Source organism: Vibrio sp. Isolate22 (assembly GCF_022398115.1).
Lineage (GTDB): Bacteria > Pseudomonadota > Gammaproteobacteria > Enterobacterales > Vibrionaceae > Vibrio.
The window spans coordinates 115,343-164,131 of sequence record NZ_JAKEUW010000004.1 but is presented as its reverse complement, the minus strand read 5'-3'; the positions used below and the strand labels follow the sequence as shown (position 1 = coordinate 164,131).

The 48,789-nt window shown below is 44.0% G+C and carries 42 protein-coding genes and 2 pseudogenes (1 of these 44 running past the window's edge); 13 read left to right on the top strand and 31 right to left on the bottom strand.

From position 1 onward, the window contains the following. The 3 genes and pseudogenes from L1D55_RS04715 to L1D55_RS04705 all read right to left on the bottom strand — a co-directional run. Positions 1-507: pseudogene (locus tag L1D55_RS04715) on the bottom strand (IS3 family transposase); the annotation flags it as partial. A gap of 7 nt (positions 508-514) precedes the next feature. After that, positions 515-1,273: pseudogene (locus L1D55_RS04710) on the bottom strand (IS3 family transposase); the annotation flags it as partial. 164 nt (positions 1,274-1,437) lie between these two features. After that, positions 1,438-1,800 carry a hypothetical protein gene (locus tag L1D55_RS04705; protein ID WP_239916673.1) on the bottom strand — a complete coding sequence of 121 codons (363 nt, stop codon included), beginning with the start codon at positions 1,798-1,800 and terminating at the stop codon, positions 1,438-1,440. Positions 1,801-2,362: 562 nt separating this feature from the next. Here L1D55_RS04705 and trxB point away from each other — a divergent pair. The 5 genes from trxB to L1D55_RS04680 all read left to right on the top strand — a co-directional run bounded on the left by trxB (position 2,363) and on the right by L1D55_RS04680 (position 8,316). Further along, positions 2,363-3,322 (top strand): thioredoxin-disulfide reductase, encoded by a 960-nt coding sequence (trxB, locus tag L1D55_RS04700; RefSeq protein ID WP_008223323.1) that lies wholly within the window; start codon positions 2,363-2,365, stop codon positions 3,320-3,322. Between the two features lie 161 nt (positions 3,323-3,483). Further along, entirely contained in the window at positions 3,484-5,268 is a 1,785-nt protein-coding gene (gene cydD, locus L1D55_RS04695) for a cysteine/glutathione ABC transporter permease/ATP-binding protein CydD (protein ID WP_215405268.1), read from the top strand. Next, a complete protein-coding gene (gene cydC, locus L1D55_RS04690) occupies positions 5,261-6,982 on the top strand; it encodes a cysteine/glutathione ABC transporter ATP-binding protein/permease CydC (RefSeq protein ID WP_116871897.1) in 1,722 nt (573 codons plus the stop codon). The genes cydD and cydC overlap by 8 nt, the downstream gene beginning before the upstream one ends. Positions 6,983-7,315: 333 nt before the next feature. Next, a complete protein-coding gene (locus L1D55_RS04685) occupies positions 7,316-7,891 on the top strand; it encodes a nucleoside 2-deoxyribosyltransferase (RefSeq protein WP_004740158.1) in 576 nt (191 codons plus the stop codon). 98 nt (positions 7,892-7,989) lie between these two features. After that, complete coding sequence (locus tag L1D55_RS04680) at positions 7,990-8,316, top strand: hypothetical protein (RefSeq protein WP_239916672.1); 327 nt, start codon at positions 7,990-7,992, stop codon at positions 8,314-8,316. A 230-nt stretch (positions 8,317-8,546) separates the two neighbouring features. Here L1D55_RS04680 and L1D55_RS04675 read toward each other — a convergent pair whose 3' ends face one another. Then, complete coding sequence (locus tag L1D55_RS04675) at positions 8,547-9,404, bottom strand: EAL domain-containing protein (protein ID WP_239916671.1); 858 nt, start codon at positions 9,402-9,404, stop codon at positions 8,547-8,549. 9 nt (positions 9,405-9,413) lie between these two features. Next, entirely contained in the window at positions 9,414-9,704 is a 291-nt protein-coding gene (locus L1D55_RS04670; RefSeq protein WP_239916670.1) for a hypothetical protein, read from the bottom strand. Positions 9,705-9,964: 260 nt separating this feature from the next. On the opposite strand from L1D55_RS04670, the gene L1D55_RS04665 reads away from it, so the two are divergent. From L1D55_RS04665 to L1D55_RS04655, 3 genes are all read left to right on the top strand, one after another. Then, positions 9,965-10,870 (top strand): winged helix-turn-helix domain-containing protein, encoded by a 906-nt coding sequence (locus L1D55_RS04665; protein ID WP_239916669.1) that lies wholly within the window; start codon positions 9,965-9,967, stop codon positions 10,868-10,870. 153 nt (positions 10,871-11,023) lie between these two features. After that, positions 11,024-11,641: a peroxiredoxin gene (locus L1D55_RS04660; RefSeq protein WP_061032769.1), complete on the top strand. Its 618-nt coding sequence runs from the start codon at positions 11,024-11,026 to the stop codon at positions 11,639-11,641. Positions 11,642-11,882: 241 nt separating this feature from the next. After that, positions 11,883-13,295, top strand: a complete 1,413-nt coding sequence (locus L1D55_RS04655) for a hypothetical protein (RefSeq protein WP_239916668.1) — start codon at positions 11,883-11,885, stop codon at positions 13,293-13,295. A gap of 85 nt (positions 13,296-13,380) precedes the next feature. Here the strand turns inward: L1D55_RS04655 and L1D55_RS04650 are convergent, their stop codons facing one another. From L1D55_RS04650 to L1D55_RS04610, 9 genes are all read right to left on the bottom strand, one after another. After that, positions 13,381-15,264 carry a methyl-accepting chemotaxis protein gene (locus L1D55_RS04650; RefSeq protein ID WP_128160143.1) on the bottom strand — a complete coding sequence of 628 codons (1,884 nt, stop codon included), beginning with the start codon at positions 15,262-15,264 and terminating at the stop codon, positions 13,381-13,383. 321 nt (positions 15,265-15,585) lie between these two features. Next, positions 15,586-17,157: a BCCT family transporter gene (locus tag L1D55_RS04645; RefSeq protein ID WP_239916667.1), complete on the bottom strand. Its 1,572-nt coding sequence runs from the start codon at positions 17,155-17,157 to the stop codon at positions 15,586-15,588. Between the two features lie 262 nt (positions 17,158-17,419). Continuing rightward, on the bottom strand, positions 17,420-19,012 hold the full coding sequence (locus L1D55_RS04640; protein WP_239916666.1) for a BCCT family transporter: 1,593 nt from the start codon (positions 19,010-19,012) through the stop codon (positions 17,420-17,422). A gap of 170 nt (positions 19,013-19,182) precedes the next feature. Then, positions 19,183-19,821, bottom strand: a complete 639-nt coding sequence (locus L1D55_RS04635) for a response regulator transcription factor (RefSeq protein WP_105025193.1) — start codon at positions 19,819-19,821, stop codon at positions 19,183-19,185. Then, complete coding sequence (locus tag L1D55_RS04630; protein WP_239916665.1) at positions 19,814-21,169, bottom strand: cache domain-containing protein; 1,356 nt, start codon at positions 21,167-21,169, stop codon at positions 19,814-19,816. Before L1D55_RS04630 ends, L1D55_RS04635 begins: the two co-directional genes overlap by 8 nt. A 104-nt stretch (positions 21,170-21,273) precedes the next feature. Next, positions 21,274-22,557 (bottom strand): TRAP transporter large permease subunit, encoded by a 1,284-nt coding sequence (locus L1D55_RS04625; RefSeq protein WP_239916664.1) that lies wholly within the window; start codon positions 22,555-22,557, stop codon positions 21,274-21,276. A gap of 9 nt (positions 22,558-22,566) precedes the next feature. Beyond that, complete coding sequence (locus L1D55_RS04620) at positions 22,567-23,097, bottom strand: TRAP transporter small permease subunit (protein WP_004740180.1); 531 nt, start codon at positions 23,095-23,097, stop codon at positions 22,567-22,569. A 186-nt stretch (positions 23,098-23,283) separates the two neighbouring features. Beyond that, positions 23,284-24,378, bottom strand: coding sequence for a TRAP transporter substrate-binding protein (locus L1D55_RS04615; RefSeq protein WP_050711965.1), 1,095 nt, complete (start codon positions 24,376-24,378; stop codon positions 23,284-23,286). 503 nt (positions 24,379-24,881) lie between these two features. Further along, on the bottom strand, positions 24,882-25,274 hold the full coding sequence (locus L1D55_RS04610; RefSeq protein WP_004740184.1) for a hypothetical protein: 393 nt from the start codon (positions 25,272-25,274) through the stop codon (positions 24,882-24,884). 220 nt (positions 25,275-25,494) lie between these two features. On the opposite strand from L1D55_RS04610, the gene L1D55_RS04605 reads away from it, so the two are divergent. Further along, positions 25,495-26,295, top strand: a complete 801-nt coding sequence (locus L1D55_RS04605) for a DUF2982 domain-containing protein (protein ID WP_239916663.1) — start codon at positions 25,495-25,497, stop codon at positions 26,293-26,295. A 120-nt stretch (positions 26,296-26,415) separates the two neighbouring features. Here L1D55_RS04605 and L1D55_RS04600 read toward each other — a convergent pair whose 3' ends face one another. From L1D55_RS04600 to nrfB, 15 genes are all read right to left on the bottom strand, one after another. Continuing rightward, positions 26,416-27,069, bottom strand: a complete 654-nt coding sequence (locus L1D55_RS04600) for an MBL fold metallo-hydrolase (RefSeq protein WP_239916662.1) — start codon at positions 27,067-27,069, stop codon at positions 26,416-26,418. Between the two features lie 100 nt (positions 27,070-27,169). Beyond that, positions 27,170-27,718, bottom strand: coding sequence for a YcbK family protein (locus L1D55_RS04595; protein ID WP_004740189.1), 549 nt, complete (start codon positions 27,716-27,718; stop codon positions 27,170-27,172). A 199-nt stretch (positions 27,719-27,917) separates the two neighbouring features. Continuing rightward, entirely contained in the window at positions 27,918-29,456 is a 1,539-nt protein-coding gene (locus L1D55_RS04590) for a L,D-transpeptidase family protein (protein WP_239916661.1), read from the bottom strand. 79 nt (positions 29,457-29,535) lie between these two features. Beyond that, positions 29,536-30,621 carry a DUF1513 domain-containing protein gene (locus L1D55_RS04585; protein WP_239916660.1) on the bottom strand — a complete coding sequence of 362 codons (1,086 nt, stop codon included), beginning with the start codon at positions 30,619-30,621 and terminating at the stop codon, positions 29,536-29,538. Continuing rightward, on the bottom strand, positions 30,611-31,672 hold the full coding sequence (locus L1D55_RS04580; RefSeq protein WP_239916659.1) for an imelysin family protein: 1,062 nt from the start codon (positions 31,670-31,672) through the stop codon (positions 30,611-30,613). The genes L1D55_RS04585 and L1D55_RS04580 overlap by 11 nt, the downstream gene beginning before the upstream one ends. 161 nt (positions 31,673-31,833) lie before the next feature. Next, complete coding sequence (locus L1D55_RS04575; protein WP_239916658.1) at positions 31,834-33,222, bottom strand: di-heme oxidoredictase family protein; 1,389 nt, start codon at positions 33,220-33,222, stop codon at positions 31,834-31,836. A gap of 111 nt (positions 33,223-33,333) precedes the next feature. Then, positions 33,334-34,593, bottom strand: coding sequence for an imelysin family protein (locus L1D55_RS04570; RefSeq protein WP_004740198.1), 1,260 nt, complete (start codon positions 34,591-34,593; stop codon positions 33,334-33,336). Between the two features lie 176 nt (positions 34,594-34,769). Further along, positions 34,770-35,366, bottom strand: coding sequence for a GTP cyclohydrolase II (gene ribA, locus L1D55_RS04565; RefSeq protein WP_004740199.1), 597 nt, complete (start codon positions 35,364-35,366; stop codon positions 34,770-34,772). Between the two features lie 249 nt (positions 35,367-35,615). Then, complete coding sequence (locus L1D55_RS04560; protein ID WP_004740200.1) at positions 35,616-35,792, bottom strand: hypothetical protein; 177 nt, start codon at positions 35,790-35,792, stop codon at positions 35,616-35,618. An 89-nt stretch (positions 35,793-35,881) separates the two neighbouring features. After that, positions 35,882-36,322, bottom strand: coding sequence for a heme lyase NrfEFG subunit NrfF (nrfF, locus tag L1D55_RS04555; RefSeq protein WP_239916674.1), 441 nt, complete (start codon positions 36,320-36,322; stop codon positions 35,882-35,884). Continuing rightward, a complete protein-coding gene (locus L1D55_RS04550) occupies positions 36,319-36,873 on the bottom strand; it encodes a DsbE family thiol:disulfide interchange protein (RefSeq protein WP_239916657.1) in 555 nt (184 codons plus the stop codon). Before L1D55_RS04550 ends, nrfF begins: the two co-directional genes overlap by 4 nt. Beyond that, on the bottom strand, positions 36,854-38,770 hold the full coding sequence (locus L1D55_RS04545; protein ID WP_239916656.1) for a heme lyase CcmF/NrfE family subunit: 1,917 nt from the start codon (positions 38,768-38,770) through the stop codon (positions 36,854-36,856). The genes L1D55_RS04550 and L1D55_RS04545 overlap by 20 nt, the downstream gene beginning before the upstream one ends. A 396-nt stretch (positions 38,771-39,166) precedes the next feature. Continuing rightward, complete coding sequence (gene nrfD, locus L1D55_RS04540) at positions 39,167-40,141, bottom strand: cytochrome c nitrite reductase subunit NrfD (protein ID WP_239916655.1); 975 nt, start codon at positions 40,139-40,141, stop codon at positions 39,167-39,169. Between the two features lie 2 nt (positions 40,142-40,143). Next, complete coding sequence (nrfC, locus tag L1D55_RS04535) at positions 40,144-40,830, bottom strand: cytochrome c nitrite reductase Fe-S protein (protein WP_239916654.1); 687 nt, start codon at positions 40,828-40,830, stop codon at positions 40,144-40,146. A 3-nt stretch (positions 40,831-40,833) separates the two neighbouring features. Then, a complete protein-coding gene (gene nrfB, locus L1D55_RS04530; RefSeq protein WP_239916653.1) occupies positions 40,834-41,418 on the bottom strand; it encodes a cytochrome c nitrite reductase pentaheme subunit in 585 nt (194 codons plus the stop codon). Positions 41,419-41,900: 482 nt separating this feature from the next. Here nrfB and nrfA point away from each other — a divergent pair, with 482 nt between their 5' ends. Further along, the gene (nrfA, locus tag L1D55_RS04525) at positions 41,901-43,331 is read left to right on the top strand and encodes an ammonia-forming nitrite reductase cytochrome c552 subunit (RefSeq protein ID WP_239916652.1); all 1,431 of its coding nucleotides are present in this window, start codon (positions 41,901-41,903) and stop codon (positions 43,329-43,331) included. Between the two features lie 126 nt (positions 43,332-43,457). Next, complete coding sequence (locus tag L1D55_RS04520) at positions 43,458-43,802, top strand: rhodanese-like domain-containing protein (RefSeq protein WP_239834790.1); 345 nt, start codon at positions 43,458-43,460, stop codon at positions 43,800-43,802. 25 nt (positions 43,803-43,827) lie between these two features. On the opposite strand, the gene L1D55_RS04515 is transcribed toward L1D55_RS04520, so the two are convergent. Then, positions 43,828-44,457, bottom strand: a complete 630-nt coding sequence (locus L1D55_RS04515; RefSeq protein WP_239916651.1) for a tetratricopeptide repeat protein — start codon at positions 44,455-44,457, stop codon at positions 43,828-43,830. Positions 44,458-44,624: 167 nt separating this feature from the next. Further along, positions 44,625-47,267 carry a DNA topoisomerase (ATP-hydrolyzing) subunit A gene (gene gyrA / locus L1D55_RS04510; protein ID WP_239916650.1) on the bottom strand — a complete coding sequence of 881 codons (2,643 nt, stop codon included), beginning with the start codon at positions 47,265-47,267 and terminating at the stop codon, positions 44,625-44,627. 258 nt (positions 47,268-47,525) lie between these two features. Between gyrA and ubiG the strand changes: the two genes are divergently transcribed. Together ubiG and nrdA are read left to right on the top strand one after the other, a co-directional pair. After that, positions 47,526-48,269, top strand: coding sequence for a bifunctional 2-polyprenyl-6-hydroxyphenol methylase/3-demethylubiquinol 3-O-methyltransferase UbiG (gene ubiG, locus L1D55_RS04505; RefSeq protein ID WP_102426442.1), 744 nt, complete (start codon positions 47,526-47,528; stop codon positions 48,267-48,269). A gap of 509 nt (positions 48,270-48,778) precedes the next feature. Next, a protein-coding gene (gene nrdA, locus L1D55_RS04500; protein WP_239916649.1) for a class 1a ribonucleoside-diphosphate reductase subunit alpha crosses the window boundary here: on the top strand, positions 48,779-48,789 show its beginning. It continues 2,272 nt past the right edge of the window; the window shows 11 of its 2,283 coding nt (coding positions 1-11); the start codon lies at positions 48,779-48,781; the stop codon falls past the right edge of the window.

Sequence of the window (48,789 nt, the reverse complement as noted above, 5' to 3'; positions counted from 1 at the left end):
CATACTTTGCTTGAGATTATAAGCAGTTATGAGATCTCGATAATCCTTTGAGCAGTACTGACTACCTCGATCACTATGAACGATAACCTGCTCGGGGAATCCGCGACGGAACAACGCCATTGATAGCGCATCACAGACCAGCGTAGCCGTCATTCTGGTATCCATAGACCATCCAATTACTTGTCTTGAGTAAAGGTCAATAATTACCGCCAAGTACAGCCAGCCTTCGCTTGTGGCTATATAGGTGATRTCTCCAGCCCATTTTTCATTCGGAGCCGATGCGCTAAAGTTCTGAGCCAACAGGTTTGGAGCAACAGGCATTTGATGCTTGCTGTCCGTAGTGCACTTAAACTTGCGTGCAGCTTTCGGCGTTAAATCTTGACGCTTCATACTGGCAGCAATGGTTTTAACATTGTAGTTATCACCGCTCTCAGACAGTTCTTTTTGGATACGCCTTGAGCCATCTCGACCTTTGCTGTTGTCGAAAGCTTCTTTGACCTTTGTATCAAGTNTTTTCATTCGGAGCCGATGCGCTAAAGTTCTGAGCCAACAGGTTTGGAGCAACAGGCATTTGATGCTTGCTGTCCGTAGTGCACTTAAACTTGCGTGCAGCTTTCGGCGTTAAATCTTGACGCTTCATACTGGCAGCAATGGTTTTAACATTGTAGTTATCACCGCTCTCAGACAGTTCTTTTTGGATACGCCTTGAGCCATCTCGACCTTTGCTGTTGTCGAAAGCTTCTTTGACCTTTGTATCAAGTTTTTGGCGRATTGCCTCGTGTTGGATGGCCTTATGGCGATGTTTAACCCAGTAATAAAACCCACTTCGGGATACCCCGAACACCTTAGCCATACGCACAATACTGAAGCTCAGCAGGTGTTCGAGCATAAATTCATAGAAATTTACTTTAGATTTTTCGCGAAGTAGGTAGCGGCCTTTTTTACAATTTCTAGCTCTTCTGCTTGATCAGCCAACTGCCTTTTGAGCTTGGCAACCTCTGCGGCTAGTTCTTGCTCTCGCCTTTTTTACAATTTCTAGCTCTTCTGCTTGATCAGCCAACTGCCTTTTGAGCTTGGCAACCTCTGCGGCTAGTTCTTGCTCTCGCTGACTAGTACTGGTGTCTTTCTTCGAGTTCTTTCGCCACCCGTAGATTTGAGATTCATGTAAAGAAAGCTGTCTTGCTGTCGCAGCTACTCCCACTTTATCTGCTAACTTCAGGGYTTCTGCTTTAAATTCAGGGGAATGTTTAATTCTAGTTTTCTTAGTTGTCATTGTTCACCTCGTTAGTGATTGTACTCACTTAACTCAGTGTCCAAAACTGCTGGGGCGGATCATACATTCACAAATGCTATCTCTCTTTCCTAGGCAACATTCGTATGGACTAAAGCCATAATACATATAACTTTTTTAAAAAAATCATACATAATGACTACCTATTATTGGATTTTTAATGAGTATGAGTTGTACAAGCTAATCTGGCTTCTACCTTTATACTTAGTCACTCGGCCTTCAGCACATACATGCATATTTTTTAAACGATCAAGTGAGCCATGCTGCTCTTTAATCTTTGCAACATCGTCTTCCCATACAACTAGAGTTAATGATTGACGAGGATAACGTTCATCCATGTTTAGATAGAACCCTCTCTTGAAGCGAGAAACTTGCTTGATTTCGCCACACGCAATCACATCTTCTCCTTCATAAAACGGTGCATCTTTAGAATCAATTTGGGTAGAAGCTATGGCTTGAAAATTCGCGGCAATAGAGATAGAAAAAATAAATAGAATTGGTTTAAACATAAGGTGGCCACTTAGCTAAAAAGCATTGGGTTAATATTATTCCATTCTTATTTAAACTCATTGTGAGCTAGTAGCATCCATAACATACAGTGCATCATACCATTTAAAAAAGGGGCTTGCATCCGCTTTTCTCCAGTGCGACCTTACGCGCTGTTATTTTGTGGTGATTCTTAACCCAGTCATAAAACGCACTTCTATAAGGCAAGCATAAAAATAGCTTTAGATTTCAAGATACTTTTTCTTATCTGAACAGTGCGACTTAGTCATTTGAGCTAAGAGGGTTTTGTCCAATTGTGAGTTTAATAACCTTCAACAAATCTCGCGCACACTTCTTCGGATCGATTTCAAATCAACGGACGGTAAAAATGGCTAGCCGAATGCAAGCCCACTTGATGCTATGGCTTTCACTGATCTTCTAGCCACGAAAACGTTTGTCTCGATTAAGTTCTAAACTATAACGATTAATTACACTTCAGCCCTTGTTTACACTTTTATTGCCTCCATATTTTCCATACAATCCTAAGCGATTATAAATTAAAACAAATTCAATTTCGGAGTCCTCATGAGCGACGTAAAGCACTGTAATTTATTGATTCTTGGTTCTGGCCCTGCTGGCTATACAGCTGCAGTTTACGCTGCTCGTGCAAACCTAAACCCAGTTCTGGTTACTGGTATGCAGCAAGGTGGTCAGCTTACAACCACAACAGAAGTGGAAAACTGGCCGGGTGATGCTGAAGGTTTAACAGGCCCAGCACTGATGGATCGCATGAAAGAGCACGCAGAGCGCTTTGAAACAGAGATCCTGTTCGACCACATCAACGAAGTAGACCTATCAAACCGCCCTTTCCGTCTTAAAGGCGATTCTGGCGAGTACACTTGTGATGCGTTGATCATCTCAACAGGTGCATCAGCTAAGTACCTAGGTTTAGAGTCTGAAGAAGCATTCAAAGGTCGCGGCGTTTCTGCTTGTGCTACGTGTGATGGTTTCTTCTACCGCAACCAGAAAGTAGCGGTTGTTGGTGGTGGTAACACTGCTGTTGAAGAAGCACTTTACCTATCTAACATCGCGTCTGAAGTTCACCTGATTCACCGTCGCGACACGTTCCGCGCAGAAAAGATTCTAGTTAAGCGTTTAATGGACAAAGTAGAGAACGGCAACATTGTTCTTCACACTGACCGCACGCTAGACGAAGTTCTTGGCGACGATATGGGCGTAACTGGCGTTCGTATTAAAGATACTCAGTCTGACAAGACAGAAGATATCGACGTAATGGGCGCGTTCATCGCTATCGGTCACCAGCCGAACACTGAAATCTTCAAAGGCCAAGTAGATATGAAGGATGACTACATCATCGTTCAGTCTGGTCTTGAAGGTAATGCAACACAAACAAGCATCCCAGGCGTATTCGCTGCGGGCGATGTTATGGACCACAACTACCGCCAAGCGATCACTTCTGCTGGTACTGGTTGTATGGCTGCTCTGGATGCTGAGCGCTTCCTAGATGGCCTTAACGATAAGTAAATCTGAGATTGCAGATTTGATTATCGACGCTCTCGCCTTAGTAGATGCAGGGCGTCATCACATTTTGTTGTAAATCCCTAAAGCCCAGTGGTATATCCACTGGGCTTTCTTTTGTATACTAGCCGCCCTCAACGAATAATAATTATCATTAAGCCTTCATAATGGATAAGAAAAAACAACGCAGCTTGAATAAGTGGCTTAAGCAACAAAGTAAGTTAGCAAAACGCTGGCTTATGATTGCGATTAGCCTTGGCGTACTTTCAAGTGTGTTTTTAATTGCTCAAGCAGCGCTTCTCGCCTCTATTCTTCACCAGCTGATCATCGAGAACGTCGATAAGTCTGAACTGGTTGGTCATTTTGCTGGCTTGGCACTATCGGTCGTTGGCCGTGCGGGCTGTACATGGGGTCGTGAAATCGCAGGTTATCGCTGTGGTGAACAGATCCGTGTCTACATTAGGCAGCTCATTTTAGACAAGTTACGCGAACTCGGCCCTGCTTACATCAAAGGTAAGCCTGCCGGTACGTGGGCAACGCTGTTGCTAGAACAAGTTGAAGACATGCAAGACTTCTTCTCGCGTTACTTGCCACAGATGTCTTTGTCGGTACTGATTCCATTCATTATTTTGGTTGTAGTATTCCCAGTAAACTGGGCTGCCGGCCTTATCTTCTTGCTGACTGCGCCACTGGTACCGATGTTCATGGCATTGGTGGGGATGAAAGCGGCAGACGCAAACCGTAAAAACTTCAAAGCGCTTCAGCGTCTTTCAGGTCACTTTTACGACCGTTTGCAATCAATGACAACCATTCGTCTTTTCGACCGCACGAGCTCTGAAACAGAAGTGTTGAAAGGTGCATCTGAGGTGTTCAGAACGCGCACTATGGATGTATTGAAGATCGCTTTCTTGTCGTCTGCTGTGCTTGAGTTCTTCACCTCTATCTCGATTGCGATGACGGCAGTTTACTTTGGTTTCACTTACATCGGCGAGCTTAACTTCGGCCACTACGGCGTTGGCATTACGCTATTCGCTGGTCTGTTTATCCTTATCTTGGCGCCAGAGTTTTACCAACCTCTGCGTGATTTAGGTACTTTCTACCACGCGAAGCAACAAGCGGTGGGCGCAGCCGAGAGTATTGTTGAGTTCCTAGAAACCGACATCACTAAGGTTAAATCAGGTGACACTCAATTAGACCCAGCTCAAGGCATCAATATTGAAGCTCAAGATCTGAAAGTATTGAGCCCTGAAGGTGTTCAACTGGTTGGCCCTATCTCGTTCGCACTGAATACTCGCCAATCAACGGCATTAGTTGGCCCAAGTGGTGCGGGTAAGACAAGTTTGATTAATGCCATTCTTGGTTTCATGCCTTATGAAGGAAGCTTGAAAATCAATGGTATTGAACTGCGTGATTTAGACTTGGCATCTTGGCGTAAGACTATCAGCTGGGTTGGCCAAAACCCACTGTTGCTTCACGGCAGCATCCGTGACAACGTCACTCTGGGTAAGCAAGATATTACCGATCAAACAGTCCAAAACGCACTAGACCAATCTTTTGCTAGTGAGTTTGTTAATGAGCACGGCTTGGACTACATGATTTCTGATCGTTCTGGCGGCCTGTCTGTTGGTCAATCTCAACGTTTGGCGTTGGCTCGTGCAATGATCCAAGACGGCCAATTCTGGTTGCTTGATGAACCTACTGCTAGCCTAGATACTCGTAGTGAGCAGCTAGTAATGAAAGGCATCAACAGCAACATCGAAAGTCGCACTGCCCTGCTTGTGACGCACCAACTGGCGCCTCTTCAATCGGTCGATAACATTCTGGTTATGCGCGATGGTGGTCTTGTGGAGCAAGGTCATTACGCTCAGCTTTCGACTGCGGGAGGTTTATTCGAAGAGATGCTAAACGCGAACTTAGCTCAACAAGACAATAAGGGTAATTTAGATGCGTGATTTACTGCCTTACCTGAAACTCTATAAAAAGCATTGGTTTGGCCTATCGCTAGGCATGCTACTGGCTTTTGCTACTCTGTCAGCTTCTATTGGCTTGTTAACGCTATCGGGTTGGTTCATTTCAGCTTCTGCGGTTGCTGGTCTAACAATTGCACGTGAAACCTTCAACTACATGCTACCAGGTGGTGGTGTACGTGGTTTGGCTATGAGCCGTACTGCGGGTCGTTGGGGTGAACGTGTTGTAAGCCACAATGCGACATTCAAACTACTGACTGACCTACGTATCTTCTTCTTCAAGAAGCTGGCTCCGCTGATCCCAGGTCGTATTTCAAACCTGCGTGACGCTGACCTACTCAACCGCTTGGTTGCTGATGTCGACGCCATGGACCACGTTTACTTGCGCTTAGTAAGCCCTGTGACGGTTGGTGTGTTTGGTATCTTCTTCCTGACTCTGTTCTTGATGTGGTTCGATACCTCGCTAGGCCTTATCTTAGGTTCTATCCTGCTTATCATGTTGTTGATTTGGCCTGTCTTGTTCTACAAGCTGGGCAAGCGTAACGGTGGTGAGCTTACGCAAAACAAAGCGGATCTACGTGTTACTACTCTGGATTGGATTGAAGGCTACAGCGAACTGACTCTGTTTGGTGCAGAAGAGCGTTACCGTAATGCGATTCTAGAAACCCAACAGAAGCTAATGGCGAACCAGTTTGTGAACGCCAACCTAACCGGTATGGCTTCAGCAGCGTTGATGCTGTTCAACGGTTTGACACTGGTTCTTATGCTTTGGCTAGCGGCTGACGGCGTGGGTGGTAATGCACCTGATCCGTTTATTGCGCTAATGGCGTTCGCAACCATGGCAAGTTTTGAACTGTTAATGCCAATCGCAGGCGCATTCCAGCATTTAGGTCAGACTCTGTCTTCTGCACGTCGCTTGAATGAAGTGATTCTTTCAGAACCTGAAGTTCAATTCGCGGACGAGAAACTCGACATCAACAAGCCGCTTGATATTACGTTCTCAAACGTGACGTTCAACTACCCTGACTCTGAGCGCAGTGTTCTGAACGCTGTCGACCTAACGATTCCGGCAACGAACAAGGTTGCGATTGTGGGTCAAACGGGTTCAGGTAAGTCGACACTGATTCAGCTTCTAACTCGCTACTGGGATCCGAAGAAAGGTTATATCTCTATCGCGGGCATTGAACTGACACAATGGAACGAGTCACAACTGCGTGAGTCGATCAGTGTGGTAAGTCAGCGTGTCGACATCTTAAATGGCAGCCTACGCGACAACCTGTTGATTGCGAAACCAGATGCCAACGATGAGCACCTAGCTAACATCCTTAAAGACGTTGGCCTAGAAAAGCTGCTTGAGAATGATGGTCTTGATAGCTGGTTAGGTGACGGTGGTCGTCAACTGTCTGGTGGTGAGAAGCGCCGTGTTGGTATTGCACGTGCGATTCTTCATGATGCCCCTATCCTGCTTCTTGATGAGCCTACGGAAGGCCTAGATAAGCAAACTGAACAGAGCATTATGGCACTGTTTGAGAAGCATTTTGAAGGCAAGACGGTTATCTTCATTACGCACCGTTTGATCGGTCTGGAAGCGATGGATTCTATCGTTCTGATTGAACAAGGTGAGATTGTAGAGCATGGCTCTCACAAGACACTGTTGAACGAACAAGGACGCTATTTCCAACTTCGTCAGGCAATCTAGTCGCTTCATTGATGACAAAGAAACATCCAAAGCCCGAGTTCATACTCGGGCTTTTTATTGTCTATCGATTTTGCTGCATCTCAAGAGGTCCCCTTCCCATTCGACTCACCGTCACGTTCTTGCCTTAAGTGAACACAAAGCAGCCTCAAAGTGATATTCAAATCATGAGCTTAAGCAAAACTGCACTAAAGAGTCGTTTTTTAAACCATAAAGCTAAAAACACACCAAAACCACACATTAGCAAACCGTGTACTTTCGGTTATTACTTAAACAATCCAATAGATAAAAATATCAGCACAAACCCAAGCACTGTAGCTAATCAGGAGTTAAACGTTGAAACGCATTTATCTAGCAGGACCAGAAGTATTTCTAAGTGACGCTGTCTCTATCGGTGATCAAAAGAAGAAGATTTGTGAAGCTTATGGCTTCGAGGGTATTTTCCCACTCGACAATATTCTAGAGTTGAATGAACCTAGCCCTCAAGAAAATGGCTTAAAAATTGGCCGCGCGAATGAAGAGCTTATTGAGAGCTGTGATATCGTCATCGCCAACATGACACCTTTCAGAGGCGCGAGCTGCGATGTGGGTACAGCCTATGAGATGGGCTTTGGTAAAGCGCTAGGTAAAACGGTACTTGCCTACAGCAACAACTCAGATCTTTTCCTAAAAAGAAACCTAGACCAACTGCCAAATGCTAAGCAAGTCGATGAGCAAACCTATGTGGATGGCATCGGCATGACGCTAGAAAACTTTGGCTTAATTGATAACCTAATGCTAGATAACGCGGTATCAGGCCCGATAGAATTAGAGAATGTTGGCGTGTTTTATGATCAAACAGACGTGTATCGTAACCTACGTGCGTTCATCCGTTGTTTAGAACAGCTAAAGAACGACGCTAAGGCTGCGTAAATCGCTATCTAAACTGAATGACATTGATTCTCCCAGCATCCTCAAAATGCTGGGAGAATTTTTTGTAAATAGAGAGGAAAATTATGAGCGAGATTTGCATGATGTCTCTTACAAGAGACGAAGTAGCGGAACGTAAAGACTATGATGCGATCAAGGCATCATTTGATGATTTATGGTCTTCGATTAACTCAAACGAAAACGCCAACGTTAGTATTTGTACCAGTGAAGGGACTTGTCTTTTTGTGGATCGAGAACAGCAGCTTTACAACATTAAGATTGGTGTTGATCAGAAGGAAGGGTATGTATCGTGCAGAGTGAATCGAGTTGAAATTGAAGAGGTTGAGAGGTTTCTCCATGCTTATTGCACTTACAGCAAAAGCCAATTGATTCAGTTAATCCAAGAAAACAATTCAAAAAGTAATTAAGAAAGAAACTCAGAGAACGAACTGTAATCCTCTATTAGAATACTGATAGCCCTCGCCCAGCATCCAAACCGTTCAATCCAAAGTGCTTCAAATACAACTCACTCATATCGATATCACTAGCCAAAAAGCTAACCTCCCACACGAGAGGTTAGTGAACCGAAGAGTAGTAGTTCAGATAAGGGAAATCGACAAATTGATCATTTTGAGCGCGGTTTCAGTCACTCGGTGATTTAAGCGCTTTTACTCGTTATTCTGGTTTTCTTATTGAGGTAGGTGTTTAGCCTGAATGTTTCATCTGGCGTGACAACACCTTGATCTAGCATGTTTACGGGATAAGATTTAGGGAAATCTATGTGGTAACCCTGATAATAATCAGCCCCATACTGAGCCGCAGCCTTTAAGTTATCTACGTTCTCAATCCCCTCAAAAATCACCTTGATACCTTGTATCGTCGTAATGGTGTTCAGTTCTTCCAAAAGGTTGTCATCTTGAGAGCCACTCATAGCGAACTCAATCAACATATCACGGCTCACTTTTAGGAAGTTTGGCTTCACAACGGCCATGCGGCTATAACCTGCCCAGCCAGAGCCAAAGTCATCCAGTGCGAACGAAATACCTATGTTTCTGAGGTACTCAGTGCCTCTATGTAAGCTCTCTATGTCAGCTAGAGGGCAATAGTCCTCGACAATTTCCACAACGATTTGACTCAAGTCTACCTGCTCCTCCTTGATTAGCGGGAGGTATAAGCTGTTTAAGTCGTTCCCGTATGAAAAGTACTTAAAAAAGCATGGGGTAACATTGAGAAACAGCTTCAGATCACGACCATAGATGCTCGAGTTCCGAAAATTTCTCAAGTGCATAATGTTCAAGAAAAACTTAAATCTAAACTCAGACTTCTCACCGAAGTCCTCAAGAATTTTATAGAAGCGTTTAACGTTTACCTTCGCACCTTGCATCTCTACTCGGCATATCGCCTCATAGCCAAACACATTTTGGTCAGCGTCATTAATCGATTGAAAGACACTATGCACTTTAAATCCAAGAACCGACATCTCGTATCGACGGTGTTCAGAGTTCCACTCAAGCATCAGTTAGCCTCACTTGGATTGTGCTGGATTGCATAGCGGGCTAACAGAATCCATTAATATCGCTTCAGCTTCTTCCAGTTCCATTTTTTGGGCAAAGATTAGCTCTTCTGATATCAAATCCTTGATGTGGTCCACTAAGACTTGTCGATCGTCTTCTGAGATTTTCTTGCTCTGAAGGTGACATAAGCGAACCAATAAGCTGATGACATCTAAGCCTTTGGATTCAACACAAGCTACCTGTTTATATTCTTCAATGCTGCCTAAAACACGTGTAACACTTTCTTTTGATACGACTTTCATCTTCACTCCCAAAAACAAACAACGTTATTAATAATCCCTATATCTGTTGATGTTCTATCCGTGAATTATGCGTCTATCGTACTTGCGCCCAACCTAAACCACATCATTCAAAACTCACTAAAAACACACCAAATATACATTCCACACATTTTTCAAACGAACTTGATTTTTGATAGCCAAAGCGATGAAAAAAAATAGAATCGACGACAAGTTGGTCTAGGCGTAATAACAATAAAAATAATTAATTTGAGAGAAGTAGAATGATTAATGATAATTCACTTGTAATTAATGATGAGTTACATATAAACCTGAGCGATCGTTCGATAATGAATATCGAAAATAAAACCTTAATCAAATTAAGGCCAAAACCATTCCGTGTTTTACTCTATTTGCATAACCACAATGGTCGATGTGTGAGTAAAGATGAGCTTTTTAGTGAATGTTGGAATGGTGCCATTGTCTCTGATCAATCTCTAACCAATACGATCAGTACGTTAAGAAAGTCGCTCAAAACGATTGGTATTAAAAATACAAAGCTCACCACGGTGAGTAAAGCAGGCTATTTGCTTGAGAAAATATCCAATGAAGAGCTACCAGAACCCCATCTACCTACTGAAAGCCATTCACCAACTGAAACCAATGTAACTTCCGAAACCCAGGAGGATGACACAATAGCCGCTGCTGCAATAGATGGAGCAACGAGCGAAGTCTCAGTACCTGTCGAAGTAAACGATCACCAAGAGCTTCCGAATAAACCCCACGAAACTCTGGTTTATCTTAAGAAGCTATTCATGTTAATGCTGGCCATTTCCTCCTTGTCACTCATTAGAGGTTGCTATAACACAAATAATATAAACAAAAATATGACTCAGCGTTTGGTGTCCACTGAAAATATCTCATATAACCTTGTTGATCATACGGGGATGTTAGACCTTGATAGTATGGAGGGGATAATCCGAGTAAGCTCATATAAGGATTGTAGAGCCAGACATATTGATATAACAGTAACTAAAAATAGCGAAGGTGTTTTTGAGACTGACTTTTCGATAGTTTATAAGAATAAAGCCCATAACTACTTGCATTCATACAAAATAAAAAATGACAGCTCGGAAGTTAGGATATTACAAATATCCAAGATACTCAGCTTATGTAAACTCTCATTTTAAATAGGGTCTTATTCTCTTAGTCGTTGATATTTTATAATAAAATCGAACGGTGTGATTTTCATTATCTGTTGGTTTGAACAAACCGCATCTTATTTCGCTAGAGTTCGCTGCGCTTGAAACTGAGCTTAACTAATATAATTCAAGAGACTCAACATGAAAAAAACGCTAATCACGCTAGCGGCACTGATTTTAACCACAACGGCTGGTGCTGCGGACTACTTAACAACCAGTGAAACGGCTCCAACAGGGAAAGACAATACGCTGACTTTATACTACGAAACAACGTTCAACCTTGTCGGTAATAGCTTGGCTGTTGGTGATTACCTGCCTTCAGTGACATTGATGACAAACAAAAACCAACCGTACGATACCACAGCAAAAACAGACAAAGTGCGTATCTTTAGTGTACTGGCTTCGATTGACACACCAGTATGTAACCAACAAGCTCAGGATCTTTCTAACTTTGTAAAAGCAAACCCTGAACTGACAGATAACATTGAATTCATCGGCCTAAGTGCAGACACGACTTTCGCACTGGATCGATTCAAGAATGAGAAAGGTATTACAGACAACCTAACTTTGCTTTCAGATGCCAAAGACCACGTTTTTGGTTTTGAATCAGGCACACAAATCAACGAACTTGGTTTACTTGCTCGTAGCACATTCGTTGTCGATAAAGACAACAAAATCGTTCATATTCAGCGAGTTCCAGAGCTGACTATGATTCCAGATTTGGACAAAGCTGTTGAAGTAGCGAAAAAATACTTCTAATCCAGACTTCAGTAGTGGGCCATTATGCCGCCCACTACTCTCCCACCCGATTTCCCCGCCCTAGCTTATCTCGCCAAGCCAATCCATCGTCTAAACCAACCGTCCAAACCAATCGCCCGAACAAATCATTAATGCGTCATTTGTAAGTGATATCAATACATAACTTACAAAAGCTTACTCAGCGAAAATACCATTTCTTGTAACATGCGAGCTTTATTGCTTGCAGATAATTTGGTTCTCTATGATAAATAAACTCATTATTCCTACTCTTGTTGTTACAACAATGCTTACTGCGTGTGGCGGCGGAAGCGGTGGTGGTAACAATAACAGTGCTTCAAAAAACGTCATTGACGCATCTAGCGCCAACTCAGTGGTTAGCTTGGGCAACAATTTCTCGCTGCAATTCAGCGTAAAGTCGATTAAAAATGGCGCAGACAAAAACGTGAACGTTGATATTACCCAGTACGGTAATAACCTAAAATCGAGCGGCAGTTTTGCTCAAGTTCATGGTATCCCAGAGCGCAACTATAAGACTCAAAATGACGCAGACATTACGTTTAAAGTGACGGCAACAAACTCGTCTGGTAAAACGTATGATGTTGAAAACTTTAATATTTACTACGAGAACTTCAACTCAACTACAACACCAGAAAAACTTGCTGTTGCTAAAGTCGAAAACAACATCAAGAACATCGTTCTCTGGAAAAAAGCCGACACCGTAACCATCAACAAGCAATTCATCATCGATAGCACTGGCGACAAGTTTAATATCGACCAAATGAGACCGATGAACCTTTACGTACGCGTGGGTAACACTCTAAGTAACGCTATCCAATTTGTTCCCAGCTTTGCTCAAAGTGCTTCAGAGACGTTCGCTCGTGTACCAACAGGTGATTGTTCTGTTATTTCAGACACAACAGGCGACTTGCTTAACAATGGCATCAAGCAACGCAGTTGCGTAGAAGCTCATGGTTACAAGATCCCGTTACTGATCGAAGACAAAACACAAAATGACGGCACGGCTAAAGTTGCGCACGTTAAGAAGATCATGCAGTACTACCTTGATAACTTCCCAGCTGAAGTGACCAAGGCTATCTACGACAGCAAAGCTGCGATGGCGTTCTTTTACGATGATGATTGGGCTAGCAGAGGTGCGGGCGATTACTTAGATGAAAACTACCGCTTCCAAGATCTATTCGCGACTGAAACGACAGATACAACAGCAGGCGAAAACAAGCCGGGGTTAGTGACAAAAAGAGACGCTGCGTTTGAAGAGATCATTCACTTTGTACACGACTACGGTGTGATGAATTTGGCGGTACAATCACCTTCATCAAAGTGGGGGGTGATGCAAAAAGAACTCGATGAGCTGAATGAAAAAGCGATTCTTGCGGGCTCTTACTTTCCAAATGGAAAAGACTCGACAATCGTTGAAGCTGACCTAGACGCTGAGTCATACGATCAAGAATACCTAGCCTACTCTCTGTATGCTTACTACGACGTAAACTACAAAGGCTACAGCGCTCAAGAACTAAGTTCCGCGACATTCACAGAGCTTCAAAAGAACGACCCTGCGATGGTGAAGTTTATGGAGAAATACTTCCCTACTCGCGCCAATCTAAAAGCGAAGTTCCCAGGCTACCCGAACAACTAGTTCCTAGTGCCTAATTCTCCAGATAAGAGGCACAAAAAAGCCGAATGTGATAATCACATTCGGCTTTAAATTTACGCTTCAGTGCTTACAGCTTGAAGCGACTGATTTCGCTCTCTAGCTCATGAGACAGTTCAGACAGCTGAGCTGCTTGCTCTGCCGCTTGGTGTGCTTCGTCTGCTAGCTCGTTAGACACGTCACGGATTCCCTCAGTGTTACGAGTGATCTCAGACGTTACAGACGCCTGCTCTTCTGCCGCAGAAGCAATCTGTGTCGCCATGTCGCTGATACGTTCAACAGCAGCATGAATTTGCGTTAGGCTTGCAGCCGCTGAGTTTGCGTCATCAACACTGGTTTCAGCCAAAGTACGGCTGTCATTCATGATGCTAACCGCTTTGCCTGTTGTACCTTGTAGCAATTCGATAGTCTGTTGAATCTCTTGTGTTGAACCGTGTGTACGTTGGCTCAGAACACGAACTTCATCAGCAACAACCGCGAAGCCACGACCTTGCTCACCTGCACGTGCCGCTTCAATCGCTGCGTTAAGTGCAAGTAGGTTTGTCTGTTCAGCAATGCCTTGAATGTTAGACAAGATAGCGTTGATGCTATTACCGTGCTCTTCAAGCTCTAGGATTACATTAGTTGCAATCTGAACTTCTTGAGCAAGATTTTGGATTGAGCTTTGAGTCTGTGTTACTTGGCCAGTACCGTGCTCACACGCACCAACCGCTTCAGATGAATTCTGTGCCGTGTGGTCTGCGTTACCCGCGATCTCTTGTGTCGCCGCTGCCATTTCGTTAACAGCCGTTGCAACCATGTTTATTTCGTCTTGTTGCATCTGGATGCGAGCACTACGCTCTTCCGCTTGTGATGCAGTTTGGCGCGCTTGGTTACCCAATGCAGCAGACACTTCGCTTAGCTTGATCACCATTGTGTGCATGTTGCCCACAAAACGGTTGAAGTTTTGTGCAAGCTGACCAATTTCGTCGTCGCTCTTAGGCTCAAGACGCTGAGTAAGGTCACCTTCACCTGAAGCGATCTCTTCAAGTGCCGCAGAAACTCGGTTTAGGTCGCGGAATAGGAAGCTCACCAACCAAGAAACCAGTACGATCACGATAAGCGTAATCACTACAGCAGTCATAATTAGCTGAGTAAGTAGTGTTGAGTGGTTTGCTTCTTCAGTCGCTCGGTCCATCTGAACCGCGAAGATCCAGTTAGTGTTCGGTACTTTCGTGAAGTAAAGCAGCTTCTCAGCGCCACGTTCTTTAATGATCTCGATGCTACCAGTACGCACTGCGTTCTCGATGATTGGCATAGAGATGTCATTAGAAAGCTGACTTACTGGCTTCAGGCTTAGTGCTGAATCTGGGTGCGCTAGGAATGTGCCGTCAGACGCATCGATTAGCATTGCGTAAGCATTGTCACCAACATCTAGGCTGATTACGTCGTTAACCAATTGGTCGATAAGTACGTCCGCACCTACTACGCCAACAAGCTGACCATTGTGACGAACTGGTTCTGCGATGGTTACTAGTAGTGCTTTAGTGATTGCATCTTGGTAAGCCGTAGTAATGATCTGCTTACCTGCTGCATTTGCTTCTTGGTACCAAGGGCGTTGACGTGGATCGTAATCTGCACGATTACGTTCAGGGTGTGAACGGTACATACCACCTTCTGGTGTACCTAAAAAGATATCGTCAAAACCACCCGCTACGCGAGCTTGCTTTAGGAAAGGAACAACATCGCTTTCTCGTGAAAAGTCATTAAATGCTGATGCGATATCCGTGCGAATACCAATCCAGTTTTTAATACCTTCAGATGCTGCTTCTGATACGCTTTCAGCTCGTAGGTATACGCCATTACGAGTCTGTTCAAATAGTTGGTTTGCTGATAGCCAGGTCAACGCTGTTGCCATAACTATAACAGCAGATAGGCTAGCACCTATTAACTTCTGTTTTAGTGTTAGTTTCATGTCAAAGTTTCACGAGTGGTGGGAAATCCCGCGCATACTACCCAATATCAGTATTAAATTCGAGCGATTTCACAATTTAATATCGTAATATATTTTTATGTAAACCATAGTCTTAGCTTATGCCAATTAGTTGGCATGTCGCCAAAATCAAGGCGCTATTTACTATATGGTTATTACAATTTTTGTCAGCTTTAGTACGGTAAAACAGGTATGAAGATTCGACGAAAAATAGATGCAAAAAAGGCAGGTGATTCTCTCACCTGCCTTTATTCAATGTTTACGTCAAACGCCTATTAGTGCGTCTGATTGTTGCAATAAGCGTTAGCGTTTTTCTGTACGCATACCCATTAGCAAGCTCACACACATCAGTAACAGAATGATGGTGAATGGCAGTGCCGTCGAGATAGCACCAGCTTGTAGAGCTTGTACCGCTTCAGTACCACCAACCCACAACAACGCCACTGCAATCGCACCTTCAAGGAACGCCCAGAAAACACGCTGAGGAACCGGTGTATCCACTTTACCACCAGCGGTGATGCTATCGATAACCAGAGAGCCTGAGTCAGACGATGTAATGAAGAACACTAGAACCAATACCACTGCAATAATTGACAGCAACGTACCAAACGGCAGTGCATCAAACATCTGGAACATCGCTAGCGATACGTCGGTTAAGCCTTCACGGCCAAGTGTACCGATGTTATTTACGATTTGATCGATCGCCATACCACCAAATACTGACATCCAAATTACTGTCACAGTCGTTGGAACAATCAGAACTGCTGTGATGAACTCACGAACCGTACGACCTTTAGATACACGTGCGATGAACATACCTACGAATGGTGACCATGAAATCCACCAAGCCCAATAGAATACCGTCCAACCGTGCAACCATGCTTGGTCTTCACGACCGTGAGGGTTACTCAGTGGAATGATGTTCTCGATGTACGCCATTAAGGTTGTTGGGATAGAGCCGAGTGTTACTGCATAACCGATTAAAGCCACTAAAATAAGCAGTAAGAAAGCTACTAGCATGTTGATGTTACTGATAACTTTTACACCGCCATCGATACCACGAAGTACCGATACTACCGCGAGTAAAGTCACCACAGTAATCACGATAACTTGTAAGCCCAAACCAGCTTCAAGGCCAAATACGTGTTGAATACCACTTGCTGCTTGCTGTGCACCTAGACCTAGCGACGTCGCCAGACCAAATAGAGTTGCCAGTACCGCCAGAATATCAACAACGTGACCAGCCCAGCCCCATGCTCTATCACCTAGAATTGGGTAAAAGATAGAACGAATCGAAAGCGGTAGTCCCTTGTTGTAAGAGAAGAATGCTAACGAAAGAGCAACCACACCATAAATCGCCCAAGGGTGTAGACCCCAGTGATACATGGTTGCACCTAATGCTAATTTAGCTGCTTCTGGTGTGTTAGGTTCAACGCTAAGTGGTGTCTCATACCAACCGGTGTAGTAAGCCGCTGGCTCCGCCACACTCCAGAACATCAAGCCGATACCCATACCCGCTGCAAATAACATGGATAACCAAGACATGAATGAGTAGTCTGCCGTTGCATCAACACCACCAAGGCGGATTTTACCAAACGGAGAAACGATCAAGCCTAAGCAGAAGATCACAAAAATATTGCCTGACCAGATGAACAGCCAATCGAATGAATTGATGATTTGCCCTTTAACGCCATCCAGTGCTGCTTTCGCTGATGCGGTATCCGTAACCAGAACACCAATCAAAAACAGAGCAATCAAACCTGCACTAATGCCAAATACTGGGTTGTGGACATCGAAACCCCATTTTTGAACATTATCCTGACCAACAGTGTAATCGGTACTGTCGATACTGTATTTATCTATACCTTTAGTCATTATCCCTCTCTACGGAATACTACTAATATCCCTTACTTACCTGTGACCCAATCACAAACTCGACCCTACAATCCAAGTAGTACAAGCTGTTGTCACATTAATTCAAATACTTGGATGTCTGAAGTTTAGCAGGTTAACTTGTTGTTTTCAGTAAACCTGAATCGGTTCGTTTGGTTTTCATCCAACATTCACGCAAATACTCAAATTACTGATGAAAAAAAAGCCGAACATGTCGGCCTTTTATTTAATATTACTTTTAGCTCTAAGCATTTTGGTGTTTAACCAATTGATTTTCTGTTCGTAAACCTAGTAATAAGCTTAGGCACATAAGCAATAATATGAACGCAAATGGAAGCGCCATAGAAACCGTACCGGCTTGTAATGCTTGGATAGATTCTGTGCCACCAACCCACAACAGAACCGCAGCAATCGCACCACCAATGACCGCCCAAAAAACACGTTGAGGAACCGGTGAATCTACTTTGCCGCCAGAGGTAATGCTATCGATCACCAGTGAACCCGAATCTGAAGAGGTGATAAAGAACACCATAATCAAACCAATTGATACCACAGATAAAACAGAGCTCATTGGCAACGCATCGTAAGTGTGGAACAGCGAGAGCGTAATATCTTGCAGGCCGTTCATACCAATCTCACCGACCTTGTTCGCGACTTGATCTATCGCGATGCCGCCAAAAATCGCCATCCAGATAATGATCACTGTCGTTGGGATAAACAGTACTGCGACGATGAATTCACGAATCGTACGGCCTTTAGAAATACGCGCGATAAACATACCTACGAATGGTGACCAAGACATCCACCACGCCCAGTAGAATACCGTCCAACCTTGCATCCAAGTTTCATCACCACGACCATGGGGATTACTTAGAGGAATAAAGTTTTCTACGTAACCCATTAGCGCCGTTGGGATAGCTGTAATACCTGCCATACCACCAGCAATCGTCACGAAAATCAGCAAGCCTAAAGCCACCAACATATTCACGTTACTTAGCACCTTTACGCCGCCGTTGATGCCACGCACAACCGACATCGTCGCCAGAAAAGTGACCACAGCAATCACAACCAACTGCATGCCAATGCCGCCATCAGTGCCAAACACATGGTTAATGCCACTTGTTGCTTGCTGAGCGCCTAAGCCTAATGAAGTAGCTAAACCAAACAGCGTTGCGAGTACCGCCACGATATCAACAATATGACCGAACCAACCCCAAGTTCTGTCTCCCAAGATCGGGTAGAAAATCGAACGGATTGAAAGAGGTAAACCTTTATTGAAGGTAAAGAAAGCGAGTGCAAGAGCAACAACAGCGTAGATAGCCCAACCGTGTAAGCCCCAGTTATAGATGGTTGCACCCAGTGCAAGCTTGGCCGCTTCAGGTGAGTATGCTTCGACACCAAGTGGCGTTTCATACCATCCAGTGAAGTAAGCGACTGGCTCTGCAACACCCCAGAACATCAAACCAATACCCATTCCTGCGGCGAATAACATCGACATCCAAGAAAGGTTAGAGTGCTCTGCTTTGGCATCATTGCCACCAATACGTATCTTGCCATACGGGGAGACAATGAGGGCAAAACAGAAAATAACAAAGATGTTGGCTGCCCACATAAAGAACCCATCGAAGTTGCCGATGACTTTCCATTTTATACCATCAAGTGCAGATTTCGCGGTCTCTGGCTCTGCCACCAAAAGTGCCAACAGGAAGATGATAATCGACCCAGCGCTAATACCAAATACAGGATTATGTACATCAAAACCCCATTTCTGAACGTTATCTTGTCCTACGGTATAATCAGTATTCTCAATACTATACCTATCCTTAACAGACTCCATGTTTCCTCTCTAACTTTGCAGCGCTCGGTTTGCAACATTGCATTCGGCACTTAAATTTCGAAAGGAAGAATATCAACCTGTCGCAAAAATACTAAAAAAACCTCCAAAATGGAGGCCTTAATTACACATTTAGTAATTAAATTACACATTTAGTGTAATTTAGCGTAAGATCAATCCACAAGCCCACAATTGACAGCGTACTTGGCAAGCTCTGCAGTAGAGTGAATGTCGAGTTTATGCTTAATATTTTGTCGATGGGTTTCGACAGTTCGGTAGCTAATATTCAGCGCCTTCGCCACCTCTTTACTGCTCTCCCCTTTCGCCACTAATTTCAGCACAGCTTCCTCACGTCGACTCAATGGATTCTTCACAGATGGTGTCGGAGTAATTGGTTGAGTGAACAAATTTTGAGTCACTTTTTCGCAGAAATACGTCGATCCTTGATTCACCGTTTTGATGGCTTGAACCATTTTTTCGGCAGAAATTTCCTTCAACATATAGCCGACTGCACCCGACTGCATCACCTTCATAATATATTCACGGTTGTTATGCATGGTCAGCATCAGCACCTTAGCTTGCGGGTTCTCTTCTTTGATTAGATGGGTGGCATCAATGCCGTTCATGATAGGCATGCTAATGTCCATCAACACCACATCCGGACGTAAGGTCTTAACCATCTCAACCGCTTCTAAGCCGTTGCTCGCGGTACCAATCACGCTAATATCAGGCTCGAGTTCCAATCTCGCCATAAAGCCATCAAGTACCACTTGGTGATCGTCAGCAATCACAACTCGAATAACTTCACTCATTCATCAATCCCTCTAGTGTCAGTAACACTGTAATTTCCGTTCCGAAGCCAACCTCACTCATCAGTTCAAAGTCGCCACCGATAAACTCCACTCGCTCACGCATGTTTCTTAGGCCAATCCCTCGCTTTTCCATCGCCTTATAAGTATTAAAACCAACACCGTTATCTTGAATAAGCAACTGCAACACATTGCCAATTTGCTGCGCGATGACCGTTACTTTGGTCGCTTGTGCATGCTTCTCTATGTTGGTTAACGACTCCTGAACCACTCGATACAAGGTGGTCGCCGCCTCTGACTTTAACTTGCCCGGTTTAGTCGCGAACAAGGTTTCCACCTCAATCCCCGAGTGGGCTTGAAAGTCTAAAAGCAAAGACGACAAAGCGGCTTCCAGACCAATATCATCCAATGAACTTGGACGAAGTTGATGCGAGATGTGCCTCACTTCCTCAATGGCTCTCATCAGCGAGTGCTGCGACTTATTTAGGTGAGCTTTAAGCTCTTCACTCTGTAACTTATTACCAAGTAGCTCCAAATGGCAACGACTCGACACTAATAATTGATTAATACCATCATGCAGCTCGCGCGCTAGATGCTTCTTCTCGTCTTCTTGAAACATTACCGTCTTATGAGCCAGTTCTTTCAAGTTATTATCGGCAATGCGATGTTCATGCATATTGATGGCTAAAGTGAGCACGATGATCACCGCAACGGTAACACTCAAGATCACCACAATAGAGAAAAATGTGGTTTCAATGTTCTTGTTGATCGCAGCCTGCATTGAAGCGACTTCTTGATGCACATCTTCAATGTATAAACCCGTACCAATCATCCAATCCCAGCGTTCCAACCAAGCGGCATAACTCAACTTAGAGACCACCTCCCCTGTCGAAGGCTTTTGCCAAAAATATTGATGAAAGCCTCCACCGGTTTGTGCTTCTCGCAACAAGGCTTCAATCAGAAAATCGCCATCTTCATCTTGAAGCTGCAACAAGTTCTGGCCGATCAATTCCGGCTGTATCGGATGAACGAGATTGGTTCCGTGACGATCGTAAGCGAAAAAATAGCCATCCGCGCCATATCTAAGTTTAGACAATATGGCTCGAACTTCCGTTTTAGCTTGGGCTTCTTGAATATCGGGATCGTTGTAGATGTGTTCGATGGCATCGAAAGCGAGATCGACAGTGTCCTTGAGTGCATTCTCTCTGGATTTGATCAGGCTGTCTCTGAAGATCTCGACCTCTTTATCACCCAGGGTTTTAGTCTGGTGTAACGAGATCCAACTAATGCTCGCCGTAACCAGCAGCAACGGGAGTAGCGTTAGCAGAATCAGCTTGGCTTTTAGAGGCATTCCTTTTCCTCACTAAAAACGGCTTATTGAACATCAATAAGCCGTTTTATTTTAGCAATTTATAGATAGCCGTTGTTACATATCGTTCACATTCTTGGTGTCACTCACATTCCATAAAACGCTGGGAACGCGAGAAGTGACCCAAGTACAAATATCTGAATCACAATGAAAGGCATCACACCTCGGTAGATGTCTTTGGTCGTTACGCCTTTTGGTGCCACGCCTTTTAGGTAGAACAAGCTAAAACCAAATGGTGGCGTCAAGAAGGAGGTTTGTAGGTTCATTGCAATCAAGATAGCGAACCACGTCATGTTGATGCCCATTAACTCAGCAACAGGCGCTAAGATTGGTACGATGATGAAACAGATCTCTACGAAGTCGATGAAAAAACCCAGAATCAAAATAACCAGCATGGTAATGATCAGGAAGCCCCACTTCTCACCCGGAAGCTGCAGCATCCACTCCTCTACCAGATAATCACCGCCAGTGTAGGTAAACGCCATTGAGAAAGCTGTCGCACCCAACAAGATAGCAAACACCATCGCTGTCACTTTTACGGTTTCTTTAGAGGCGTCATATACCATTGACCAACTAAACTGACCATATAGCAGTGCAAGTATCATCGCACCTGCGCCACCCAATGCAGCAGACTCTGTCGGCGTCGCCACACCCGCAAAGATAGAACCCAGTACCACAATAATTAACGCGAGTGGCGGAAGAATCGCTTTAAGCGCATCAATCACTTCTTGTTTACGGCTGATTGAATCATCACGCTCAATAGGCTGAGCGGCTTCAGGGTGAAGTTTTGCGTATATCAAAATATAAACAATGTACGCGCCCACCAGCATTACACCCGGCCAAATCGCCGCTTGAAACAGGTCACCAACCGGAACACCAAGTACATCACCGAGTAGAATCAAAACGATCGATGGTGGGATGATTTGACCTAAGGTACCAGAAGCACAAATGGTACCGCAGGCTAAGCCTTTGTCGTAATTGTACTTAAGCATTACTGGCAAAGAGATAAGGCCCATCGCAACAACAGAAGCACCAACCACGCCAGTTGAAGCAGCAAGTAACGAACCTACTAATACCGTAGAAATCGCGATACCACCACGTACACCACCAAACAAGCGGCCCATAGACTCAAGCAGTTGTTCAGCAAGCTTGGTCTTTTGCAGAACAAGCCCCATGAAAACGAATAATGGAACGGCCATCAGTACCGTATTTTCCATGATCGATTGAATTCGATATGGCATAAAGGCAAACATTTCGATGCCTTCAGCCCACACACCAAAGATTAAGGCGATACCACCAAAGGTAAACGCAACTGGGAAGCCAAGTAATAGTGCAAACAAGGCTACAAAAAACATTACTATTCCAATCATGTTTAGCCTCTACTTATGATTTGCGTGGATAAGGTGCGGATTAAAAATCTTGTTAAGTGAGTGCAGGATCAAACCTACGCCACTCAATGCCATTAAGAAGAACGACAACGGGATCATGGCTTTGATGATCCATCGATAAGGCAAGCCACCGGGATCGCCTGAGGTCTCACCCAGTTCATAACTCTCTTTGGCAACATCAATGCCGAACCAAGCGACGAGTAAACAAAAAGGAAGAAGAAATATAAGCGTGCCTAGCAGGTCAATAATGGCTTGGGCTTTAAAGCTCAGTTGCTCGTAGAACACATCGACTCGAACATGGCCGCCCGCTTTAATGGCATATGGCACACCTAATAGGAATACGGCAGAGAACAGGTGCCATTCCATCTCTTGAAAGGCAATTGAGACATCGTTGAATGCATATCTCATGACAACGTCATACACGACGTTGGCGATAAGTAAAATAAACAACATACTGGAAAGCCATCCCAGTGCATCACCGATACGATTAAATATGCGTTCAATATAAATTAGACTTCGCATTCCCGACTCCATGGAATTTGAAAAGACATCGTGCAGCTTAATTAACAAGCTGTAGGACGTAGAAAAGGTTCTTGAGCGTAATACAGGTTAGTTATTATGTTTTAAATGAACCGTCAGCTTATTCACTCATAAATACTTAATAAGAAAAGCTTCGGGTTCATTTAGATTTAGTTCTACAAGGGGCGATTATTTCGCTTGGCTATTTAGGTAAGCTCTGTGTGAAATATCCGTCCATGAACGTACTTGCTCTAGGTAAGCAGCTTGTGAAGCTTGAATCTCTTTTGCTAGCTCATCTTTCTCAGCATGGGCAGCAAGTAGACGGTCGTTCGCTTCTTTTAGTGCAGACATAACCTCTGGCGGGAAGTCTTTCACTTGTACATCTGGGTACTCAGTTTTCATAGAAACCCAGTTCTTACCACTTTCGTGCGTTGCTTGTGTGTACATGTCGTAAGCTGCTGTACGCATTGCAACACGTAAAATTTCTTGTAGATCTTCAGGAAGCTTGTTCCAAGTGCGTTTGTTCACTAGGAACTGAAGCTCTGAACCCGGCTCATGCCAACCTGTGTAGTAGTAAGGCGCGATTTTGTGGAAACCCATTCGCAGGTCCAGTGAAGGGCCTACCCACTCTAGTGCATCAATCGTGCGGCGCTCTAGAGACGTGTAAAGCTCACCCGGAGCAATGTTGGTCGGTTTAGCGCCAAGCTCTGCTAGGATTTCACCCGCAAAACCAGGGATTCGCATCTTCAGACCTTGTAGATCTTCAACACTGTTGATCTCTTTTTGAAACCAACCACCCATTTGAATGTCCGTGTTACCACCTGGGAACGACATTAAGTTATGTGGAGAGTAAACCTGCTCCATTAACTCCATACCGCCACCGTGGTAGAACCATGCGTATTGTTCTGCTGGCGTCATACCGAAAGGCATAGAAGTGAAGTAAAGAGTGTTTGGAACTTTACCTTTCCAGTAGTACGAGCCTGAGTGACCCATGTCGTATTGACCAGACTTAACCATGTCAAAAACGCCTAGAGGGGCTTTGTGTTTGTTCGCTGAATCGATTCTGATTTGCAGTCGACCATTCGACATTTTCTCAGCCATCGCCGCCATGTTCTTGGTAGCGTCACCGAAAACAGGGAAGTTTGGTCCCCACGTTTCAGCAAGTTTCAAACGGTAAACCTTATCCGCAGCTGTTGCACCAGTAGCGACCAAAGCTAAACAAGCCGCAGCGGTTACCGCTACGTTTTTAAAAACTCGTGTGAGGGAGTTAGAAATGAGACTCATGTTCACGTCCTTTGTTGGGTTAACACTCTTTCTTTGAGCATTTTTTATGATTCAACATAAGAGTGCACCGCGATCAGGCAACAAGATATCAGGGAGAGCACGCACGAATACTCCGCACAGAGATACGTATTAGACCAAAGAACTAAGTAGAACTACGTAGGAGTTAAATGACCAGTGCCAGTTTTAAAGGACTAAGACTATTCACACGAAGAATACGTATTGATAAATACCTAAGTAGTTACAATGAAGCCGAATTAACATTTGTTTGCTATTTCGTGATGAAGCTCTATTCATCGCTTTAGTTTCGGGGGAAATTATCGGTGTTTTGTTCGAGATTCGCCCTACTTTGGTGCTTACTGATGAGAGACAAAGCCAGGTGTTAGCCTAAATAAGCGAACAAGAATTGTGGAGGGAATATAGGAGTGAGTCTTGTGTTGCAGATACAAAAAAGCCTCGATAATCGAGGCTTAAAAACTTAACGAAGCGAATATCATCCCGTGGGATTAGATAGCTTTGTAGATAACCTTGTTACCTGCTAGCTGCTCTTTCGCTACTAGGTTTTCTTCAAGAAGTTTTTTCAATGCGCCTGTTGCCCATGAAGCTGCTTTCGCGTCTTCTTGACCAGCTGCTAGGCCGATACCTTTAGGGTTAATGCCTTCAGCATTGCTAACAACGATGTCTAGAACTTGTTGTTGCTTAGGAGTCAGTGCTACTGCAACTTCTTTAGTTGCTGCTACTGTTTTCTCTACCGCTGGTTTTGCTGCTACAGTTTTTTCTGCTACAACTTTCTCTGCGACAGGCTTCGCTTTTTTCGGCGTTGCCACTGCTTTAACTACAGCCGCTTTAGTGCGTTTCTGCAGTTTAGCCTGCACCTTACGCTTATGAGCAAGTCTCATTGAATATTTCTCCAGTTCACTGCTCTTTTCGCAGTGGTGAAAATTTGAAGCGCGATTTATACCAAAAAACAGGAGCTATTTGTAGAGTGAAGCGCCGAAAGTCGACGAAAAATACCGATATTGTCTACTAGCGTCTATTATTTAAACATCGACTTATCAATTCAGGGTCATATACACTGGTTATCCATCCAGACAAAAATATGAAAACTTGGTGTTGCCTATGGACACTCGTCATCTCACTAATTTCTCTTTGCCTTCGTTCACTCGAGCATACCGTATTCTAGCTGTTATTTTGGGCTTTATTTGCTTCATCATTGCACTCTATAGCGATAATCCAAAGTTACTGATCGTAGGCGCTTTTTGCATTATTACACTGCTTGGAACAGGCTATTATTTAATGCTACGCAGCCGGGTGATGTTCACACTCACTCCGACACATTTTCAGCAGCACTTTTATAAAGGTGGATGGGTTTTAAAGTGGAGTAATATCCAAAAAATCGGCTTGTGTACTTATGAACAAGATGGCTGGCATCAACCTCTTCCTTGGATCGGTATTAAGGTCAAAGATTACTCACCCTACTTGGATTCCATTTGCCCTAAAATCACCTGCGAATTACTGCTCAGCCAGCGTGCACTTTTGTATTTGGGAGCCAAGCAAGCGGGTAAGGAGTCGAACTTTGAAGACATGGTTCTCGACTCTTCGCATTACCACGCTCGCTGTACTGAAGCTGGCTGTGTAGAGCTGAGTAAATTTAAAGAATCAGAAAACACTGAAGAGCGCTATTTTAGTGACAGCCAAATACAAGCTGAATCTACCCCCTCTAAAACATCAAGTGACGAGAAAGCCGTCATCAAAGATTATTCTGGACTACAGGCGATGCTCGCTAACAGAATGAAATATCAAAGAGGTTTTCACGGCTACGATATTTTCATATCAACCAATGACCTAAATATTAGCGGGGAAGAGTTTGTAGGCTTGGCTCGGCGCTACCTAGCGGCTGCCGAGCGTGTTTCTGATTAACACCCAATAGGCTTAGAAAGTAAACCCGCAAGCTAATCCGCGATGAACCATAAAAAAAGCTTAACTTTCAGAAGAAAAGCTAAGCTTCATTTTCAATCGTTCTGATGCTCTATGACAGACTTAGTACAAAGGCATCTCATCGGCTACGAATGGGTTTGATGCACGCTCACGACCGAATGTCGATTCAGGGCCATGACCAGGAACGAAAGTTACATCACTGCCTAGTGGCCAAAGCTTAGTCTTGATCGATGTGCTAAGCGTGTTGAAATCGCCTTGTGGGAAGTCAGTACGACCAATGGCACCGTTAAACAGCACATCACCAACAAACGCTAAACGAGCTTGCTCGCTAAACAGTACCACGTGGCCTGGTGTGTGGCCTGGAGTATGAATTACATCGATAACTTGGTTACCAAACGTTACTTTGTCGCCCTCTTCTAACCAAGTATTTGGTTCAAACGCTTTACACAGTGGGAAACCGAACATTTGGCTTTGATTCTCTAGGCCTTGTAGCCAGAAGTTATCAGCCTTATGTGGGCCAACAATCTCAACGTTCAACATCTCAGAAAGTGGCACCGTCCCCCCCACATGATCTAAGTGACCATGAGTCAGCACCAAGTTCACTACCTTAACGCCCAGCTCTTCGATTATTGCAGCTAGCTGTTGAATGTCACCACCTGGATCAACAACAATGCCTTCCATGGTTTCATCACACCACACAATCGAGCAGTTTTGAGCGAAAGAGGTAACAGGTACAACTTGATACTTAAGAGACATATACAAACCTTAGAGGGCAAACTGAAATTTGGGCAAACTATGACATTGGATGTCTACTTTGACAAGTACCTACCGTTTTGCTCCCCCACTGAATCTTGCTCTACCAAGTTCGCACAGGGCCAGTATCAATGTGTATAAAGTTGCTGCGAGCATAGTAACCAACACCACCCGCTTGTAGGCTTCTTGCTACATCTCTCAACTCTTTCAAATCAACACCATCGATACGGAAATCGATCGCTTTACCAAGCATGTGGTAGCTCTTTTTAGCAACACCACTCGACTTTGAGCGTAACGCTTCGTTGGTTGCTGGAGAGCGATAACCAGAGATGATCTGAACTTCTTTTTGAATACCTAAGATATTTTGAATCTGAGTAATTTGGTCAAAAAGGTTCTTATCCATTGGGTGTATTTCGTTACGGCGGAAGTCACGACATAGTTTGCTAAGACGCGCCATCTCATCACCAACATAGTTAGTGCCATCGAAATAGCAGCTCTCTAACCTTTCACCAGTGTGGAGGTTGTTCATGCTAATCGTTCTTGGTTGATCAGGGTATGAAGCAAAGGCAATAGAAGGAGTAAGTGAGGCAACAACAGCAGTACCACCAGCGTAAGTCAGGAACTGACGGCGTGAAAATAAACTTTGAGACATACAGCAAGAAAACCCAATTAGATCGAACAAAAAACGCACGATACATAATGGGAATTGCTGCGTCAACGCACAAAAAACGTGCAAAACGTTAGTATTTGTAACCTTTGCACGGTTAGTTATTGATACTCATTATAATTTTATCAATAGAAGGTTAGTTGTCATTTTTTGGTCAAGATCACCATTCTATGCATATCTGTCATTAGCCACCCTGTTTATCGTATTGATAAATGTCGCCACGGTACTGTATGCCCTCTTCTTCAAACAACACGGTTTGGTAAATAATGTGTACCGGAATTCGTTTCTTGAGTCGAACCTTTGTATTGGGAGCAAGTTCATCATCCTGATTGGGTACTTTCTTTACCTTAGTCGCAAATAACAACTCGGCAAGTTCCTCGGCATGCTCAACACGAATACAACCTGAGCTATAGGCGCGGAAATCATCGTTAAACAAGCTTTTACTTGGGGTGTCATGGAGATAGATGGCTCGCTTGTTGGGCGTATTGAACTTGTACAACCCTAATGCGTTGCTAGAGCCTGCTTGCTGACGCATTCGATAAGGGAAAGAGTTGAATTTGATCGTCTGCCAATCTATCTCAGTAGTATCGACGGTTTCCATCGAACGCCAACCATCGATCACTTGAAAATTGTGTGTTTCAAGATAGCTCTCATCGGCTTTTACTTTAGGCAAGATATCTTTAACCATGATTTTCCATGGCACGTTCCAAGTCGGATTTAAGATAACCGAATCAAGTTTTATCTCTAAGAGTGGTGTTTTTCTCGATTTTCTTCCGACCACAACTTTAGATTCAAAAACCTCTTCCCCATCTTCCCAATACTTCATATCAAAACTAGGTACATTCACCACAATCAGTGAGTCTCTATTTCTTGGCCATAAGCGGGCACGCTCGGCGTTCAATGCTAGGGAAGTAAGTCGATCATCAAAGCTCATATTGATCCACTTGATCGTGTCTGGTCCGATAATCCCATCCGCGGTAATCCCATGCATGCGCTGAAAGGCTTTGGTCGCGATTTGCAAGTCTCGATCAAACCGAGGAGAATCGACAGCGATCATTGAAGTATCTACGCCAACCAATGCAATGCGCTCAACCAGCGTCGCTTTGTCTGAAAGCTGATCTCCCAAGCGTTTTAGCCCTTTCTGGCGGTAACGTTCAATACCAAGCTCTGATGCCGTGTTTAAAACAGAATAGGTTGCTTTGAATTGGTCAAAATCGCCAACCGGTGGCGCGTAAGACAACACCATCTCCAATAAGTAATCATTGGCGACGCTGCTTTTAAGCCTCATAACAATATGAGGTGAAGGTGCGGGTAGTTTCGAGTGCAGCTGACCGGAGAAATACCACTCCTTACCTATGATAGGCGCATTCTCAACGTAGCTCAGATAGTAGATGAAGGTGTCGGTGAGCAGTATGTCTAACTCTTGCCACTGCTGGCGAGATTGATACTGGCGAATCTGTTTGAGCTGTCGTTCGAAAAGCGGTGCCATCTTCGCTTGTTCAATCAGCGATAACTGGAATTCAAACGCTTTAACAAGCTCTGTAGAGTCCCACAAGAATGGAAATGAGGTGTCTTGATAAATACTCTGGGTGAGTTCGGGATAGATAAGCATGAAAGAGAGCTCTGAATCTGCCGGAATAAACCGACGCTCCTCAGAACTCGTATAGCCCCATGTGTTCATTGAAACTAGCAACAATAATCCACAGAAGTATTTCGCTAACATGCTCACTCCACCTTTATCCATCCCATAAGTATGGCAAAGAAACTGGAGTCAGCATGTTATTTTTAGATGACGTTATAAATCAGATAGAACTCCAGTGGTTATCCCACTGAATGGATGATTGCTGTGTTGATTTCTCATATGGTTTGCGTTGACTAACCACACTCCCCGCCCCAGAACTCAATCTAAATTCCCCATCAAGAAGCACAGCACCGGAGGCATCAGACAATGCCGATAGCTCCACTAACTCTTTGGTTTGTTTAGACCAAATACCGTAGCAATTACCTCGTGGAGAGGTGGCGATAATCCAATCATCGGATGCTGCGATACTTGCAATGTAATGATTAAATCGCGCCCATTGCTCTGGCTCTGCGTTCAAGGATTCGAACTCGCCGCCTTTTGTATGCATCGCCAAAAGTGAAGGATATTCATCAGGTTCGCCACGATATTGCTGACCACAAAGTACAGTCTCAGCCCCGTCATGCGCTAAGTGTCGAATACTTAATTTCTTATCCAACAATTCAACCTGATCAAGCAGTTCACCTTGCGATGAAACATAGCTCAAACTAGGCTGCATGGAATCCAAATTTTTCGGTGTTCGACCATCAGTGTGTACACCGCCAACACCGATAGCAAGATTACCATCCGGCATGATGATCACCTCGTGAGGGCCAATGCCAAAACCGGTGAATTCTTCGACCTTACGATACCCTTGCGTGACATCATAGACGCCAATTACGCCTTGGCTCGTGTCCGTTTTCCCTTCAGTCGCATACAGTAGTGTGCCGTCTAACGAGTAAACACCGTGACCATAGAAGTGACGGTTGTTACCCTTCACTACCATTTTTATCTGCGCACCACTTTTGTAGTCAAACACCATAAAGTAGTCACCCGGGCGACGGGCAAACACGACTGCGTGGGATGACGTTGGACAAATGGCAACACCATGCCCACGCTCGGGGATCGGTAGCTGAGTCAGTGGCATGCCATATTCATCAGCGACAACCGCGGAATACTGGTCTCGACCATTAAGCGCACAACCAATCAACTGAGGTTTGTTCGATGCCTTTTCACCTGAACGGCTTGCACATCCGAACGGCAGCACTGGGACAGCAGCACACCCAAGTGCTGCTTTCAGTAAGTTTCTTCGTGTAGTATCAGTCACCATCGGTAGCATTAAATCCTATTACCACGCCCAGCTCTATCGCTACTTCTTCATGAATCAGGTACTTCAAACGTTCTAGCTTGTTGTACTGAGTCAGAACCTCTCGGTAACCTTCTTTGCTCTGCAGTAAACTGAACAAGCTCGAATCCGTTGGCCAAGTCTCTAATGTCAGTGTGAACTGATCAGCAACACGATCAGCCAAATCATTGAGCCCTTTCTCTCTCAGCAAGCCATCAAGGCCGTTACCGTCAGCGAAATACAATTTCTCTAGAGCCGCAACATTCGCTTTTAGTTGAGTCATAGAGGTTTGCGCTCGCCAAGATTCTGAAAAGTATGGGCGCGGATGACCAATTTTTGCCATCGGGCGGCTTAACTTCTTCATGCTGTAATCAAGCTGGTTCGTCAAAAGAGCGATGTATTCCGACTCCCAACGCATCTCGTCCAAAGCAAGCCATGGGTTAACTTGCCAAGCTTCAGCAATTGAAGCTGATTTCATTGCCAAGTTTTGTGCGATTGCTTGTGAAGACAGACAACCCGATGCCTTATCTTTAAGCAATGGTGATTGCTGGTCATATAGCGCCCACTCCAAAGCACCCAAGCCTTGAACTGTCACGCTTTGCTGTGCAATTTCGTCTTGCGTCCAAGCTTTATTCTGTTGCGTCAACTGACGCATTTTAAGGCCCGTCGTGTTCTTTTTGTCTGGCCAAAATTGAACATTCCAGCTTTCTTCTAACGCGGCTGTTGGACCACGCTCTTGTCCTTGCAGTGCCATCCAACTATTCATAGTGAGCTGCCACTGATTTTTAACTGCATCTAACTCAACGTTATTTGTTTCACAGTAGCCCTGCATCAAGGCTTCTAATTCGCTTGATTGCTTAGCGAATAGTACTGCTGAATCAAACTCCTGTTGATACACACTACGACTAATATGACTTGTCGTGTCGGCTTGATAAGACACACCGTTAACCTCAGACGAAGCAGCTTGTTCCCCTGATGACTGACAGCCTGCCATGGCTAAAACCGACAAAGGCATTAACAATAATTTTTGAGCCATGCTGTTACCTTACTTCCTAATTTTTCTTTTAATTATATGAGTTCATTAAATATGAAAACTACCGCTGCGCTCGTATTTCTACAAGTTCAGCGGCAGTCAGTCATTTATTCGCTTACTTGCTTTACTCATCAAGCCTCTGGCCCAACTGAGTTCAAGTTAGCTTATAGTGAATCTAAGAACGCCAGCAGTGCTTCACGTTCGCTACGACTGAGTGACAACACTTTCTGTTTCGCCATCTCAGCTTCACCACCGTGCCAAAGTACCGCTTCCATCACGTTTCTTGCTCGGCCATCGTGCAGCAAGAAGGTGTGGCCATTCACTTCTTTTGTATAACCTAAACCCCACAATGGCGTGGTTCGCCACTCACGTCCATTCGCTAGATACTCTGGACGGTTATCTGCTAGGCCTTCGCCCATATCATGCAGCAACATATCGGTATAAGGGCTGATTAACTGGTCAGATAGTGCTGGCAAACCTTCGCGCTTGGCTGTACGAATTTCAGCTTGGTGACAGCTTTGGCAACCAATGTCTTTGAACAATTTTTTGCCTTGAATGACTGCCGGGTCATCAACATTACGACGGATTGGAACCGCCAGATGTTGAGAATAGAACTCTACGAAGTCGAGGATGTTATCACTCACTTCTGGCTCACCGCCATTTGGAAAGTCATCACAAGTTGATTGAGCTGAGGTGCAGTTTTCGTTCGGGAATAAGCTGCTTGTTAAGCCCAAATCACCGTTAAATGCTGCCGCATTTTGCTGCATCAAGTTTGGCTGACCAGCTTTCCAACCGAAACGTCCCAGTGCCATTTCGTTTGTGCGAACATCAAGAACGTAATTGGCTTTACCTGATACGCCTTGGTTATCCGCTGCTTGTTGCTTCGCGAAGCCAAGAATCGTCTCTTGAGGAATACTCTCGAGCAGGCCCAAACCAATCATCGGTGGCGCAACACGAGCTGAGAATTCTGTTTTAGGGTGCATTTCACCGAAAGCAAGTTCAGTGATCTTTAAAGAAGGTTTACGCAGAGTAACAACCGTGCCGTCTTTAAAAGTAACAGGCACATCTGTGTAACTGATGTTCACCTTGCCCTCTGGTTTTACCCCTTGAAGTGCAAAGTCTTGTAACTGACCGCCGTATGTTGGCTCTGGAATGCCACCATCACGAATAAAGGCTTGTCGCTGCTCAGGTGTTTCAGCTGGAATACTAAGACGAACCAACATAGACACGGCGTTCTCATCGCCTTTTTCTGGCGCGTGGCCTCGCCCATCTTTGATATGACAGTTTTGACAACCGTTAGTGTTAAACAGCGGGCCTAAACCATCACGAGCGTCAGTTGATGATGGCGCGGGCACCCAAGGATTTCTAAAGAAGCTGTTACCCACGCTGAAATCTAAGCGCTTGCTCATTGGCAAGTTAGCAGCAGGAAGAGAAAAAGCATTCGCCCCATCTTTCTTCACGGTTGTTTTACCACCGGAGTAGGTTTCATGGGCGTGTAATGGAGATAAGAAAAACAGTGCAGTTAAGAGTGAGGCGGATAGATACGACTTCATACAGTGCCTTGCTGAATTTTTGATTTTAGTTTTTATAAGGAAGTAGCTTTTTTCTTAGCAAACAATTAAGGGCTCAATTAGAGCCCTTACATTTGTTCCTGGCTCGGGTTCTTAGAACTCGTGGTCAGCCGTGTCTGGGTTTAGGCTATCAATGCCAATCACACCAGCAGCACGCTCAATTGCAGCTGTTTGAGATACTAGAGCAACAATTGTTTTGTTTACTAATGCATTACCTGCAGCGTTGTCAGCAGCAATTAGCTGGTCAAAGTGCTGGTTGTTTTTCTCAGCCGATGTTACTAGTTGGCCTACTTGTGCACGTGCTAGGTCAAACTGCTTTTGAATCTCTTTCGCAGCTTGCTCATCTTTTTGCTCAACTAGGTCAAATAGGCTTGGACCTGAAAGCAGAGTACCGTCTTCACGCTTGTATAGACCCGTGTAAACGTTGTAGATGCCTTGCTCGTTGTAGTAGTGAGAGTTGTGCGTGTTATCAGAGAAGCAATCGTGCTCATCTTCAGTAGAGTTCGCTTCTAGAGCTACCTTCATACGCTCACCAGCAAGTTCACCTAGAGAAAGTGAACCCATGCCGAATAGCATTTTACGTAGACCATTTTCGCTTGACTCAGAAAGAAGCTCTTGACGGTAGTTACCTTTCTCGCCTTTAGCCCACTGCTTTTCCATCCACTCTAGATCTTGAACTAGTAGCTCAGCAGACGCTTTTAGGTATGCGCCACGACGGTCACAGTTACCGTTTGTACACTCAGCACCAACAACGAAGTCAGTGTAAGCACGCTGACCAGCACCTGCGTTTGTGCCGTTTAGGTCTTGGCCCCAAAGTAGGAATTCGATCGCGTGGTAACCAGATGCAACGTTCGCTTCAGAACCACCGATCTCGTTAAGCTCGGCAATTAGTTCAGGCGTAATGTTCGTCGCGTCTACTGTCGTTTGACCGATTTGGAACGTTTTGTTTGCAACGATGTTAGCGCTTGCGCCCTCGTTACCTAGTTCGTATTGGTAATCAGAAGAAACGTAATCAATCAGACCTTCGTCTAGTGGCCATGCATTCAGTTGACCTTCCCAATCATCAACAACCACGTTGCCGAAGCGGAATACTTCTGACTGTTGGTATGGTACGCGAGACTCAAGCCAAGCCAGTTTTACTTTTTCGAAGTTGCCAGCAGAAGGAGAAGCTAAGAAGGTATCAATAGAAGAGTTCAACGCTTTTGCTGTGATTACTGAGTCTGCAAATACCGCGTGAGCAATATCTGCGTAATGTTCTACAACTTGATCTTGAGTTACTGCAGCGAAAGAAGAAGCAGAGGCAAAAATGAGTGACGAAGTTACGGCTTTTGTCACTAAAGATTTGATAGTCATGAAGCATCCTTGTTGAGCTTTAAATTATTATTCGTAGTAATAGTGCAAACCATTATCATTTACACTACGGATTTGAATAATACAAACTTACAATTTTATTGCAAGATAAATACAAAAAAACCTCACATATGTGAGGTCTTTAAACATTTTTGTGTTAGGCACAACAAGTAAACGGGCTAGATATCCAGGTTATGCTTACCGTGTGAGACTTTTGCTTTAAGGTAATTTTCGTTGCCAGATTTGATATGGGCAGACGTATTAACTACTTCTTCTATCTCAATACCGTAAGACTTCAGTTCGTTAATCTTCTTAGGGTTGTTCGTGACCAAACGAATCTTCGGGATACCTAGAGCACGCAGCATCTCAGCCGCTTCAGTGAAATCTCGCAAATCATCACCGAAACCTAGGTGGTTGTTCGCTTCGTACGTGTTCATACCTTCACTTTGAAGACGGTATGCATCGATCTTATTGTATAAGCCAATACCACGACCTTCTTGGCGTAGATAAAGAATCACACCGCCAGTTTCGCCCATGATTCTAATCGTTTCATCTAACTGCTCACCGCAATCACAGCGAGAAGAGTGGAAAACATCACCAGTAAGGCACTCAGAGTGCATACGAACAAGAGGAACATCTTGTGTTTTATCTGCTGATTTAAATATTACAGCAACATGCTCTTTATCTGTTTTCAATCCATGAAAAGAGAGTAATTCAGCATCAATACTGCTTGTTACCCCTACTTTGAAATCTATTCTGGCACGCACTTCCGCCATAGTTATACTCACTTGAAAATTCGATGTATTTAACAACGCTACATTATATGTCTGGGCAATATTTTGTAGCTAACTATCTAATGATAGACACTATGAGGCTGTTAACAATTTTTTTCAAGGTCGATGGTGACAAAATTGTTATATTATAACAACCATTCTTCCAGGTAAGAAAAAACCCCACATTGGAATGACCAACATGGGGTTACAAATGAATCAGTTGCGGCGAATCGTGCTCGTTTTACCGAACGATTAACTCACTTGAGTCTGTTTCCAAATCACAAGTTGAACCCAAGCATTTTCCAGCTCAGCTAACTCTTCTTGCGTCAGAGTCGAGATGCTCGATTTCGCACTGTATCTTTCTGCCCATTTATCTGACTGGACATGAGTATGGAACTCTTTTTTTAAATTTGAGATAACGTTATCCACAGACACATCCTTATATAACAGTGCTTAGCCTTTATAATCCGTTAATGTTACAAAATACAGTTCAATTGGTAAACAGTAATACACAATTTTTATGAGCGCTTTCTAACACTTTTTACTGATAAATATATAAATAGTAAAAATAATAGGCTCGGTAGCAGCCAAAGTAATAAGTTTGAAACGCTCATCGCTGGTTTATAAAGTACAAACTCACCAAACCTTTCTGTCATATATTGAGTAATTTCATGATTACTCTTCCCTGCTTTCACCATATTAAATACAACAAGGCGTAAGTCCTTCGCAATCGGAGAGTTTGATTCAATCAGGTTCTGGTTTTGGCATTGAGGACAGCGCAGTGTCTTTGCTAAAGCAATGGCGCGCTGTTGTTGGTCGGGCCTTTCAAACTCAAAAAGCTCCACTTGTATGCTGGTGCTCTTATCACTGGGAACAAACAAATCTTCTGCGGATGTGGGTAGACTTATCGTGATAATCATAGAGACGAATAATATTATTTGGGCTAAAGATCTCATTATCCATCCACACCATCAAAATAAAAAGCAAGCTCATCTTGCCACACGGATTCGTTAATTACACCCATTAACTTCTTCACAATATTTCCTTTAGCATCAACCAAGTATGTCTCTGGAGTCCCTATTACACCAAGTTCGAGCGCTAACTTACCTTGAGGGTCGCTAATCACTTTTGAATAAGGGTTGCCATCATTCGATAGCACATTAATAGCAGCGGCCGAGTTATCTCTGTAGTTAAGTCCAATAATTGGAATACCTTGGTCTTGAAGCTCCAATAAATACGCATGCTCCGTTTTACAGATCCCGCACCATGATGCCCATACATTGACCAGTTGATAAGCGTGTTGTGTGATGTCCGCTCGCGTTAGCTGCTGATTTGCTTTGATGCTTTGACTATCTACTAACGCCGTCGATGTAAATTCAGGGAACACTCTTTGTGATGTCGATACTGTGGTGGTTTGCTGTTTATTCTCTAATGCAAACAAAAATGCCAACACCACGATCAGTGCCAGCGTAATGAGCACGATAAGTTTGTTACGAACGTTGGTATGCATACTGTGACGCCTTAACGGTTTTCTTTTTACGATGAGTCAGTGAAAGCAATCCGCCTAAGATAGAAATCAGCCCACCGAACCAAATCCAGCGTGCATACGCCTTGTACTGAACACGAAATGCATACGCTGTTGAATCGACTTTCTCTCCCATAGTGATGTAGACATCGCCATGCCAAAACCACTTCATGGCAGGCTCACTCATGTTCATCACTCTGACTTGATAGTGTCTTCTCTCTGGATTGATAGCAAACGCTCGCTCGCCAGTGCGCAACGTAAGCACCGCTCTTTCAGCCGTAAAGTTTGAAGCGACATAAAGCTCAGTGTCCTGATGCGAAAGCGTCCAATCCATGAACTCTACCTGCTCTCCAGGACTCAATTTATAACTGCGTTCAAAAGAATGGTAACTGTTCATTGCTGCCCCTACAGCTAACACAGCGACGCCAACATGCGCTAATGTCATTACCCACACTTTACGTTGAAACTTAGAATCGCGTGCTACTACTAATCCGTAAACATGAGTAAGGACTACCCAAAAGGCGAGTGACCATGTCAGCAGCACCATCACTTGGACCGTGCTTACTTGCAAAATGTAAGTCAGCAAGCCAAGACCGGAGGACAACAAAGCAATACACCCAACCACACCTTTCGATGCTTGAGGTTTAATACTGAGCAATGGTGCTAAGCCTATCACTCCCATCGCAAGCAGAGCCAATGGCGCAATAAGAAGGTTAAAGTAAGGTGCACCCACTGAGATGTTTCCAAGGCCAAGCAATTCAAAGACCATTGGATAGAAGGTACCAAACACCACCACCGCCGTAGCCAGTACAAATATAAGTACCGCGACTAAACTCAAAAAACTTTTGCTAGCAAAACTGGTGATTAGATCCGACTCGAAAGATTCACCACGAACTATAAGAAGAGAAAACGAACTCACTAACACCAAAACCAGTATCAGCAACAGCGCGATACCTTTGGTTGGGTCAACAGCAAAAGCATGAACGGAAGTGAGAACGCCAGATCGAACGATAAAAGTACCGAGGATACTTAAACAAAACGTAATGAAAGCAAGGCTAAGTGACCACTTCAGCAACTGTTGCTTGCCTTTAGCAACGCCCAAACTGTGCAGTAGAGCGGTTGATGTTAGCCAAGGTAATAGGCTGGCATTTTCTACCGGGTCCCAGAACCACCAACCACCCCACCCTAACTCGTAGTATGCCCACCAAGAACCAAGAATGATCCCTGCGGTTAAAAAGATCCAAGCGACTAAACACCAACTGCGACAATGAGCGACCCAATCGAACTCAATCGGATCCACCAGCAAAGCGGCCACGGCAAATGCCAATACAACAGAGAAACCAACATAACCCAAATACAACAGAGGCGGGTGGAATATCAAACCAACGTCTTGCAGCATAGGGTTAAGATCGCGCCCTTCAAGTGGCAAGGTGGAGTTCAATTCAAACGGATTCGAAGCAAACAAGGTGAACCAGGCGAATATCGCGAGTAATACATTCATCACCCACAATACGCGGCTCTGATACTCCGAAGAATAGTGCTTTTGTAGTGCAATCACACCCGACCAACAGCTAATGGTTAACACCCAAAATAATAATGAGCCCTCATGCCCAGCCCACACAGCCGCCATTTTGAAGAAGGTGGGTAATTGGGTATTAGAATGCTCTGCAACATAGAGGATGGAAAAGTCGTCACTGACAAAGGCATAGCCAAGTAAAACGATAGCGCCAATGGAAAACAAAGCGCTAGAGAGGGAGAAACTACGAATTAAAGCCACATTTTGTGCTTGTTTAGTTAGCATTTGATACATCGAATGCACAGCGATAATGCTGCTAAGAACAGCGACCAAAATTAAACTAAATAGCCCCAGAGAACCGACCATATCACCTCAATCAGGATCTACCTAAGCAGAACCAAGTAAAACCGTAGTTAGCTTCTTTACTCAAAGAAACAAAGAATTAGTAAGCAGATGCTCAGTATCCAACATCTGCTTGCTAGGGCGTGTTGACCTTTCGAGGTTAAATTTTGTTCGAGATAAAAGCGTTTTAATCGCGGCGAGGGTGAAGTAGCCTAGTCGTTCTAAGCAAATCTCCCTCAACAAAGAGTAAAACGCTTTTAGCCGAACCCTTCGGGCAACGTTTGCTGGGTATTTCTACTACGTTATCGGCTTCTCATGTAGGCTAGCTACACATCAAAGCCTCTGCCTTGTATAAATGCCCAGCAACTCGTTGCAAAAATCAGTTCAAAAGGCCAACACGCCCTTATAACTTGAGCGAAATTAAGCTAGCGTTAATTGCCCTGCATAAAGGACAAACGTTCTTAGCATTAATACGCCCATCAGGCTCAGTGAAGTAACAGAGAAAATATACACAGTACTATGGCGAACCGATGTTGGTGTTACAGCATTAAGCAACAAAGGTAGAACCATGCCCACACCTATCACGCCATACCAGAACCAACTCGCCCAGAAACCACTGCCAATGGCGTTCCATACTGCCTGCTCACTTTGACCACCAGCAAATACTAGCCCAGTAAAGAAGGTGACAAGAACAAACAGTTCAAACATCACAACAGGACGTTCGAAGCCGTGGATCCAAGAAATACTGGCACTATGTGGTGACTCCTTAAATACCAATACACCGAATAGAATACACGCTGCCGCTCCCGAGGATAAACTCGAGAATAAGAACAAGATAGGCAACACTGGGTTATTCAGCATTGGGAAGGTATTTAGTGCAGAAAGTAAGAAACCAGTGTAAGCCGCAAGCAATAGCGCAAGTACTGCCAAGAATATTTCAAAAGCATTCTCGAAAGATTCTAGTTTGCCAATCCAGTTGCTGACAAAGTCTAGTCGGCCTTTTAACCATGCTTGATCACTCAAGAATACGGCAATCTGATTGCGGAATATAATGCCAATCCAAACAAATAGGATCACCATATACACTTGGAATAAGATCACACCCATCGACATCACAGACGTTGGATTATAGAAGATCATGATCTTCCAAAATGATAGTGGTTTCGTTAGGTGGAAGACCAAGATCAATAAGCCTGAAATTATCCCAAATGGCGCTAGAAATGCCGTTGCCTTTAAAACACCATTATTTGCAGGATCCCCATCAATCACCTTTCTTTTAAGGTAGATCGAGATCATAACAGCACCCGCTGACATACCAGCTAAAAATAGATAAATAGCAATGATCCAATCCCAAACCACGGTGCCAGATTGGAAAGCTGAAGCCCATGCACTCATAATCAAATCTCCCCTTTTTGGTGTGGTACTTTATAGAGTTTTGGCTTGGTACCTAGATAAGCTTTATCTCTGTAAACCACCTCTGATTTAAGCACCTGATTAATCTCACTCTTAGGGTCATTTAAATCGCCAAATATCAGCGCATTGGTAGGGCAAGATTCAACACAAGCAGGCAATTTACCTTGTGCAAGATTGGTATCACGACAGAAGTTACATTTGTCGGCCGACTTATTTTCAGGATGGAAAAAGCGCACTTGATATGGACAAGCAAGTAGACAATAGCCACAGCCCACACACTTCTCTTTATGCACATCAACAATGCCTGTCTTCTCATCTTTGTAGGCCGCCCCTGTAGGACAAACCATCACACAAGGAGCGTTATCACAATGTTGGCAAGAGTTACGAGTGAAACGGTAATCAACATTTGGGTATTCGCCTTGAGGTTCGCTTTTAATAATTTCTAATCGCGATACACCTTCAGGTACTTTGTTCACTTCACGGCACGCTTCAGTACAGGCAGTACAACCAATACACGCAGTTTCGTCATGAACCATTCCGTAACGTTTAGCGCCATCTTCCTGAACATTTGCCAGTGTTTTACGGCTAGTGACTGCTGCAGTACCCGCAACACCCGTTGTGAAGATCACGGCACCCGCGCCAGCTAAAAAGTTTCTTCTTGAGCAGCTCATAGATTACTCCCCTTCTTTCTTCTGGTTGAAGTCTGAATGGCAATCCACACACAGCTTGATGGTTTGCTTCTTATCTAGGCCAAGAACCTTCGCTTCACTCGCATGTACGTCGTGACAGTTTGAACACGTTAAGTTTTGTGCGTGTACGTCATGGGTCCAACTCGCTTCGCGCAGATCATCAGGCTTGTGACAATCTATACACTGGCTGTTGGCATCTAGGATTAAGCTAGGATCGAGGAAAACCTTTTCAGTTCCGGGTTGTGATTGAGCCGCGCGATACTTCACCACCTCAGGTGCGCCATCACGGTGATCGGGGCCAATAGAACTATGACAATCGGTACAATTCACTTCACGACCAAGTAAAGCGTGCGCACTCTCACCGTGTGAACCAAATACCGTTTCTTTAGAATCTTTATGGCATTGAACACACTTGTAATCTTCGTCACGTATTAATTCGACTTCATGTCTTGTTGACTCCCCTACTGGCGTAACAGCGGGCTCCGCAACAGCATGAATGGAATAACCATAGAGGCAGAATGCTAGAAGGGATTTAAGCATTATGACTATGGCCAATTTAATATTGCCCATTTTATCCTTTCCTTATACCGGTATTATTTAACTCTCAACTAAATAATATTCCGGTTAAACAAAAGTACCCTTAAACGATATTATTACCGCTTAAATGATATCAATTCTTATTTTGGATAAGCCACAACGCTTTCTATATTTAGGATATACCCCTAATTAGGTAATGCGAAATATGCAACGGGTAATATGTGAACACAATCACCCTATTTATTACAGGGGCATAATCGCTAATCCACTGTTATATATGATAATAATTCTCAATTAATTTCTTTCTACTTACCACTCGCATACCCCTTTAGGGTTATATAAACTTCAACGTGATTAAAGTCACTACCATTAATTGATCTAAAACAAGCAAACATCCGACTCGTAACAAAATGTGTTTATTTATGAATTAATATAAACAGCAATTCTCCAATTCTTAATTTGAATAGCAAACTCACAACGCTTGGTATAAAAATCAGTATATTGGAGATATCACTGTGAAAAAGCATTGGATACGTAATTCGGTCACAGCACTATTAATGGTTAGCGCGTCACTCGTAAGCGCGACCAGTTTTGCTGCGTCTGAACAAAAAGAAATTGGTGATCCTCGTAACGACCAGTTCGAGCAAAACCACCCTGATCAATATCATTCATGGAGACAAACGTCAGAGAGCAAAGCCATTGAAGACGCACTAAAAGAAGATCCAAATATGGTTATTCTATGGGCTGGCTACGGTTTCGCGAAAGACTACAACAAAGCCCGCGGCCACTTTTATGCGGTTGATGATGTAAGACAAACCCTTCGTACTGGCGGGCCAACCGACGAAAACTCTGGCCCAATGCCAATGGCGTGTTGGAGCTGTAAAAGCCCAGACGTGGCTCGTGTAATTGAAGAGCGTGGTGAAGACGGCTACTTCGAAGGTAAATGGGCTCGTCTTGGCAGCGAAATTGTCAATCCTATTGGTTGTGCTGACTGTCATGATACTCAGAGCGAAGGCTTTAAGAATGGCGAACCAGCACTAAAAGTTACTCGCCCTTATGTTGAACGTGCATTCGATGCGATCGGCAAGAACTTTGAGGAACAAGGTCGCTTTGACCAACAAGCCTCGGTTTGTGCACAGTGCCACGTGGAATATTATTTCACAGGTCCAACGAAAGGCGTTAAGTTCCCTTGGGATAAAGGCACTCGTGTTGAGCAAATGGAAGAGTACTACGATGAGATCGGCTTTAAAGATTGGACTCACAAAGTCTCTAAAGCACCTATGTTAAAAGCTCAGCACCCAGGTTACGAAACTTGGCGCGAAGGCATTCACGGCAAGAACAACGTTGCTTGTGTTGACTGTCATATGCCTAAAGTGACGAAAGAAGATGGCACCGTTTATACCGACCATAAAGTAGGTAACCCGTTTGACCGCTTCGAAGACACCTGTGCTAACTGCCATACTCAATCTAAAGAGACCATGCGTAACATCGTTTCAAGCCGTAAAGCGCAAGTACTAAACATGAAGCTTACTGCTGAGAAGCAAATCGTAGCCGCTCACTTTGAGGCTGGTGCAGCATGGGAAGCAGGTGCAACAGAGCAAGAGATGGCACCTATCTTACAAGATATCCGTCATGCTCAATGGCGTTGGGACTACGCTATCGCATCTCATGGTGTTCATATGCATGCACCAGAAGTCGCTCTAGAAGTTCTTGGTACAGCTGTCGACCGTGCAGCAGACGCGCGTACTAAGATTGTTCGTCTATTAGCGAAGAAAGGCATTACCGATCCAATCGAGATTCCAGATATCTCAACCAAGGAAGCAGCTCAAAAAGCGCTTGGAATGGATATGGATAAAATGAATGCTGAGAAGCAACACTTCTTAGACACAGTGGTACCTAAGTGGGAAGAGCAAGCTGAAAAGCGTGAAGCTAGCTACGAATACTAGTTCCGCCAAATAGACCAATAAGAGAAAACCAGTCACACTATAGTAGTGTGGCTGGTTTTTTTAGATTTGGGCACGCTCAACCGTCCCAACTTCACATTACCTTTTAGCTAATTCAAGGAACAAAGAATGAAGCACTTACTTTCGCTTTCAGCATTATGCATCGCACTATTAAGTTCAGGACTTCACGCCTCAGAACGAGCAGAAACAGGGTGGGAAATGATAGGGGAAGGTGCGCTTGTCGTTGATGTCAGAACACCAGAAGAGTTCAAGCAAGGGCATCTAGATAATGCGATTAACTACCCTCTTTCTGAGGTTGCAACGCACTTTGCTAGCATAGACAAAGCTCAGCCTATCGTTTTGTATTGCCGCAGTGGTAACCGCTCAGGGCAAGCATATCAGTATTTGAAAGCTCAAGGGTTTACACAGATCCACAACGCTGGCGGTTTAATTGAGATGCAAGAAAGTAAATAACTTAAAGGTTTGGGTGATACCAAGCTTAATGGATCATCTGTTTAGCTTGGTTGATCGAATGAATAATAGAAACACGATCAATACCTTTCTGGTTAGAGTCGAGGATTTGAGTCCATGCGTCGATCGCTTGTTGATAGCGCATACTGATGAAGTGATCGGTCGCTATCAACATCAATGCCGTACGATCGTTGGGATCAAGATTCATAGATTGCTTTAGTAGTCCTTTCACATCATCACTCATCGCCTGTGAGCTTAGGTAATATAAGGCGCTCGCTTTAGCTGCGTAAAGCCCAGAAGGTGCCTCTGGATCTAAACGAATCGCGTAGTCGTAACAGGTATAGGCTGCGTCAAACTCCCCTTTCTGCATATAGACACCACCTAATTTAAACCACAGATCTGATTGATTAGGATCTTGCTTAAGGCTCTGTTGAAGTTCGTTTTGGAAATCTGTTGCCGTGTAACTACTGTCGTCATCAGAAGAGAGTTGAGGAGTCACTTGCTTCATCTGCGACCAAACTAGAACGCTGGCTAGTATTGCAACAAGTGAGATAACAAGATTACCTTTGAGATTATTGGTATTTCTGTTTGATGCAACCACGATCACCACCAAGAACAAGCTCATTAGCAGCAAAGCAATCAGTAACCAGATATCCATTCCACTCTCCTTTCATCGACCTTTTTACTCTACCTTTTTCTCACTAAAACAATATTGATCGAGGTTTAGCTATTGGCTTTTAAACAAGTCACCGGCGAATTTTAGGTAATAAAAAACCGAGCACAACGGCTCGGTTTTTTGTCTCAACTTCTTAAAGAAGTGAAAGATTACTCAGTGTCTTGCTCGCTATCAGAAGCGTCTGATGCTTGCTCTTCACTTGACTCAGAAACCACTGGTGTTTCAGCGTTTACTACTTCAGCTTCGCCTTCAACTACCTCTGCTTCTTCTACTTCGTCGATACGTTGTAGACCTACAACATTCTCGTCGTCAGAAGTACGAATCAGTGTTACACCTTGAGTGTTACGACCAACTTGGCTCACTTCCGCAACGCGAGTACGTACTAGCGTACCTGCGTCGGTGATCATCATCATTTCATCGCCTTCTTCAACTTGAACTGCACCAACAACTGGGCCGTTACGTTCAGAGACTTTGATAGATACTACACCTTGCGTTGCACGGCCTTTCGTTGGGTATTCTGCTAGCTCAGTACGTTTACCGTAACCGTTTTGAGTCACAGTTAGGATATCGCCTTCGTTAGAAGGAACAATCAGTGATACCACTTGATCGTCTTCTGGTAGCTTCATACCACGAACACCAGAGGCAGTACGGCCCATTGCACGTACTTTGTCCTCGTTAAAGCGAACAACTTTGCCCGATTTAGAGAACAGCATGATGTCGCTATCACCGTTAGTGATGTCAACGCCAATCAATGAATCGTCTTCACGTAGGTTAACTGCGATTAGGCCGTTAGCACGCACGTTTGCGAATTGATCCAGAGATGTCTTCTTAACAGTACCGTCACCGGTTGCCATGAAGATGAACTTGTCGTTCGAGAACTCAGAAACAGGCAGAATAGCCGTAATGCGCTCACCTTCTTCTAGAGGAAGAATGTTAACGATAGGCTTACCACGAGCAGTACGACTTGCTAATGGTAGTTGGTAAACTTTCAGACGGTATGTCTTACCACGCGTAGAGAAACATAGGATGTTGTCGTGAGTATTAGCAACAAGCAGACGCTCAATATAATCCTCATCTTTCATCTTAGTTGCACTCTTACCTTTACCACCACGGCGCTGAGCTTCGTAGTCGCTTAGGATTTGGTACTTAACGTAACCTGCGTTAGAAAGCGTTACTACAACGTCTTCTTGAGCGATTAGCTCTTCCATGTCGATATCGTGAACCGCTGCAGTGATTTCTGTACGACGTTCGTCGCCATAGATTTCACGTACCGCTTCAAGTTCTTCACGGATCACTTCCATCAAACGCTCAGTGCTTGCAAGAATGTGCATTAGCTCAGCGATTTCTTCTAGAAGTGCTTTGTATTCGTCTAGAATCTTCTCGTGCTCAAGGCCAGTTAGGCGGTGAAGACGAAGTTCTAGAATTGCTTGTGCTTGTGTTTCCGTTAGGAAGTATTGACCATCGCGGATGCCGTATTGGTCTTCTAACCAATCAGGACGAGCTGCATCAGTACCTGCACGCTCAAGCATTGAAGCCACGTTACCAAGATCCCAACCACGAGACACTAAGCCAATCTTAGCTTCTGCCGGTGTTGGAGCGTTCTTGATAAGTTCGATAACTTCATCGATGTTAGCAAGTGCTAGAGACAATGCTTCAAGAATGTGTGCACGGTCACGCGCTTTCTTCAGTTCGAAGATAGTACGACGTGTCACAACTTCGCGACGGTGGTCAACGAAGCACTTAAGCATGTCTTTTAGGTTAAACAACTGTGGTTGGCCATTGTTTAGAGCAACCATGTTGATACCGAAAGTCGTTTGCAGCTGAGTTTGTGCGTATAGGTTGTTCAGAACAACTTCACCCACAGCGTCGCGCTTACATTCAATAACAATACGCATACCATCTTTATCAGATTCGTCACGTAGAGCACTGATGCCTTCTACTTTCTTATCTTTAACCAGTTCAGCAATTTTCTCGATCAAACGAGCTTTGTTTACTTGGTAAGGGATCTCAGTAACGATAATGGTCTCTTTGCCATTCTTGTCAGCTTCGATGTCCGCTTTTGAACGCATGTAAACTTTACCGCGGCCAGTCTTGTATGCATCTACGATGCCTTTACGTCCACTGATAAGTGCTGCTGTCGGGAAGTCAGGACCAGGAATGTAGTCCATTAGCTCATCAATCGTGATTTCTTCATTATTGATAAGTGCTAAACAGCCATCAACAACTTCACCTAGGTTATGAGGTGGGATGTTGGTAGCCATACCTACTGCGATACCAGAAGCACCGTTTACCAATAGGTTAGGAATTTTTGTCGGAAGAACTGCTGGGATTTGTTCAGTACCATCGTAGTTCGGTACGTAATCCACAGTTTCCTTATCAAGGTCAGCCAAAAGCTCGTGAGCAATTTTCGCCATACGAACTTCGGTATAACGCATTGCAGCCGCGGAGTCGCCATCGATAGAACCAAAGTTACCTTGGCCATCAACTAGCATGTAACGCAGTGAGAACGGTTGAGCCATACGAACAATTGTGTCGTATACAGCACTATCACCATGCGGGTGGTATTTACCGATTACATCACCTACTACACGAGCAGACTTTTTATATGGTTTGTTCCAATCATTACCTAGTACATTCATCGCGAACAAAACGCGGCGGTGTACTGGTTTTAGGCCATCACGCACATCTGGAAGGGCACGACCAACGATGACGGACATCGCATAGTCTAGGTATGAACCTCTAAGCTCATCTTCAATATTTACGGGCGTGATCTCTTTCGCTAGATCGCTCATAGAGCCATTTTCCCTCTATAGTCAGATCGTATATTTGAATACGTATAAGACCGAAAAATATAACACAAATTTACCTACGGAGGCATCACTTTCCCTATCCTTTTACCATCTTGTGACCCTTGTAGCCAATCAATTGATGAGAAATTGCACCTCAGCATCATATCTCGCTGAAACATGGTCACTTTACATCCAATAAATTCGCAAAATTGTAGATCTTCTGGTCAGCACGAAAAGGCAAGTTATAATGCCTGCAATTTCATGGATGCATTATTTAACTTGGAAATGCCGATTATGACTAAATCACAGAACGTAGACCCAGCAGAAATTAAGAAATTCGAAGACATGGCGTCGCGCTGGTGGGATCTCGAAGGCGAGTTTAAGCCTCTACACCAAATTAACCCACTTCGCCTAAATTACGTGCTAGAAAAAACCGAAGGCTTGTTTGGTAAAAAAGTCCTCGATGTTGGCTGCGGCGGCGGTATTTTAGCGGAGAGCATGGCTGTTGAGGGTGCAGTAGTCACCGGCTTAGATATGGGCAAAGAACCACTAGAAGTAGCACGTCTTCATGCTCTAGAAACCGGTACCAAGCTAGATTACATCCAAAGCACGATTGAAGACCATGCAGAGCAAAATCCACAAACTTACGATGTGGTGACATGTATGGAAATGCTGGAGCACGTTCCAGACCCACAATCTGTGATTACTGCGTGTTCAAAATTGGTAAAACCGGGTGGACACGTGTTCTTCTCTACGTTGAACCGTAATTTCAAATCTTACTTGTTCGCGATTGTTGGCGCAGAGAAACTACTTAGAATTGTTCCAGAAGGCACTCACGAGCATGACAAGTTCATTCGCCCAGCTGAACTTATCAAGATGATAGACAACACCCCACTTCAGGAATTAGGCATCACCGGCCTACACTATAATCCGTTAACAGACAGTTACCGTTTAGGACAAAACGTTGATGTTAACTACATAGTTCACACTAAAAATTTCGCCTAACGAATATCAATAAATCAACCGCAAAATTTTTTAATAAAAAAGACTAATAAAAAGAGTTGCAATTAACATAACTTTGCGACTTTTTTCAGTCTAAATTTCGTGCGCCAGCTTCCATTTTGACCACCTAGATTTAAATTTAATCGCCGAAAATCCATCGCTCATTTTGCCCAAAGATCAAGGGATTTTTTTTTATCGGCGTGCAAAAATAAAGCATCCTTAAAAGGCGAGTTTTATACAATCAAGTGACATCTAACCTCATCAGTTAGTGGTCACTTACAGTTTTTTTTCAATCCACCACTTATCCACAAGCAACCCCATTTCTTTGCCTTGAAAAATATCAGTTGTAGCACTATCTTGTAACCCAACAAACAAATGACCCCTATATGTTGTGTTTGAACTACAATGTATGGGTAGACCAAGATCACAAAGCCGAAACGTAATTTACAAAAATTACACAGAAATAGACAAAAACACGGCCTTGTTCAGTTTTGTTAGGGAAATTAAGCAGAATGAACCAACA

Excerpts from the sequence above, each read along its gene's own strand:
- L1D55_RS04600 (WP_239916662.1), bottom strand. The coding sequence starts at position 27,069 with ATGTCTCTTAAGTATCAAGTTGTACCTGTTACCTCTTTCGCTCAAAAC.
- L1D55_RS04660 (WP_061032769.1), top strand. The coding sequence starts at position 11,024 with ATGAAAAAAACGCTAATCACGCTAGCGGCACTGATTTTAACCACAACG.
- L1D55_RS04640 (WP_239916666.1), bottom strand. The coding sequence starts at position 19,012 with ATGGAGTCTGTTAAGGATAGGTATAGTATTGAGAATACTGATTATACC.
- ribA (WP_004740199.1), bottom strand. The coding sequence starts at position 35,366 with ATGGCGGAAGTGCGTGCCAGAATAGATTTCAAAGTAGGGGTAACAAGC.
- ubiG (WP_102426442.1), top strand. The coding sequence starts at position 47,526 with ATGGATGCATTATTTAACTTGGAAATGCCGATTATGACTAAATCACAG.
- L1D55_RS04655 (WP_239916668.1), top strand. The coding sequence starts at position 11,883 with ATGATAAATAAACTCATTATTCCTACTCTTGTTGTTACAACAATGCTT.
- L1D55_RS04650 (WP_128160143.1), bottom strand. The coding sequence starts at position 15,264 with ATGAAACTAACACTAAAACAGAAGTTAATAGGTGCTAGCCTATCTGCT.
- L1D55_RS04615 (WP_050711965.1), bottom strand. The coding sequence starts at position 24,378 with ATGAGTCTCATTTCTAACTCCCTCACACGAGTTTTTAAAAACGTAGCG.
- L1D55_RS04675 (WP_239916671.1), bottom strand. The coding sequence starts at position 9,404 with ATGCTTGAGTGGAACTCTGAACACCGTCGATACGAGATGTCGGTTCTT.
- L1D55_RS04625 (WP_239916664.1), bottom strand. The coding sequence starts at position 22,557 with ATGATTGGAATAGTAATGTTTTTTGTAGCCTTGTTTGCACTATTACTT.
- L1D55_RS04520 (WP_239834790.1), top strand. The coding sequence starts at position 43,458 with ATGAAGCACTTACTTTCGCTTTCAGCATTATGCATCGCACTATTAAGT.
- L1D55_RS04635 (WP_105025193.1), bottom strand. The coding sequence starts at position 19,821 with ATGAGTGAAGTTATTCGAGTTGTGATTGCTGACGATCACCAAGTGGTA.
- cydD (WP_215405268.1), top strand. The coding sequence starts at position 3,484 with ATGGATAAGAAAAAACAACGCAGCTTGAATAAGTGGCTTAAGCAACAA.
- L1D55_RS04665 (WP_239916669.1), top strand. The coding sequence starts at position 9,965 with ATGATTAATGATAATTCACTTGTAATTAATGATGAGTTACATATAAAC.
- nrfC (WP_239916654.1), bottom strand. The coding sequence starts at position 40,830 with ATGAGCTGCTCAAGAAGAAACTTTTTAGCTGGCGCGGGTGCCGTGATC.
- L1D55_RS04645 (WP_239916667.1), bottom strand. The coding sequence starts at position 17,157 with ATGACTAAAGGTATAGATAAATACAGTATCGACAGTACCGATTACACT.
- L1D55_RS04630 (WP_239916665.1), bottom strand. The coding sequence starts at position 21,169 with ATGCCTCTAAAAGCCAAGCTGATTCTGCTAACGCTACTCCCGTTGCTG.
- nrfB (WP_239916653.1), bottom strand. The coding sequence starts at position 41,418 with ATGGGCAATATTAAATTGGCCATAGTCATAATGCTTAAATCCCTTCTA.
- L1D55_RS04580 (WP_239916659.1), bottom strand. The coding sequence starts at position 31,672 with ATGGCTCAAAAATTATTGTTAATGCCTTTGTCGGTTTTAGCCATGGCA.
- L1D55_RS04575 (WP_239916658.1), bottom strand. The coding sequence starts at position 33,222 with ATGAAGTCGTATCTATCCGCCTCACTCTTAACTGCACTGTTTTTCTTA.
- gyrA (WP_239916650.1), bottom strand. The coding sequence starts at position 47,267 with ATGAGCGATCTAGCGAAAGAGATCACGCCCGTAAATATTGAAGATGAG.
- L1D55_RS04610 (WP_004740184.1), bottom strand. The coding sequence starts at position 25,274 with ATGAGACTTGCTCATAAGCGTAAGGTGCAGGCTAAACTGCAGAAACGC.
- cydC (WP_116871897.1), top strand. The coding sequence starts at position 5,261 with ATGCGTGATTTACTGCCTTACCTGAAACTCTATAAAAAGCATTGGTTT.
- L1D55_RS04680 (WP_239916672.1), top strand. The coding sequence starts at position 7,990 with ATGATGTCTCTTACAAGAGACGAAGTAGCGGAACGTAAAGACTATGAT.
- trxB (WP_008223323.1), top strand. The coding sequence starts at position 2,363 with ATGAGCGACGTAAAGCACTGTAATTTATTGATTCTTGGTTCTGGCCCT.
- L1D55_RS04595 (WP_004740189.1), bottom strand. The coding sequence starts at position 27,718 with ATGTCTCAAAGTTTATTTTCACGCCGTCAGTTCCTGACTTACGCTGGT.
- nrfD (WP_239916655.1), bottom strand. The coding sequence starts at position 40,141 with ATGAGTGCATGGGCTTCAGCTTTCCAATCTGGCACCGTGGTTTGGGAT.
- L1D55_RS04670 (WP_239916670.1), bottom strand. The coding sequence starts at position 9,704 with ATGAAAGTCGTATCAAAAGAAAGTGTTACACGTGTTTTAGGCAGCATT.
- L1D55_RS04605 (WP_239916663.1), top strand. The coding sequence starts at position 25,495 with ATGGACACTCGTCATCTCACTAATTTCTCTTTGCCTTCGTTCACTCGA.
- L1D55_RS04570 (WP_004740198.1), bottom strand. The coding sequence starts at position 34,593 with ATGACTATCAAATCTTTAGTGACAAAAGCCGTAACTTCGTCACTCATT.
- L1D55_RS04620 (WP_004740180.1), bottom strand. The coding sequence starts at position 23,097 with ATGCGAAGTCTAATTTATATTGAACGCATATTTAATCGTATCGGTGAT.
- L1D55_RS04550 (WP_239916657.1), bottom strand. The coding sequence starts at position 36,873 with ATGCATACCAACGTTCGTAACAAACTTATCGTGCTCATTACGCTGGCA.
- L1D55_RS04705 (WP_239916673.1), bottom strand. The coding sequence starts at position 1,800 with ATGTTTAAACCAATTCTATTTATTTTTTCTATCTCTATTGCCGCGAAT.
- L1D55_RS04545 (WP_239916656.1), bottom strand. The coding sequence starts at position 38,770 with ATGGTCGGTTCTCTGGGGCTATTTAGTTTAATTTTGGTCGCTGTTCTT.
- L1D55_RS04590 (WP_239916661.1), bottom strand. The coding sequence starts at position 29,456 with ATGTTAGCGAAATACTTCTGTGGATTATTGTTGCTAGTTTCAATGAAC.
- L1D55_RS04515 (WP_239916651.1), bottom strand. The coding sequence starts at position 44,457 with ATGGATATCTGGTTACTGATTGCTTTGCTGCTAATGAGCTTGTTCTTG.
- L1D55_RS04585 (WP_239916660.1), bottom strand. The coding sequence starts at position 30,621 with ATGGTGACTGATACTACACGAAGAAACTTACTGAAAGCAGCACTTGGG.